The sequence below is a fragment of the Hymenobacter fodinae genome (assembly GCF_004745825.1).
Classification (GTDB): domain Bacteria; phylum Bacteroidota; class Bacteroidia; order Cytophagales; family Hymenobacteraceae; genus Hymenobacter; species Hymenobacter fodinae.
In genome coordinates this window covers 1,206,810-1,264,480 of record NZ_SRLA01000002.1, presented here as the reverse complement: position 1 = coordinate 1,264,480, position 57,671 = coordinate 1,206,810, and the positions used below count along the sequence as shown (strand labels likewise).

50 protein-coding genes and 1 other RNA gene (2 of these 51 cut by a window edge) are annotated in these 57,671 nt (G+C 55.8%); 36 read left to right on the top strand and 15 right to left on the bottom strand.

The features are described 5' to 3' along the window. The 3 genes from EU556_RS12700 to EU556_RS12690 all read left to right on the top strand — a co-directional run. On the top strand, positions 1-662 hold the 3' portion of the coding sequence (locus EU556_RS12700) for a Smr/MutS family protein (protein ID WP_135434467.1). It extends 448 nt beyond the left edge of the window; the window shows 662 of its 1,110 coding nt (coding positions 449-1,110); its start codon lies off the left edge, out of view; the stop codon is at positions 660-662. A gap of 80 nt (positions 663-742) precedes the next feature. Continuing rightward, positions 743-1,657, top strand: coding sequence for a metallophosphoesterase (locus EU556_RS12695; protein WP_135434466.1), 915 nt, complete (start codon positions 743-745; stop codon positions 1,655-1,657). Between the two features lie 167 nt (positions 1,658-1,824). Then, positions 1,825-3,690, top strand: coding sequence for a M1 family metallopeptidase (locus EU556_RS12690; RefSeq protein WP_135434465.1), 1,866 nt, complete (start codon positions 1,825-1,827; stop codon positions 3,688-3,690). 64 nt (positions 3,691-3,754) lie between these two features. Here the strand turns inward: EU556_RS12690 and EU556_RS12685 are convergent, their stop codons facing one another. Continuing rightward, positions 3,755-4,981 carry a S8 family serine peptidase gene (locus tag EU556_RS12685; protein ID WP_135434464.1) on the bottom strand — a complete coding sequence of 409 codons (1,227 nt, stop codon included), beginning with the start codon at positions 4,979-4,981 and terminating at the stop codon, positions 3,755-3,757. 575 nt (positions 4,982-5,556) lie between these two features. Here EU556_RS12685 and rnpB point away from each other — a divergent pair. From rnpB to EU556_RS12670, 3 genes are all read left to right on the top strand, one after another. Next, positions 5,557-6,020: RNase P RNA component class A (gene rnpB, locus EU556_RS12680), an RNA gene on the top strand. Between the two features lie 182 nt (positions 6,021-6,202). After that, positions 6,203-8,758, top strand: a complete 2,556-nt coding sequence (locus tag EU556_RS12675; protein ID WP_167855559.1) for a cellulase family glycosylhydrolase — start codon at positions 6,203-6,205, stop codon at positions 8,756-8,758. A 128-nt stretch (positions 8,759-8,886) separates the two neighbouring features. Next, the gene (locus tag EU556_RS12670) at positions 8,887-10,044 is read left to right on the top strand and encodes a sigma-54-dependent transcriptional regulator (protein ID WP_135434462.1); all 1,158 of its coding nucleotides are present in this window, start codon (positions 8,887-8,889) and stop codon (positions 10,042-10,044) included. Between the two features lie 198 nt (positions 10,045-10,242). Here the strand turns inward: EU556_RS12670 and EU556_RS12665 are convergent, their stop codons facing one another. Next, positions 10,243-11,244, bottom strand: a complete 1,002-nt coding sequence (locus tag EU556_RS12665) for a long-chain-fatty-acid--protein ligase (RefSeq protein WP_135434461.1) — start codon at positions 11,242-11,244, stop codon at positions 10,243-10,245. Positions 11,245-11,361: 117 nt separating this feature from the next. On the opposite strand from EU556_RS12665, the gene EU556_RS12660 reads away from it, so the two are divergent. Continuing rightward, a complete protein-coding gene (locus EU556_RS12660) occupies positions 11,362-11,910 on the top strand; it encodes a hypothetical protein (RefSeq protein WP_135434460.1) in 549 nt (182 codons plus the stop codon). A gap of 69 nt (positions 11,911-11,979) precedes the next feature. Here EU556_RS12660 and EU556_RS12655 read toward each other — a convergent pair whose 3' ends face one another. Further along, positions 11,980-14,400 carry an alpha-ketoacid dehydrogenase subunit alpha/beta gene (locus tag EU556_RS12655; protein WP_135434459.1) on the bottom strand — a complete coding sequence of 807 codons (2,421 nt, stop codon included), beginning with the start codon at positions 14,398-14,400 and terminating at the stop codon, positions 11,980-11,982. Positions 14,401-14,706: 306 nt separating this feature from the next. Here EU556_RS12655 and EU556_RS12650 point away from each other — a divergent pair, with 306 nt between their 5' ends. The 4 genes from EU556_RS12650 to EU556_RS12635 all read left to right on the top strand — a co-directional run bounded on the left by EU556_RS12650 (position 14,707) and on the right by EU556_RS12635 (position 19,586). Further along, positions 14,707-15,480 (top strand): DUF1573 domain-containing protein, encoded by a 774-nt coding sequence (locus EU556_RS12650; RefSeq protein ID WP_135434458.1) that lies wholly within the window; start codon positions 14,707-14,709, stop codon positions 15,478-15,480. Positions 15,481-15,774: 294 nt separating this feature from the next. Beyond that, on the top strand, positions 15,775-16,902 hold the full coding sequence (ald, locus tag EU556_RS12645; protein WP_135434457.1) for an alanine dehydrogenase: 1,128 nt from the start codon (positions 15,775-15,777) through the stop codon (positions 16,900-16,902). 167 nt (positions 16,903-17,069) lie between these two features. After that, the gene (locus tag EU556_RS12640; RefSeq protein WP_135434456.1) at positions 17,070-17,672 is read left to right on the top strand and encodes an SMI1/KNR4 family protein; all 603 of its coding nucleotides are present in this window, start codon (positions 17,070-17,072) and stop codon (positions 17,670-17,672) included. Between the two features lie 15 nt (positions 17,673-17,687). Further along, positions 17,688-19,586, top strand: coding sequence for an LTA synthase family protein (locus EU556_RS12635; protein ID WP_135434455.1), 1,899 nt, complete (start codon positions 17,688-17,690; stop codon positions 19,584-19,586). A 54-nt stretch (positions 19,587-19,640) separates the two neighbouring features. Here the strand turns inward: EU556_RS12635 and EU556_RS12630 are convergent, their stop codons facing one another. Continuing rightward, positions 19,641-20,099, bottom strand: a complete 459-nt coding sequence (locus EU556_RS12630) for a type I restriction enzyme HsdR N-terminal domain-containing protein (protein WP_135434454.1) — start codon at positions 20,097-20,099, stop codon at positions 19,641-19,643. A gap of 178 nt (positions 20,100-20,277) precedes the next feature. Here EU556_RS12630 and EU556_RS12625 point away from each other — a divergent pair, with 178 nt between their 5' ends. From EU556_RS12625 to EU556_RS12615, 3 genes are all read left to right on the top strand, one after another. Continuing rightward, a complete protein-coding gene (locus EU556_RS12625) occupies positions 20,278-21,051 on the top strand; it encodes an AMP nucleosidase (protein WP_135434453.1) in 774 nt (257 codons plus the stop codon). Positions 21,052-21,334: 283 nt separating this feature from the next. Next, positions 21,335-21,766 carry a hypothetical protein gene (locus tag EU556_RS12620; RefSeq protein WP_135434452.1) on the top strand — a complete coding sequence of 144 codons (432 nt, stop codon included), beginning with the start codon at positions 21,335-21,337 and terminating at the stop codon, positions 21,764-21,766. A gap of 44 nt (positions 21,767-21,810) precedes the next feature. Then, the gene (locus EU556_RS12615) at positions 21,811-23,466 is read left to right on the top strand and encodes an amidohydrolase (protein WP_135434451.1); all 1,656 of its coding nucleotides are present in this window, start codon (positions 21,811-21,813) and stop codon (positions 23,464-23,466) included. 71 nt (positions 23,467-23,537) lie between these two features. Here EU556_RS12615 and EU556_RS12610 read toward each other — a convergent pair whose 3' ends face one another. From EU556_RS12610 to EU556_RS12575, 8 genes are all read right to left on the bottom strand, one after another. Continuing rightward, positions 23,538-24,053 carry a DinB family protein gene (locus tag EU556_RS12610; RefSeq protein WP_135434450.1) on the bottom strand — a complete coding sequence of 172 codons (516 nt, stop codon included), beginning with the start codon at positions 24,051-24,053 and terminating at the stop codon, positions 23,538-23,540. Between the two features lie 140 nt (positions 24,054-24,193). Then, positions 24,194-25,639 carry an MFS transporter gene (locus EU556_RS12605; protein WP_135434449.1) on the bottom strand — a complete coding sequence of 482 codons (1,446 nt, stop codon included), beginning with the start codon at positions 25,637-25,639 and terminating at the stop codon, positions 24,194-24,196. Between the two features lie 149 nt (positions 25,640-25,788). Further along, positions 25,789-26,373, bottom strand: a complete 585-nt coding sequence (locus EU556_RS12600; RefSeq protein ID WP_135434448.1) for a nucleotidyltransferase family protein — start codon at positions 26,371-26,373, stop codon at positions 25,789-25,791. 34 nt (positions 26,374-26,407) lie between these two features. Continuing rightward, positions 26,408-27,595 (bottom strand): XdhC family protein, encoded by a 1,188-nt coding sequence (locus EU556_RS12595; protein WP_135434447.1) that lies wholly within the window; start codon positions 27,593-27,595, stop codon positions 26,408-26,410. A 144-nt stretch (positions 27,596-27,739) separates the two neighbouring features. Beyond that, complete coding sequence (locus EU556_RS12590; RefSeq protein ID WP_135434446.1) at positions 27,740-30,073, bottom strand: xanthine dehydrogenase family protein molybdopterin-binding subunit; 2,334 nt, start codon at positions 30,071-30,073, stop codon at positions 27,740-27,742. A gap of 76 nt (positions 30,074-30,149) precedes the next feature. Then, positions 30,150-31,133 (bottom strand): FAD binding domain-containing protein, encoded by a 984-nt coding sequence (locus tag EU556_RS12585; RefSeq protein WP_135434445.1) that lies wholly within the window; start codon positions 31,131-31,133, stop codon positions 30,150-30,152. Continuing rightward, complete coding sequence (locus tag EU556_RS12580; protein ID WP_135434444.1) at positions 31,130-31,777, bottom strand: (2Fe-2S)-binding protein; 648 nt, start codon at positions 31,775-31,777, stop codon at positions 31,130-31,132. The genes EU556_RS12585 and EU556_RS12580 overlap by 4 nt, the downstream gene beginning before the upstream one ends. Positions 31,778-32,149: 372 nt before the next feature. Beyond that, entirely contained in the window at positions 32,150-32,683 is a 534-nt protein-coding gene (locus tag EU556_RS12575) for a TetR/AcrR family transcriptional regulator (protein ID WP_135434443.1), read from the bottom strand. 687 nt (positions 32,684-33,370) lie between these two features. Between EU556_RS12575 and EU556_RS12570 the strand changes: the two genes are divergently transcribed. From EU556_RS12570 to EU556_RS12505, 14 genes are all read left to right on the top strand, one after another. Further along, positions 33,371-34,714 carry a phenylacetate--CoA ligase family protein gene (locus EU556_RS12570; RefSeq protein WP_135434442.1) on the top strand — a complete coding sequence of 448 codons (1,344 nt, stop codon included), beginning with the start codon at positions 33,371-33,373 and terminating at the stop codon, positions 34,712-34,714. Positions 34,715-34,810: 96 nt separating this feature from the next. Beyond that, a complete protein-coding gene (locus EU556_RS12565; protein ID WP_135434441.1) occupies positions 34,811-35,392 on the top strand; it encodes a TetR/AcrR family transcriptional regulator in 582 nt (193 codons plus the stop codon). Between the two features lie 90 nt (positions 35,393-35,482). Next, positions 35,483-36,562, top strand: coding sequence for a 1,2-phenylacetyl-CoA epoxidase subunit PaaE (paaE, locus tag EU556_RS12560; RefSeq protein ID WP_135434440.1), 1,080 nt, complete (start codon positions 35,483-35,485; stop codon positions 36,560-36,562). A 152-nt stretch (positions 36,563-36,714) separates the two neighbouring features. Beyond that, positions 36,715-37,680, top strand: a complete 966-nt coding sequence (paaA, locus tag EU556_RS12555; protein ID WP_135434439.1) for a 1,2-phenylacetyl-CoA epoxidase subunit PaaA — start codon at positions 36,715-36,717, stop codon at positions 37,678-37,680. Between the two features lie 194 nt (positions 37,681-37,874). Continuing rightward, complete coding sequence (paaB, locus tag EU556_RS12550) at positions 37,875-38,162, top strand: 1,2-phenylacetyl-CoA epoxidase subunit PaaB (protein WP_088842701.1); 288 nt, start codon at positions 37,875-37,877, stop codon at positions 38,160-38,162. A gap of 11 nt (positions 38,163-38,173) precedes the next feature. Next, entirely contained in the window at positions 38,174-38,977 is an 804-nt protein-coding gene (paaC, locus tag EU556_RS12545) for a 1,2-phenylacetyl-CoA epoxidase subunit PaaC (RefSeq protein WP_135434438.1), read from the top strand. Beyond that, entirely contained in the window at positions 38,971-39,480 is a 510-nt protein-coding gene (gene paaD / locus EU556_RS12540; RefSeq protein ID WP_135434437.1) for a 1,2-phenylacetyl-CoA epoxidase subunit PaaD, read from the top strand. Before paaC ends, paaD begins: the two co-directional genes overlap by 7 nt. A 40-nt stretch (positions 39,481-39,520) precedes the next feature. After that, positions 39,521-40,306, top strand: coding sequence for an enoyl-CoA hydratase-related protein (locus EU556_RS12535; RefSeq protein WP_135434436.1), 786 nt, complete (start codon positions 39,521-39,523; stop codon positions 40,304-40,306). Beyond that, positions 40,303-41,484: a 3-hydroxyacyl-CoA dehydrogenase NAD-binding domain-containing protein gene (locus EU556_RS12530; RefSeq protein ID WP_135434435.1), complete on the top strand. Its 1,182-nt coding sequence runs from the start codon at positions 40,303-40,305 to the stop codon at positions 41,482-41,484. The genes EU556_RS12535 and EU556_RS12530 overlap by 4 nt, the downstream gene beginning before the upstream one ends. Continuing rightward, positions 41,459-41,893, top strand: a complete 435-nt coding sequence (paaI, locus tag EU556_RS12525; protein WP_135434434.1) for a hydroxyphenylacetyl-CoA thioesterase PaaI — start codon at positions 41,459-41,461, stop codon at positions 41,891-41,893. Before EU556_RS12530 ends, paaI begins: the two co-directional genes overlap by 26 nt. A gap of 180 nt (positions 41,894-42,073) precedes the next feature. Continuing rightward, positions 42,074-43,279 carry a 3-oxoadipyl-CoA thiolase gene (gene pcaF, locus EU556_RS12520; RefSeq protein ID WP_135434433.1) on the top strand — a complete coding sequence of 402 codons (1,206 nt, stop codon included), beginning with the start codon at positions 42,074-42,076 and terminating at the stop codon, positions 43,277-43,279. Continuing rightward, the gene (locus tag EU556_RS12515) at positions 43,276-43,875 is read left to right on the top strand and encodes an acyltransferase (RefSeq protein WP_135434432.1); all 600 of its coding nucleotides are present in this window, start codon (positions 43,276-43,278) and stop codon (positions 43,873-43,875) included. Before pcaF ends, EU556_RS12515 begins: the two co-directional genes overlap by 4 nt. A 191-nt stretch (positions 43,876-44,066) precedes the next feature. Continuing rightward, positions 44,067-46,118 carry a phenylacetic acid degradation bifunctional protein PaaZ gene (gene paaZ / locus EU556_RS12510; protein WP_135434431.1) on the top strand — a complete coding sequence of 684 codons (2,052 nt, stop codon included), beginning with the start codon at positions 44,067-44,069 and terminating at the stop codon, positions 46,116-46,118. 77 nt (positions 46,119-46,195) lie between these two features. After that, positions 46,196-46,972: an enoyl-CoA hydratase/isomerase family protein gene (locus EU556_RS12505; protein ID WP_135434430.1), complete on the top strand. Its 777-nt coding sequence runs from the start codon at positions 46,196-46,198 to the stop codon at positions 46,970-46,972. 63 nt (positions 46,973-47,035) lie between these two features. Here the strand turns inward: EU556_RS12505 and EU556_RS26345 are convergent, their stop codons facing one another. From EU556_RS26345 to EU556_RS12490, 3 genes are all read right to left on the bottom strand, one after another. Further along, positions 47,036-47,341 (bottom strand): hypothetical protein, encoded by a 306-nt coding sequence (locus EU556_RS26345; protein ID WP_210116273.1) that lies wholly within the window; start codon positions 47,339-47,341, stop codon positions 47,036-47,038. 317 nt (positions 47,342-47,658) lie between these two features. Further along, complete coding sequence (locus tag EU556_RS12495) at positions 47,659-47,952, bottom strand: hypothetical protein (protein WP_135434429.1); 294 nt, start codon at positions 47,950-47,952, stop codon at positions 47,659-47,661. 113 nt (positions 47,953-48,065) lie between these two features. Next, complete coding sequence (locus EU556_RS12490; protein WP_245327606.1) at positions 48,066-48,731, bottom strand: SGNH/GDSL hydrolase family protein; 666 nt, start codon at positions 48,729-48,731, stop codon at positions 48,066-48,068. A 680-nt stretch (positions 48,732-49,411) separates the two neighbouring features. On the opposite strand from EU556_RS12490, the gene EU556_RS12485 reads away from it, so the two are divergent. From EU556_RS12485 to EU556_RS12450, 8 genes are all read left to right on the top strand, one after another. Beyond that, positions 49,412-50,296 (top strand): sugar phosphate isomerase/epimerase family protein, encoded by an 885-nt coding sequence (locus EU556_RS12485; RefSeq protein WP_135434427.1) that lies wholly within the window; start codon positions 49,412-49,414, stop codon positions 50,294-50,296. A 94-nt stretch (positions 50,297-50,390) separates the two neighbouring features. Continuing rightward, on the top strand, positions 50,391-52,067 hold the full coding sequence (locus tag EU556_RS12480) for a GMC oxidoreductase (protein WP_135434426.1): 1,677 nt from the start codon (positions 50,391-50,393) through the stop codon (positions 52,065-52,067). Between the two features lie 17 nt (positions 52,068-52,084). After that, entirely contained in the window at positions 52,085-52,690 is a 606-nt protein-coding gene (locus EU556_RS12475) for a gluconate 2-dehydrogenase subunit 3 family protein (protein ID WP_135434425.1), read from the top strand. Between the two features lie 86 nt (positions 52,691-52,776). Beyond that, positions 52,777-53,925 (top strand): Gfo/Idh/MocA family protein, encoded by a 1,149-nt coding sequence (locus EU556_RS12470; protein ID WP_210116272.1) that lies wholly within the window; start codon positions 52,777-52,779, stop codon positions 53,923-53,925. 6 nt (positions 53,926-53,931) lie between these two features. Beyond that, positions 53,932-54,984, top strand: coding sequence for a sugar phosphate isomerase/epimerase family protein (locus tag EU556_RS12465; RefSeq protein ID WP_135434424.1), 1,053 nt, complete (start codon positions 53,932-53,934; stop codon positions 54,982-54,984). 20 nt (positions 54,985-55,004) lie between these two features. Continuing rightward, on the top strand, positions 55,005-55,481 hold the full coding sequence (locus EU556_RS12460; RefSeq protein ID WP_135434423.1) for a c-type cytochrome: 477 nt from the start codon (positions 55,005-55,007) through the stop codon (positions 55,479-55,481). A gap of 212 nt (positions 55,482-55,693) precedes the next feature. Continuing rightward, the gene (locus EU556_RS12455) at positions 55,694-56,947 is read left to right on the top strand and encodes a nucleoside permease (RefSeq protein ID WP_135434422.1); all 1,254 of its coding nucleotides are present in this window, start codon (positions 55,694-55,696) and stop codon (positions 56,945-56,947) included. 3 nt (positions 56,948-56,950) lie between these two features. Next, positions 56,951-57,671, top strand: the 5' portion of a protein-coding gene (locus EU556_RS12450; protein WP_135434421.1) for a hydroxypyruvate isomerase family protein. The gene runs 173 nt beyond the window's last position; the window shows 721 of its 894 coding nt (coding positions 1-721); its start codon is at positions 56,951-56,953; its stop codon lies off the right edge, out of view.

Below are 57,671 nucleotides of genomic sequence, written 5' to 3'. Positions count from 1 at the left end.
GCCTTACCTCCGACAAGCTCGCGGCCAAGTCGGTGAGCAAGCCGCTAGGCCACTGGCACCTGAAAGATTTTGACAGCTGGTCCGCGCCCGTAGTGCAGTTGTTACCCTTCCAGACTAATGGAACTTCGGCCTTTGAGCTCCTGACTAAGCGCCTGCAGTTTAAGGCCGCCAGCTTCTACACCAGCCGCCAGCCCAACGTGCCGGTGCTGCAACGAGAGGCATACCTATTTCAGCTCGATGAAAAGCCCGCTGCGCCGGTAGCCATTGCGCCCGAGAAACTAGCAGAAACGCTGAAAGCTCAACTCACTGGCAACGCGCCCGCCAAACCAGCGGCCGTAGCCCCCGCTCCCGAGCCCGCTAAAGCCATTGTGGCCCCACCCCACGAAGTAGATTTACATTTGGAAGCCCTGCGCCCCGAAGGTGGCACGGAGGGCCTGAGCAACACGGCCATTTTGAAGCTTCAGCTCGACGCTTTTGAGGATGCCCTGAGCCGGGCTTTGGCCACCAATATGCACGAAATCGTGTTTATCCACGGTTCTGGCAATGGCACTTTGCGCAAGGAGCTCCACAAGCTACTCAGCCGCAACCGCGACATCAAGTTCTTTGAGGACTCAAAGAAGGAGAAGTTCGGCTACGGCGCTACGCTGGTGCGCCTGAAGTAATTTAGTTTGAGTATCCTGACAAGGGCCGCACAACTTGTTTCGCGCAAGTCGTGCGGCCTTTTTCTGTATCATTACGCCCTATGTACGACCTCATTGGTGACATTCATGGCCACGTGCAGGAGCTTCGGCAGTTGCTCCAGAAATTAAGCTACACGGAGCAAGATGGCTGTTTCCGCCATCCCAATCGGCAGGTCATTTATCTGGGCGACTTCATAGACCGCGGCCCGCACATTCGGGAGACGCTGCAACTGGTACGAGCCATGGTGGAGGGCGGCGCGGCTCTGGCCGTGATGGGCAATCATGAGTATAACGCCATCTGCTTTCACGAGCTGCACCCGCGCGGCGGCCATTTACGCCCCCATATTCCGCGCAACATTTTCCAGCATCTGCGCACCCTAGAGGAGTTTTCAAGTCGGGAAGGCTGGCAGGAGTGGCAGGAGTACATTGCCTGGTTTAAAACGTTACCCCTATTTCTAGAGCTACCCGGTCTGCGGGTTGTGCACGCCTGCTGGGACCCGCGCCACATTGCGTTTCTGCGCCAGGCCCTGCCCGATGGCCGTCTGACTCCGGAGTTTCTGCTACGTAGTGCTGAGCGAGGCACTCCTGAATACGAGGCCGTGGAAGAAACCCTAAAAGGCAAGGAAGTAACCCTACCAGTTGGGGTACAATTCCACGATAAGGATGGCAACCCACGCACCAAAATGCGGACCCGCTGGTGGACCGATCCGCGCGCCTGCACTTACCGAGACTATTACCTCGAACCCATTGAATCTCTGAACGCCCTGCCCGTGGAGATAGATGCTCTGGCTGATGTATGGCATTACCAAGAGTCGGTGCCTGTTTTCTTCGGTCACTACTGGCTGCGCGGCACCCCCCAACTGCTCGGTCTACACGCGGTCTGCCTAGACTATAGCGTAGCCAAAGGCGGCGAACTGGTTGCCTACCGTTGGCACGGCGAGCAGGAGCTAAAGACTGAAGGCCTCATAAGCGCCTAACGCGGTATATTGCTTAAACCAGGGACTAAGGTTTGATATCAGACCGTTATGCCTTGACAAGCCTTACATGCCGGTTGGTTAAATGCGCTTACTGGCCTAGGCCAATGCACTGAACAGGCAACCCTTGGGCACATCTGGTTACTTTGCGGCTGAAAATCCATCTCCGCATGAAACTACCCGCGCTGCTTGCCGCCTCCCTTCTTTCACTGCCCGCTGTAGCCCAGCCGTCGTTGCCGGTGCCACGCAACCTCCAGGCTACTTATACCAAGGGTACCCGCGCCGAGAGTGGCCTACCGGGCCCCAACTATTGGCAGAACTCCGCCGATTATACGCTCAACGTCTCCTTCGACCCCAGCACGCGGCGGGTGGCAGGAACCGCTACCATCGCCTACCACAACCAAAGCCCCGACTCCCTGCGGCAGATCTGGTTCAAGCTCTACCCCAATCTCTACCAAAAGGGTGCTGCGCGAGCTTCCTCCATCAGGCCAGAAGATGTGAGCGACGGAATGCAGATCGAAAAAATGACCATCAATGGGCAGACCATTGATGTTGCCAAGCTGCGCGGCGACGCCACCAACCTGCCGGTACCCGTGCAACGCGCTATCGGGCCCAAACAAACGGCGCAGGTGTCCGTCACCTATTCCTATATTCTGAACAAAGGCTCGCATACGCGTACCGGTGAGGTAGAGCCCAACGCTGACTTTGTCGCCTACTTCTTCCCACGCATTGCAGTGTATGATGATATCGATGGGTGGAACCGCAACCCTTACCTCGGCTCGCAGGAGTTCTACAACGACTTCGCCAACTTTTCTGCCGACATCACCGTGCCCAAGGACTTTGTAGTATGGGCTACCGGTGACCTGACCAATGCCGACAAGGTGCTCACGAAAAAGTATGTGAAGCGCCTACAGGATGCGGAGAAGAAAGATGCCATTACCAGCATCATCACCGAAGCAGATCTGAAGGCCGGAGGCATTACGGCGGCCAACGCGCAAAATACCTGGCACTTTGAGGCGAAGAATGTTACCGACTTCGTCTTCGCCACCACCGACCACTACGTGTGGCAGTCGAGCAGCCTGGTAGTTGACCCGGCCACCAAACGCCGTACCCGCGTGGATGCCGTGTATAATACCAAGCACAAGGATTACGAGGAGGTGATTCAGTTCGCGCGCAAAACCGTGGAGGCCATGTCGTACACCTTCCCGAAGTGGCCCTTCCCCTACTCCCACGAAACCATCTTTGATGGCTTAGACCAGATGGAGTACCCCATGATGGTGAACGACAACCCCACGGAAAGCCGTCAAGACGCCATTACCCTCACCGACCACGAGATATTCCACACGATGTTCCCATTCTACATGGGCATCAACGAGACGAAGTACGGGTGGATGGATGAAGGCTGGGCTACCATCGGCGAGTGGATTATTTCGGGCATCATCGACCCCAAGTTGGATGACGACTACGGCATTGCCCCTTATGCCCGGGGAGCTGCTACGGAGGACGACGTGCCAATTGTGACACTTAGCACCCAGCAAACCGGCACGGCGTTTTACCTGAATTCCTACCCCAAACCTGGCCTAGGGTATCTGTATGTGAAGGATATGCTGGGTGATGAGCTGTTTACGAAAGCCTTACACACCTACATCCGCAATTGGAACGGCAAGCACCCCATGCCGTACGACTTTTTCAACTCGATGAACGCCGGAGCCGGCCGCAACCTCAATTGGTTCTGGCAGCGGTGGTTCTTCGACAGCGGCTACCCCGACCTTGCCATCCAGCAGGTCACAAAAACTGGTGCTGGATATGATGTGGTCGTAGAATCTAAAGGAACTAAACCCGTACCCGTAGACCTCACCATCACCTACTCCGACAACACAACCGAGAAACTACACCGGACTGTGGCCGTTTGGGAATCGGGCGCCAAAACGGTAACGGTAGCTGTTTCTACCACTAAAGCAGTGAAGCAAGTGAGGCTTGGAGCTACTCTCGTACCCGACAGCTACCCAAAGGATAATACATGGGTGACTAAGTAATAAGTAAATAGAAAAAGGCCAGCCCGTATTAGGCTGGCCTTTTTCTATTTACTTATTACTTAGCTTATAAGTGAGCAATCGGATCGGCTTTGCCGTCTGGGTCATTTTTCACGGTGCCGCTCGTAGTGAAGCTCTTGCCTTTCATGAGGAGCACGCCAGCCATGTGCGGTGTAGCCATGGAAGTACCGCTGATGGTGTTGTAGCCCCCGTTCAGCCAAGTAGACTGGATATTTACACCGGGCATGCAGTAATCAACGGGCGGGTTGCCGAAGTTGGAGAACGAAGCCCAGCTATCGGTGCTGTTCATGGCCGAGATGGTGAAGATGTTGGCACCATTCACGCGAGCTGGCGAGTGGTTGTTGGCATTATCGGTTTCATTGCCCGCAGCTAGCGCAAACAGTACGCCACCAGCCGAAGCGCGTGAAACAGCATCATCAAGGGCCTGAGATACGCCGCCGCCGAGGCTCATATTAGCTACATCACCGGCTTTACCATTGGAACCTACATAGTCGACGCCAGCAATAACGCCGGAGTTAGAGCCACTACCGCGCGCGTCGAGCACCCGTACGGCTACCACGGTGGCGTTAGCGGCCACGCCAACTACACCAATGGTATTGTTCTTGGCGGCAATGGTGCCCGCCACGTGGGTGCCGTGGCCGTTGCCATCATCAGGAGAAGCGTAGTTGGCGCCGCTGGTCAGGAACGACTTGCTGCGGGCCGCGTCTACGTTTAGGTCGGGGTGGTCGAGGTCGATACCAGTGTCGATGACCCAGGCGGTTTTGCCGGTGCCGTCGCCCGTACCCACACGAGTAATACCATACGGCGTAACCTGAGCGGGCTGGGTAGAGCCACCACCCGAAGAAGGCTTGCCGAGAGAAATAACTCTATCTGCTTCTACGTAGGCCACCCGAGCGTCTTCGCGGAGGGCCTTCGCTTCTTGGGCGCTCAAACGAGCCGAGAAACCTTTGAGGGCATGGCCGTAGGCCAGTCCAAGTGCATCGGCGCTGGCGCCACGGGCTTTCAGAATGCCCTGTCCTACTTCCTTTACTTTCTTTACTTTTTCGGTATACGGCTCGCTTCCGCTCAGTTCAACGGCACCATCTTTCAGCACCACAATGTACTGACCAGGAATAATGTCAGCATCGCTTTTGGCGTCGCTGCTGCTTTGCGCCACGCCGGCGGACGAAGGCTGAACCGCATCTTCTGAACAAGCGGTGAAGGTTGCGCTAGCAGCAATTGCAGAGGCACTAAAGAGCCAAGCGAGGCGGGCATTGCGTTGTTTCTTCTGCATTCTACTGAGGGTAAGGGTGTAAAGAAAGGAGCTGTTTGTGTCAGCCAAGCAAGCCCGTGTGAAAAGGAAAATACCACTTCTCTTTAGCACGACCAGCTCGTTAGCAGTAGCTAGGTTGACTGACGCAAAGTATAAATTGTCGCTAATAACTGGCACCTAATACCACCCATTATAGCAATCAACTGAACATTTATTTGTAAAAATTTCATCAAAAACACACTTTAATTACAGATATTCATTGTTTTGCAGATTGTTAATAAAATTTTGTTAATAGAATAAATTAGATGTTTTTATAATTAAAACTAGATTAACACAGTCATATTATAAATATAAATTATCCTAATTGAATCATGATAAAGTAATCGTCCTAACCAGTTGAAAACGGTCCTCAAATTTGCTTGCGATAGGCACAGCTTATTTCATGAGGGCCTCAGCTTCACTTAGCTACTGAGCATGGAATAGGGTTTGTTCTGCCGTACTGCTAGTGGAGAGTGTAGCACAGTGCTACGGATATTTACATGCTCGGCTGCATGTGAGCACATGAACTCTGCTGCCTCATGTGTACCTTTGCCCAAGTGATGAGTCGCCCCACCGCGGCGCTGAAAGGCGACGAGGAAAGTCCGGGCAACACAGAGCACCCTGCTTCCTAACGGGAAGGACTGGTGCGCGTAAAGCAATCCAGGACAGCCAGTGCCACAGAAAATTACCGCCAGACGGTGACTGAGTGCTTGAGCGAATGCGTGATTTATCATATGATACTTCACTCATTCACAATTTCACCATCTCACTTTTGGTAAGGGTGAAAAGGTGCGGTAAGAGCGCACCAGCGGCTGGGCGACCATGCCGGCTGGGTAAACCTCAGGGGTTGAAAGACCAAATAAGCTGGCACGCAGGCTCTTCGGGGTCGGCACCGGGCGGCTCGTCCGGCGTCAGCGGGTAGGTTGATAGAGCCTTTCCGTGAGGACTGGCCTAGATAAATGGTGGGGCCATTGCTGCTCGCAGGAATGGACAAAACCCGGCTTACAGACTCATCACCCAGCATTACTGGCTGCTCTGGTTTCGGCTGGGGCAGCCAGTTTTGTTCTGACACCTGTTTACTTCGCGGCTTAATTTTCCGTGTGCATGCATCATTCTGCTCCCTCATCATTCCTCTTTTCTCGCTATTTATCCAGTGTAAGTGGCCTAGCGAGTAAGAGGGTTTACTTCTTGTTAAGCGCTTTTTTGCTGTTACTTGCTCCTCATTTACGGGCGCAGGAAGTACCACCCACTGGCAAAAACGTGTACGTAGACCCCGCTGGCGTGCTACGCTGGGAAGGCAGCCGCCAGGAGGTAGCTCTGTTTGGGGTAAACTACACCACCCCCTTTGCTTATTCTTACCGAGCCCACAAGAAGGTAGGTGTCAAGCCTGAACTAGCCATTGACCAAGATGTATATCATCTAGCGCGTTTGGGGGTAAATGCCTTCCGGGTGCATGTGTGGGACGTAGAAATTACCGACACGCTGGGCAACCTGCTAGCAAACGAACACCTGCGCCTGCTCGACTATTTAATTCAGCGGCTTAAGGAACGGCGCATCAAGATTATTCTGACACCTATTGCTTACTGGGGCAACGGGTATCCGGAGCCCGACACCGCCATGACGGGCTTCTCCTCTATCTACCCCAAAGGCAAGGCCTACAATACTCCGCGAGCAATAAAGGCTCAGGAAAACTACCTAGGCCAGTTTCTTAACCACCGCAACCAGTACACCGGGCAGCTTAACCGCGAAGACCCCGATATCATTGCCTACGAGGTATGCAATGAGCCGCACTACCGCCAACCCGAAGCAGAAGTAACCGCATTTGTGCAGCGCATGGTGCAGGCCATGCGGGCTACCGGCTACCGCAAGCCTATTTTCTACAATATTGCCGAAAGCCCGGCCGTATCGAATGCCATTCTCAGCAGCCCCGTCGATGGCTTCACGTTTCAGTGGTATCCGTCGGGTTTGGTAAATGGGCACACGTTGCGCGGTAATCCGCTGCCCTTTGTTGATCAGTACCCCATCCCGTACCAGCAGGATGCGCGCTTTCGCAAAAAGCCACATCTAGTCTACGAGTTTGAGTCGGGCGACATTCTGAATCCGGTAATGTACCCGGCCATGGCCCGCAGCTTTCGGGCGGCAGGCTTCCAGTGGGCTACTCAGTTTGCTTACGACCCCATGGCTCTGGCCTACGCCAATACGGAATATCAAACCCACTACCTCAACCTGGCCTACACACCTGCCAAGGCCATTAGCCTGTTGATAGCGGGTAAAGTGTTCCGGCAGGTACAACGGTCACAGCCGCTGCCCTCCTACCCTGCCGATACAGCATTTACTGGGTTTAGGCTAAGCTACCGCAACGGGCTCAGCGAATTAAACTCGCCAGAGGAGTTCTACTACACGAGCACCACCACTACTGCGCCGCGCAAGCCAGCAGCCCTGCGCCACGTGGTGGGTACCGGCTCCTCGCCCGTGGCTACGTATGGCGGAACCGGCGCCTACTTTCTGGACCGGGTGGCAGCGGGGGTATGGCGCTTGGAGCTGATGCCCGATGCCAACCTAGTGCGCGACCCATTTGCCACTACTTCCTTGCGCCAGCCGGTCACGCGCATCGACTGGAATACTCAGCCTCTGCGCCTTACACTACCGGGTTTGGGCAGCAACTATACTGTTCGGGGCATCAACGAAGGCAACAGCTTTCAGGGAGTAGCTAGCAATGGTGCTATTGGGCTTACTCCGGGTGTATACCTGCTAACAGCCCCAGGCAAAACTACCACCGTCTATTCAGCTCAGACGAAACTAGGAAATATTGCGCTGGGCGAGTACGTTGCTCCCGCGCCTTCTGCGCAGCCAGCACAGGTGGTACATGCGCCTCAAGTGCAGATAATGGCCGGCCGCCCCGTCACCATAAGTGCCACGGTACTGGGTGCCAGTGCCACCGACTCGGTGCACTTGATTGCGCAGCACTTCTACGGCCAGACCCGCCGATTGCCCATGCGGCGCGCCACCCTCACCACGGCCGAGGCTGTAGTACCCGCTGACTTACTGTATCCTGGGCTGCTACGGTACTGGGTTGTAGTGCAGCACAACGGCCACAACACCACTTTTCCCGGTAGCTTTGCTGGTAGCCCGCGCGACTGGGATTACGCTCCCAAGGAGCACTGGGAAGCACCCATTGTTACAGCCAGCGCCCCACTACCCCTGTTCCGGGCTAGCCAAGACCAACAGCTTGTAGAGGCTGGGGGTATCAGCGGTGGCGGGTGGGCTGATTACGTAACCACGGCCTCGGGGCAGTTGGCTTTGCGGTTGGTGCAAGCTCCTGCGGCCGCCACCGCAAGCCCTACTACGGCCAATACGCCTATTGCTTACCTGCGTGCATACTTCGGCGACCGGCTTGCTGCGCGTTCCGTCGATGCTGCTTCCTTCAAGGAAATAGTAATTCGGGGCCGCCGTAGTGCAGGGGCGGGTTCTGTGCAGCTAGTTTTAACGACCAAAGATGCCGTAGCGTACGTGGCTCCGCTAGAGCTAGGCCCGGAAATTCAGGAAATACGGGTACCTATCTCGGCCTTTAAGCTAGGCGCTCAGGTATTGTTACCACGGGCGTATCCGGGCTTTTTGCCGCTTATGTTCCAGGCAGCTGGTCCTGCCGCGCTGCCCATTACCCAGGCCGAGGTTCTGCAGGTACTTCTGTCGCCCGGCGCAAGCCAGAGCAGCCAGGAACATCCTTCCCTCGATATCGAGTCGATTTCTTTTCAGTAGATACTAAGCTTACTGGCCTAGCTACTGCACCAGCACTTGGTTGCTGAAGCTCGCGGGTAATCTGCCCCGAAACACACCAACCGGATATACGTTTTCGTTACATTCGCTGCCCAACCCTTTCCACTTTTATGCCGCGCATCTTAATTATTGACGACGAAAAAGCCATTCGGCACACGCTGAAGGAAATTCTCGAATACGAAAGTTACCAGGTAGATCAGGCCGAGGATGGTCCGACTGGCCTAGACATGCTCATCCGCGACAAATACGATGTGGTGCTCTGCGACATCAAAATGCCCAAAATGGATGGCATTGAGGTGCTAGAGCGAGCCCGAATTGTAGCTCCCGATGCGGCATTTATCATGGTTTCAGCCCACGGCAACGTAGAAATGGCCGTGGATGCCACGAAGAAAGGGGCTTACGACTTTCTGCAGAAACCACCAGATCTGAACCGCTTGCTCGTAACCGTGCGCAACGCCCTCGACCGCACCAAGCTGGTTACAGAAACTAAAACGCTGAAGAAGAAAATTGCCAAGAGCTCCGAAATGGTGGGCGATTCGGCCGCACTTGGGGCTGTGCGCAAAGCCATTGAGAAAGTAGCGCCCACCGATGCTCGAGTGCTGATAACCGGCCCTAATGGGGCAGGCAAAGAAATGGTGGCCCGGCAGCTGCACGAACAAAGCAACCGTGCCGGTGGCCCCATGATTGAAGTAAACTGCGCCGCTATTCCATCGGAGTTAATTGAATCGGAGCTGTTTGGCCACGAAAAAGGCTCGTTTACCTCGGCTGTAAAACAGCGCATTGGCAAGTTTGAGCAAGCCGATGGCGGCACGCTGTTCCTGGACGAAATCGGTGACATGAGCCTCTCAGCCCAGGCTAAAGTGTTGCGCGCCCTGCAGGAGAACAAGATTACCCGCGTGGGCGGCGAGAAGGAAATATCGGTGAACGTGCGCGTGCTTGCCGCTACCAACAAAGACCTGCTCCAGGAAATTGCCGACAAGAATTTCCGCGAGGACCTCTACCACCGTCTCTCAGTCATCCTGATTCAAGTGCCAGCCCTCAACGACCGGCGCGAAGACATTCCGGCCCTGATTGAAAAGTTCTTGCAGGACATTGCCAACGACTACGGCAACAAGCCCAAGAAAATCGATGCCGCCGCCCTCAAGTACCTGCAGGGCCTCGACTGGCGCGGTAACATTCGAGAATTACGTAACGTGGTGGAGCGCCTCGTTATCATGAGTGACGCCACCATCTCCGAAGCCGATGCCCGCGCCTTTGCTGGCAAGTAACCTTGTGTTGTAACGAGCAGCAGGAACCAACCCTATCTTTTCAACTCGTTAAGGCTCCTCAACCACAAAGCCCTTACTCCACTATGGTTGTAAGGGCTTTTTATTTCCTTAAGCGTCTAATAGCGTACCAAATAAGAGTTATGTACTAGTGCTTATTTGTGATGACATGCTAGGCCTATCAAGCTGCAAGTATTACAGTTACACCATCTGGTTGCACCCCCTAATATCAGAGTTATCGAGGCGCCCTAGTACTTCAAACGATCCATCAGGATGCATGCGGGCGAGGTCTTTGGTTTCGATGAAAGCGCAGCTGTCTACGTTGGCCAAATCAATGATATTAATGGCTCCTGCTTCCAAGGTTTCCGACACCGAAAAGGGGTCGGATGGGTCGCGCAGGAGGATGTGCAACTGCGGCGGGGCGTGAAAACGACCGTCGCCGAAGCTATATGCCTGGCCTAGAAGCTCCGTCATACCGTACTCTGAGTGGATGCCGACGGGCCCAAATCCGCGCTGCAACTCTTGGTGCAATTCTTCTCGAATCATCTCGCGGCGTCGGCCTTTCATGCCGCCCGTTTCCAGCACCGTCAGGTTGTGCAGAGCTGGGTCACCGGCATAGGCCTCTACCAAATCCAGCAGGGCATAGCTCACTCCTATCAGCAGCACCTTACGGGATGTGTCTTGCTGTGCTTCGCGCAGGGCCTGTAGCAAGGCTGCGTGATTGTGCAAGAAAAATGCCTCCTGCGCCTGCCCCGATTCCTTGGCAAAATAGTCGACCATGGCTACCAACGACGACTGCCCCTGCTCCAGGTAAGAGGGCAGCAAAGCCAAAATCGTCCAGCCGGTAAGTGGGCCGTAATACTGCTCGAAAATGCGCGCGGCGTGTCGGCGGTACAATAACGGCTCGCGCACAAAATGGTGGCTGCGCTGTTGCTGGGTAGTGCCGCTACTCAAGAAGGTTTCCTGCGGGGTCCAGTCGGCCGCATCGGTACGTACGTCGTGGGTTTTGAAAAACTCAATGGGCAGAAAGGGAATATCCTCTAAGCGCGTTACAGCCAGCGGGTCGCGACCCAGCATGCGTAGATATTCTTGGTAGGGCACGCAGTGCTCGGCCTGGTAGCGGAACAGGCCTAGCGCCGCCGCTGGCACGTCAGCGTTAGTCAGGGAAGGCAGAGCAGACAAAAACTCGTCGCGGAAACTCATTCAGATGCGGTAGGGTTAGCGAGACAATAGAACAATGTAGGCGTCGCTTCGTTCGTTAGGAAGTTGTACCTTCCTGCCGCGGCACTACCCGTTTCGTCATCCGTTTCACCTCTTGTTATGGCTATATCTCGTACTCTTTGTTTTGGGGCCTTACTGTTAGCTGGCGCGGGAATTACATCCTGCCTGAGCGCACCAGATTACCCCGACACACCCGAAATTGGGTTTAAAAGGATCCAGCAGCGGCGGGTTGATACGCTGACAGGGGTATTTGATCGGGTAATTGTAACGGTATCATTTAAGGATGGGGATGGAGACTTAGGTCTCAGCATTGATGATATTAATCCGCCTTACAACGAGACGGACCCGATTACCAAGCAGCCCAACCGCTACTACAACAACTACTTCTTCCAGCCCCAAATCCAGCGCAATCCTGGGCAATTCGAGGATTACAACCTCGCTTTCTCCTACAACGGTCGATACCCCCGACTATCCCCCTCGGACCAAGGCGGACGAAAAGAACCACTAAAAGGCGACTTGAACTTCAAAGTTGACTTCTTCCAAGGCACCTTCCCCCCTAACTCGGTCGTCCGTTTCAAGGTAAAAATTGCTGACCGTGCCTTACACGAGAGTAACGAAGTTATTACTGACCCGATTACTCTGAAGTAGAAAACCGATACTTCACGAAAAGCCCTCGTTCAACTGGCTTAGGCCACTGAACGAGGGCTTTTTTCGTGACTAATAGATAGCCGGGAAACGCTTGGGGTCGGCTTCCTGCATCATTTCATACACGGTGTCAAACACGTCCTCAGCGTTGGGCTTGCTGAAATAATCACCGTCGGAGCCGTAGGGTGGGCGGTGAGCCTGGGCTGAGAGGCAGCGCGGCGCCGAGTCGAGAAGCTGGTAAGCCCCTTGTTCGTCGATTACTTGCTGCATCATGTAGGCAGTAGCACCACCAGGCACGTCCTCATCAGCGAACAGCACGCGGTTGGTTTTGCGGAGGCTATCCGAAATGATCTGCTCAATGTCAAAAGGCAGCAGGGTTTGCACGTCGATAATCTCCACGAAAATACCTACCTCTTCTAGTTGCTTGGCGGCATCCTGCACAATGCGGCACATTGAGCCATACGTTACGATGGTCAAGTCCTGGCCTTCGCGGAGTACTTCTGGCACGCCCAGTGGCACCGTGAACTCGCCCACGTTCTGCGGAATGCGCTCCTTGAGGCGGTAGCCGTTGAGACACTCAATCACGATGGCAGGCTCATCACTGCGCAGCAAGGTGTTATAGAAGCCGGCGGCCTGGGTCATGTCGCGGGGCACGCACAGGTGAATGCCCCGGATGCTGCCCAGAATCATCTGAATGGGCGAGCCGCTGTGCCAGATGCCCTCAAGACGGTGGCCGCGAGTGCGCACAATCAACGGAGCCTTCTGCCCACCCTTGGTGCGGTACTGTAGGCTGGCTACGTCGTCGCTGAGAATCTGGATGGCGTAGAGCAGATAGTCGAGATACTGAATTTCAGTGATGGGACGCAGACCGCGCATGGCCGCCCCAATGCCCTGGCCTACAATGGTGCACTCCCGTATGCCAGTATCTGTCACGCGCAGCTCACCAAATTTCTCCTGCAGGCCCGCAAAAGCTTGGTTTACATCACCGATCCGGCCTACGTCTTCGCCAATGGCGAAAATGCGGGGGTCACGGCGGAAGTTGGCTTCAAAGCACGCCTGCAGCACTTCACGCCCATCAACCTGCGGGGTGTTGGGGGCAAACTCCGCCTTAATTTCTTCGATGTTCAGCGCTGCTTCCTCGCTCTGGCTGTAGAGGTAAGAGTTGTAGCGGTCGGCGTTTTCGGCCAGGGCCTGTTCGAGCCAGTTCTGCAGGTCACGGCGGGCGGCGCTACGCACGGTGCGCACCCGGCGGAGCACCCGGCGCACTGTCCGCACCAAGTCAGCACGGATCGGGGCTGGGTTTTGCGCCAACGGCTCTACCAGCTCATTGATCTGGTGTTCCGTGCCGGTCTCGGCTACCAGCTTGTTGAGCAACGTTACTACTTCTGTGCGCTCCTGCTTGATGGGATTGAAGAAGGACTCCCAAGCGGCCACGCGGGCCTGCTTTACGGTTTCCTTGGCTTCGCTTTCAATCTGATCCAGCTCCTCTTCCGAGGCTTGACCTTCTGAGAGCAGCCACTCGCGCATCTTGCGCAGGCAGTCGTGCTCTTCTTCCCAGCTCAAGCGGTCCTTGCTCTTGTAGCGCTCATGTGAGCCCGAAGTGCTGTGCCCCTGGGGCTGAGTCACTTCGGTTACGTGGATGAGCACGGGCACGTGCTGGGTGCGGCACACCTCGGCGGCGCGCTGGTAGGTATCAATCAGGGCAGCGTAGTCCCAGCCTTTCACCACAAAAATCTCGAAGCCTTCCTGACCTTCGCCATCTCGCTGCAGGCCTCTCAGAATCTCTGAAATATTCTGCTTCGTCGTCTGATATTCGGCGGGTACCGAGATGCCGTAGTGGTCGTCCCACACGCTCACCAGCATCGGAATCTGCAGCACGCCGGCGGCATTTAGGGCCTCGAAGAACATACCTTCGGAGGTACTGGCGTTACCAATAGTGCCGAAAGCTACCTCGTTGCCATTCACCGAAAACTGCGTCATGTTATGCAGCTCGGGGTTTTGGCGGTACAGCTTAGAGGCGTAGGCCAGGCCTACGAGGCGCGGCATCTGACCGCCCGTGGGTGAAATATCAGCCGAGGAATTCTTGCTTTCCGCGAGGTTCTTGAACTGGCCGTCTTCGTCGAGCAGCCGGGTACCGAAGTGGCCGTTCATGGCGCGACCGGCCGTGGAAGGCTCGGCTTCTACATCGGGGTGAGCGTAGAGTTGGGCGAAGTATTGCTGCAGGGTTAGCTCACCAATGGCCAGCATAAATGTCTGGTCGCGGTAGTAACCGGCGCGCCAATCGCCAGCCCGGAAGGCACGGGCCATGGCCAGCTGCGGCACCTCTTTGCCGTCGCCGAAGATGCCAAACTTGGCCTTGCCCATGAAGACTTCTTTGCGCCCTGCCAGCGAGGCCTGCCGGCTTTCCCACCCCAGGCGGTAATCACGAAGCAGTTCTTCTTTGCTTAGGGTGGCGGCGGTAACCAGTAAATCGGCAGTTTCAGCGGTGGACATAGAAGCAGAACGGATAAAGGTGGGGGCGGGTGTAGAGTGGGTGGGAACCGGCTTCGGGGGAAACAGGCCCTCAAAAGTACGGATTTGCCACCGATCCGGCCGCGTGCTGAAGTAAGCCTACTTTAGCGGCAGCAAGCGGCTTTGTTGATTACCTTTGGTAAAGGGAGTTGGCTGCCGCCGCGAAAAGTTATTGGAGGAATGTGGAACAGAAGTAGTAGACACTTGTTCTCGCTGTGCCGTCCGACTACCACGTGGTGCTAGGCCTCTTCAGTTGCCTCAGAGTTTTACCTTCAAGCTTCCTATACAATGAAACACGTGTTCTCACTGCTGGTAGCCCTACTGGTGGCCGCCGCCTCGCACGCTCAAGGAGTGCTGCAGTTTGAAAAAGAACTTCACGACTTCGGCAACGTGCCCGAGGGCACTATGGCGACCCACGAGTTCAAGTTTAAGAACACTGGCAACCAACCCGTTATCATTGCCAACGTGCAAGCCTCCTGTGGCTGCACCACCCCCGACTGGACTAAAACACCGGTCATGCCTGGCAAAACTGGTATTGTAAAGGCCGTATACAGTAGCTCCGGCCGCCCCGGCATCTTCAACAAAACCGTGACGGTCACCAGCAACGCGGCCACGCCCAGCACTGTGCTCACCATCAAGGGCAACGTGCTCAACAAAGACCAGATCAAGGCTACGCTCACCCCCGCTCAGCTGGCCCAGGGTCCCAAGCTGGAGATAGACCGTGCCAGCCACGATTTCGGTAAGATGGAAGCCGGCCAGACGCCCTCGGCTCGCTTTACGGTTAAAAATACCGGCAAACAGGATTTGGTGCTGAGCGCTGTACAGTCGCAGTGCTACTGCGTGGGCTATAAGGCGGTTCCGGCTCCCATCAAACCAGGCCAGAGCGCAACTATTGAGTTGGTGTACAACCAGCGTAAACTAGGTACTCAGCAAGAAGCCGTTACTATTACCAGCAACGACATGCACGGCGACACTAAGCTGACGCTGAAAGCTAACGTGGTGCAGGACCTGAATGCTGGCAGCATGGTAAAGGAAAGCGGCTCTACGGTACCGTTTAAGTAATTTTTATGCTGAGGTAATAAGCAGAGACGGTGGCAGTAAGTGGCCTAGGTCAATAACAACCACTACATCAATCTTCTCCGCCTCCATTAAGCCTCAGCGGGGCAGCACCGTCGGTTCGACGACGAGTGCCACCCCGCTGAGGCTTAACTTTTTTCTAGGCCACTTCCTTTTACCTCGTCGCTCCATTCCCCCGTCACCTCATCACTTCCTCACCTCATCTCGCAGTTTTCACCTTATCTTTGCCCCCGCTTTTACGGCATTTAATCCACCCACCTTCACCCTTCGCTTCAAGTCATGCTAATCGGCGTACCGAAAGAGATTAAAAACAACGAAAACCGCGTAGGCCTCACGCCTGCTGGTGTAGCTGAATTCCGTAAGCACGGTCACGATGTGTACGTGCAGGCTACGGCCGGCCTGGGCAGCGGCTTCCAGGATGCCGAATACGAGCAGGCTGGCGCTACCATTCTCCCCACTATTGAGGATGTGTACGCCAAGGCTGAAATGATTGTGAAGGTGAAGGAGCCGATTGCTTCGGAGTACCCCCTCATCAAAGAAAACCAGCTGCTGTTCACCTACTTCCACTTTGCCTCGGGCGAGGAACTGACTCACGCCATGATTGAGCGCAAGGCGGTGTGCCTAGCCTACGAAACCGTAGAGTTACCCTCGCGCGCTCTGCCCCTGCTCATCCCGATGAGCGAAGTGGCTGGCCGCATGGCTCCCCAAGAAGGTGCTAAGTACCTGGAGAAGCCTCTGAAAGGCCGTGGCATTCTGCTAGGTGGCGTACCCGGTGTGAAGCCCGCCGAGGTGCTGGTGCTGGGTGCTGGCATCGTGGGCACGCAGGCGGCAAAAATTGCCGCTGGCCTGGGCGCTCAGGTAACTGTAATGGACATCAGCCTGAACCGTCTGCGCGAGCTGGACGACTTCATGCCGAAGAACGTGGTAACGCAGTACTCCAACGAGTACAACATCCGCGAAGCCATCAAAACCGCTGACCTCATTATCGGGGCGGTGCTGATTCCGGGCGCGAAGGCTCCCCATCTCATCACCCGCGACATGCTCAAGACCATGAAGCCTGGCACTGTGCTGGTTGACGTGGCCGTAGACCAGGGTGGTTGCATCGAGACCTGCAAGCCCACCACCCACGAAAACCCCACCTTCATCATCGACGACATTGTGCACTACTGCGTAGCCAACATGCCTGGTGCCGTGCCATACACTTCCACCCTGGCCTTGACCAACGCTACGCTGCCATACGCCGTGAAGCTGGCTAACCTGGGTTGGCAGGAAGCGTGCCGCCGCGACGAGGCCCTGCGCCTCGGCCTGAACGTGGTGCATGGCAAAGTGGTATACAAAGGTGTAGCTGAAGCGTGGGGCCTGCCCCTCGAAACGGTTGACTCTGTAATGGAAGGTGCGGTTGCCTAAGCAGCACTAGTAGCCTCTATGTAGAAAAGCCTTCCCGGCCTGGTGGTCGGGGAGGCTTTTTCTGTAACGCGAAGCTCCAGCTTGGCGTCTCATTGTATCATCTTGGTTGAACAATCTACGTAGGTTGCTCAACAACTCGCGCGGCTGGAGCTTCGCACTATCTCCTTATGAAAGGCATCTTATTTACTGGTGGCGAACTGACGGACCTCGTAAGCTTTGCCCGCCTTCCCTCCTACCTGCAAACTTTTCTGCGCGAGCAAAATGGCGTGGTGGCCTACTTCGGTGGCCTACACATTCGCGGCTGTGTAGCAGAGCCCTCCTGGCATTCTCTGGCGGAGGTGTGGCAGGGCGAAAATGCGTTCTGGCGCACCTACGACACGGTGCTGGAAACCGACATACCATTTGCGCAAGACTGCGTGGGCAACCAATTCCTGCTCCGCGGCGACGCCGTACTCTTCCTGGATACCGAGACCGGGGAATTGGCCGACTTGGAAGTGGACTTCAAACACTTCCTATTTGGAGCCGAGAAGTTCCCGTTGGATGCGCTGGGCATGGAGCCGCTCCGCGCCTTCCAGCAGCGGGGCGGGGTGCTGCAACCCGGCCAATTGCTAAGCCTTTTCCCGCCCTTGTGCATTGAAACGGCCCAGCAGAAGCCCCGCGTGCAGCCGCAGACCGTAGCCGCGCGCCTAGCCTGGCTCGCCGACTTGTACCGGCAAATCAAGAACCTGCCCGACGGCCAGCACCTCCAACTCAAGCCTCTCCAGGAATAACCGTTACTTGCGCTGATGCTCTCTCCCGTTCTGCGCCTGCTGGTTCGTCGGTTTTTGCTGCTGCTGGGCGTCTACCTGCTGCTCCGGCTGGCTTTTTATTTGGCCAACCAGACCGTGTTTCAGGAGGCCACCGTAGGCCAAGTGCTGCTGGCTTTCTGGCACGGCTTCCGCTTTGATATATCGGCTCTGCTGCTGCTAAATATCCCGTTTCTGGCGCTTTCATTGGTGCCGAACTTTGGGCGAACCTGGCAGCGGACTTTGCGGGGGGTATACCTGACGCTGAACGCGACGGGTATGGCGCTGAACCTGATTGACACGCAGTATTTTAAGTTCATTGGGCGCCGCACCAGCGACGAGCTCTTCACCATCACAGGCGACATTGAGCGGCAGGCTGGGCAACTTGTAGGCCACTACTGGTTTCTGCTGGTTCCGTTTGCGGCGCTGTTTGGGTTGCTTTGGTACCTGTACCCCATGCCCAGCCCCGCGTCTACGGGAGATTATCAGCAACCGCGCACTTCCCGTTCCGTGTTGCGCACTGGCCTAGAGCTTATTGCCGTGGCGGGGTTGGCGGTACTGGGTATCCGGGGTGGCCTACAGCTCAAGCCCTTACGCACCGGGCACGCCTTCATGCAGACGCCCCCAGTGCTAGGCCACTTGGCTTTGAACAGCACGTTTACTTTTCTGAAAAGCCTGGGCTATGAGCCCGTAGAGCGCTTGGCCTACTTCTCTTCTCCACAAGCCTTACACGCAGCACTGGCTGCCCGCGTACCTGCTCCCCGCCCCCAAGCGCCGCGTGATAACGTGGTAATTCTGCTGGTGGAAAGCTTTGCCTCCGAATACAATGGTATCGAGAATGGCGGCAAGGGTTACACCCCTTTTTTCGATTCGCTGGCCACGCAGGGGCTGTTCTTCCGGGAGCATTACGCTAACGGGCGCCGCTCCATTGAGGCCCTACCAGCGGTGCTGGCGGGTCTGCCATCGCTCATGGAGAGCCCATTCATTACCTCCAACTTCCAGACCGACGAACTGCACGGCCTAGGCGAGCTACTAGGTAAGCAGGGCTACGCTACTTCCGTATTCCATGGGGCACAGAATGGCACCATGGGCTTCAACACCTTCTCGGGCATCACGGGCATTCAGAAGTACTATGGCCTGGCAGAATATCCTGGCGCCGCAAAAAGCCCTGACTTCGATGGACACTGGGGCATTTTTGATGAGCCATACCTGCAATACTTCGCGCAGCAGCTCACCAAACAGCCTGAGCCCTTTTTCTCTACGGTCTTCACGCTGACTTCGCACGAGCCATTTCCAGTGCCAGCCAAGTACAAGGGCAAGTTCAGCCCCGGCAAGCTGCCTATCCACGCCTCCATCGGCTACACCGATTTTGCGCTGCGCCAATTTTTCAAAACGGCCTCCCACCAGCCCTGGTACAAGCACACGCTGTTTATCCTGCTCGCCGACCACACTTCCCAATCCCTCCGGCGTGACTATCAGAACCTGCTGGGTAATTATAAAACCCCTCTGCTGCTCTTCCACCCCGGCCGGAAACTACCTACCGCCGATGTACACCGCATCACCCAGCAAGCCGACGTGCCAGCCACTGTACTCGACTACCTGGGCGTGGCTGCTCCGCACCAGCTGCTACCTTTCGGCTACTCCGTATTCGATGGCGGCACCGGGGGCCGGGCTCTCTTTCTGAGCGGAGGCTCTCACTACCTCGTCCACCAAGATTACGTGACCGAGTTAACGGCTGACAGCCAGGTGCGGCTTTACCCGTACCGTACGCACTCTATGCCCGCCAGTCCCCTAGCTCACCCAAACCCTGAAAAGCTGCGCGCTTACGGTAATGAGCTAAAAGCCTGCACGCAGTTCTTCACGAATGGTTTGGTAGAGAATAAGCTCTACAAACAGTAGCAGTTAATTAATGATTGAGTGAGCCGATGCACTGGCCTAGGCCACTTCACTACCTCACTCAATCACCAAGTCACTATAGCTTGGTACTTCTAGCAGGCGCTCATTGGTGCGCTGCTCGAAATCTACGCGCCAGCAGAAATGCTGTAGGCCATTAGTAAGCAATAGTAGAGGCGCACCAATAGTTTGATTATACGTAGCTGCCTGCATGGCTACGGCGGCGGTTATAGCGACGGAGGGGGCTTTGCACTCAACCAGTAGCAGGGGCTGGCCATCGGGGCCAAGGGCGCAGAGGTCAGTGCGCTTCTGGCGTTGGTTGTAGCGGTGGCCGCGCTCCAGGGAGAGCAAACCTTTTGGGTAACCACGGTGGTTGATGAGGTAATGCACCACGTGTTGCCGGACCCATTCTTCAGGGGTAAGTACTACTTGTTTGCGGCGTAGTACATCCCAGATCAGCAAATTTTCGCTGGATTTCGTAACTTTGTATTCGAAAGGCGGCAGGTTCAACTCTTGCATCACCTCCAAAGGTACGGCCCCGGACTTCAGTTCCCGCTTTTCGCCCCGTACCGTCGTACCCTCCCGGGTCCCGACGGTTTTTTTGTATCCAACGGGAAAAGATAGCCGGAAGCGAATACTGTTACGTAAGTACCGCTTTCCTCCTCCTCTCCCTAACATTTACCTTTTTTGATTGCCTATGAAGACTAAATCCGACATTGTCGAGAACTGGCTGCCCCGCTACACCGGCGTACCGCTCAAGGAATTTGGCCAGTATATTCTGCTGACGAACTTCCTCAACTACGTGAACATGTTTGCCGAGCAGTTCGGCGTGGAAGTGCGCGGCCTCGATAAGCCTATGCAAACTGCCACCGCCAATGGCATCACCATCATCAACTTCGGTATGGGCTCGCCCATGGCCGCTACCGTGATGGACCTGCTTTCGGCCGTGAAACCCAAGGCAGCTCTTTTTCTGGGCAAATGCGGTGGTCTGAAAAACAAGACCAAACTCGGTGACCTAATTCTGCCCATCGCGGCCATTCGCGGCGAGGGTACTTCCGATGACTACCTACCCGCCGAGATTCCGGCGCTGCCGTCGTTCCGCTTGCAGCGGGCCGTGTCGTCGATGATCAAGAAGCACGAGAAAGACTACTGGACCGGCACGGTGTACACCACCAACCGCCGCGTGTGGGAGCACGACGAGAACTTCAAGGAGTACCTACGTCAGATCCGGGCTATGGCCGTGGACATGGAAACCGCGACTATCTTCACGGTGGGCTTCGTGAACGAGATTCCACACGGTGCCTTGCTGCTCGTGAGCGACAACCCCATGACGCCCGAAGGCGTGAAAACTTCGGAGAGCGACAAAAAAGTCACTAGCGACTTTGTAAACTCTCACCTGCAGATCGGGATTGAGTCGCTGATGGAGCTGAAAAACTCCGGCGAATCGGTGAAGCACATGCGCTTCGAATAAGCACTGTTTCTTTTGCCCTAGTGAAAAGGCCCAACGCTCGCGCTTGGGCTTTTTTTATGGGTAGCTACTTGATGATGAAGCCTAAACACCATTCTTCGCCTTCGTGAATAGTGGCCTAGGCCAACTGATTATTATTGAATTAACAACCCTACTAAAGTTGGACAACTACCCCGATTACGGCTACCTTGACCTTTGGCCCGGCGGCGCATAACTAGCTGCTTACTCCTGCTAGGCCAGTGTACAGCCTCCTGTCCCCCCACCGCAGCTTTAACCGTCTTACTTGATGACCCACTTCGACTCAAACTATCTTACTATCACTTCAGTAGCTGAGCAGCACGTGCTTACGGGCCGATGGCTACGCTCGGTGATGCCGTTTGAGCTGCATCGGGGTTATCAGACTTTGCTGGATATTGCCGCTGAGCGCCAGTGCCGCTACTGGCTGGTAGACATCCGGCGGCGCACCAGCATTGATGCGCTAGATGTCCACTGGATGCACGAGGAGTTTTATCCGCGCCTGTACCCGCGCTTAGGGCGTACTACGTTCATCGCCTTCCTGATGGCGCCTCACCAACTGGCCGGGGTTATGGCCAGTATGGCTCGCCCGGCCCCCTCCACCGCGGGAGAGGAGCCCTACGTACTCCAACGATTTACGGAAGAAAAACCCGCTTTAGAGTGGCTGCAGCACCAGCAGCAGTTAGAATCCGTGGTGCGGTAAGTTGAGTAGTGGCCTAGGTCTGCGCGTTGCGTACCTTCGCCTCCATGACTCGTTTCCGCCTTCTCGCCCTGCTCCCTTTGCTCGGGAGCGTTGCCGGCTGCCAGACCACCAGCCGCCAAGCCGCTGACCTTATCGTGTACAACGCCACGGTGTATACCGTAGACTCCGCCTTCAGCAAAGCCCAAGCCTTTGCCGTGAAGGATGGCAAGTTTGTGGGCGTGGGCTCCGCCGATGACATTCGGGGAAAATTTCAGGCCGAGAAGGAAGTTGATGCCCAGGGCCAGTTTGTGTACCCGGGCTTTTACGACGCACACTGCCATTTTTATCGCTACGCCCTGGGCTTGCGCGATGCTGATTTGGTAGGTACTGAGTCGTGGGGTGCGGTGGTGCAGAAGCTGCAGGCCCAGCGCCAGCAGTACCCCCAGGCTGCCTGGATTACCGGCCGAGGCTGGGACCAGAACGACTGGCCTAGCAAGCAGTTCCCCACCAAAGACACCCTGGACGCCCTCTTCCCCAACACGCCCGTGTTTATTGTGCGGGTAGATGGGCACGCGGCCCTAGTCAACCAGAAGGCTCTAGACTTGGCGGGCGTGACCAAGAACACGCCCATCAGCGGCGGCACCATTGCGCGCGATGCCCGCGGCAACCTGACTGGACTACTGGTAGATAATGCAGTGCGGTTGGTGTCGGGTAAAATACCAGAGCCCACCGCCGCTGAAGCAGAAGCCGCTTTGCTGCAAGCCCAGAAGAACTGCGTAGCCGTAGGCCTCACTAGTCTCGCCGATGCAGGCCTAGAAAAAGCCAACGTAGACCGGCTGGATGCTCTGCAGCAGCAGGGCAAGCTAAAGGTGCGCCTCTACACCATGCTGGCTCCCACAAAAGAAAACTTAGATTTCTACCTCAAGAATGGACCAGTATTTAAGGACCGCCTGACCGTGTGCTCGTTTAAGGTGTACGCCGATGGGGCCCTGGGCTCCCGCGGGGCCTGCCTGGTGCACCCTTACACAGATAAGCCAAAGGAAACGGGCTTCCTGCTTTCCTCCGTGGCCGACTACCGCAAGCTGGCGCAGCAGTTGGCCGCCAGCAAGTTTCAAATGAACACCCACGCCATTGGGGATTCCAGTAACCGTCTGCTGCTAGATATCTACGGTGAGGCGCTGAAAGGCCAGAAAGACCGGCGCTGGCGCATTGAACACGCCCAAATAGTGAGCAAGGCTGATGTAGCCAAGTTTGGGCAGTACGGCATTGTGCCCTCGGTGCAGCCCACCCACGCCACCTCCGATATGTATTGGGCCGGGGAGCGGCTAGGCCAGGAGCGCCTGAAAACGGCCTATGCCTTTAATGACCTGCGCAAGCAATACGGCCAGGTAGCCTTGGGCTCCGACTTCCCGGTGGAAGACATTAACCCGCTCTATGGGTTCCACTCGGCGGTAGCCCGGCAGGATGCCAAGAACTATCCCGCCCAAGGCTTCCAGATGGAAAACGCCCTGAGCCGTCCCGATGCCCTGCGCGGTATGACCACCTGGGCTGCCCACGCGGCCTTCGAGGATAAGCAGAAAGGGAGCATTAAGCCGGGCATGGCTGCCGACTTTGTGGTGCTGGGCCTTGACTTGCTGGAAGCCCCTAAGGAGCAGTTGCGCAACGCCAAAGTGCAGCAAACGTGGATTGCCGGCGAGCAGGTCTTCCAAGCCACCAAATAGACTAGTCTAAAACAGCACGGCCCGGTATCCAGCATGAGGATACCGGGCCGTGTTGCGTTTAGGATGGTTGCTTAACGCTGAGGAGCTTCATCGGCGGATCCGCCGTAAATAGCGGGTACCGGGATGTCGAGCAAGCGCAAGTACACCGAAAGCTGGCCGCGGTGGTGAATGAGGTGGTTGAGCACCATCGTGCGCACTACGGCAGTACGCGGAATGGTCAGGAAGACTTGCTCACCACGGCGCATGGTCCAGAGGTCGTGGAACGTGGCATCATCTACCTGGCCTAGCGCCTTCTGTATGTTCTCGCCGTTCACATCGAAGCGGCGCAGCACCTCGTCGGTCGTAGTTGGCGACGCGGGCATTTGCACCGTAGCCATGTCCGTCTCGGGGCCCTGCAATGACATTTGCAAAAAGCCCACTAGGTTGGCCATGTGAGAAGCCAATGTACCCAGCTTCATGGACTTTGGGTGGGGCTGCCAGCCGAACTGCTCGGTGGGTACACGCTCCAGCAGGCGGCGCGTGAGCTGCAGTTCGTGTTTCAGCTCTTGACTGAGGGCAGCCTGGAGAGAGGTAGTCTGTGCTTCCATGGGGGGGTGTAAGGAGTGAAATAATGCTATGCGTAACTGCTGGCGGCCTCAGAGGTTTTACCAAGCAAGCAAAAGCCCGCTCCAACCAGGAACGGGCTTTTGCATTAAACTACTTTTTGTGCGGGTCTCGGCTAAGTGGCCTAGGCCTTGGTGGCAGGCATTCCAACATTGGGGGTGGCGGGTGGCGGCCCCATTGCGGCTACTTCCGGTTTCAGTTCATCGCGCAGCTTCTTGCCCCGCAATGTCAGCAAGAAGATCAGGCCTAGTATGAAGAACACAATCAGGGACAAGATGCTGTTGCGCATGGAGCCCGTAATTTGAGCGATGATGCCAAATACGGCCGTACCTATCACGATGCTGAGCTTTTCCGTGACATCGAAGAAGCTGAAGAAGGCGGCGGTGTTAGGTGTGTTCTCGGGAATGATTTTAGAATACGTGCTGCGTGAAAGGCTCTGAATGGCACCCATGGTGAGCCCAATTACCGAGGCCAGCGCGTAAAAGCTCCAACCGGCTTGCACGAAATAACCCGCTACGCAAATGCACATCCAGATAAACACCGACCAGCTCAGGGCCCGAGTGTTGCCAATGCGCTCCGAAAGCTTAGCAAACAAGTAGGCGCCCAGAATGCCCACCACTTGCAGCAGCAGAATGGTGATAATGAGCGCGGTGCTTTCAAGCTTTAACTCTTTGTCGCCGAAGATAGTGGCCACGTACATCACGGTTTGCACGCCCATGTTGTAGGTGAAATAGGCAAGCAAGAAGCGCTTCAGATTGGGAAGCTGCTTGAGTTGGTCCCAGACCTTGCCTAGCTCCCGGAAGCCATTGAGTAGCCACCCCGAGTCATCTGTACCGGCGTTGGCACTGCGGCCAGGGTCGGGGGGCAGCGTGAAGAAGGGAATTTGCGCAAAACCAGCCCACCATATGCCCGTGAGCAGGAAAGAAATTCGAGCGGGCAGGCGGGCACCTTCGGGCGTGGAGGCATCAATGCCTAACAGGCCAGGAAACTGATTGATTACCAGGCATATTACTAGCAGCAAAACTGAGCCAATATAGCCCATAGAAAAGCCTCTGGCTGACAGCGAATCGTACTTTTCTTCCGACGAAATCAGCGGCAAGTAACTATTGTAGAATACAATAGACCCTGAAAACCCGAAGGTAGCCGAGATGAAGATGAACGTGCTTAGCGTAAGCGTATCGGGTGTAAAGAAGAACAGCGCCGCGCACGATATCGCCCCGATGTAGCAAAATATCTGCATGAACAGCTTCTTGCGACCCGAGAAGTCGGCCAGAGAAGTGAGAAAGGGGCTCACCAAAGCCACCAGCAAGAAAGCGGCTGAAATGGCGTATGTCAGCAGCGAAGAACCCGGCACCTCAAAGCCCAGGAAGCGTACGATATCCGTTTCAGGGCTGAGCGTTTTGGTAATGGCGCCCCAGTAAATTGGGAAGATTGAACTGGTAATTACTAGGGGGTAAACCGAGTTGGCCCAGTCGTAGAACGTCCAGCCGCGGGTAATGCGCTTGTCATCTTTCGGAATGGCATCAAAGGAAGCATCCGGCGCGGCGGCCGACGCTGAGGGAGTTGTCATAGAGGCAATGGTTGAGGTGAGTGCACCGGGCAAGATAACGGGATTCTGCGGTTGCGGTTGCTGGGCAGTTTTAGGGTTCTGTTACCACTGCTGCGCACTACCCGGCCGCCTTGCCAAAGCCAGTAGGCCAGTGCTGATCCGTAGAAGCCTCATGCAGGCAGGGCCGCGTACTGCTCCTCGGTGTCAACGTCAATAGCTCCCGCCGGGAATGGCACCGCCGCCACTAGCTCAGGGTGTTGTTTGAAGAGTTGCCCTGCTCCTGCCCCCGAAGGCATGCGTTGCAGCAATGGGCGCACTTCCCGACGGAAATAAGCGGGTGCTCCCCGCACCCCTTCATACTCCGCTGCAACAATGGGTTTACCCGTGGCCGCGCTGGTTTCTTGTAGGCAGAGCAACAACTCAGAATTTACCAAGGGCTGGTCACAAAGCATTACAAGCAAGTCTTCCCAGGTAGCGCATATACTTTCCAGCACTGCTAGTCCATATTTCAAGGATGCTCCCATGCCCTCAGCCCAATCAACACACCGAGTTGCCGTTAGCAGTAACCCATGCAGTTCGGGTAGTAGTTCCGTGTGCAACGCGCCCGTTATGACCAACACAGGGGCCCCGGCAGCTGCGGCCACGGCTGTTTCGGCAGCCCGACGCAACAATGTGCTTCCTTGGTACATGAGCAGTTGCTTGGGTCGACCGAGGCGCGAAGAGGAGCCGGCAGCTAACAGAAGGACGGCAGGCATGCGAGGTACTGATTAGGAAACTGCACTAGGTGTTTCACAATTCACACACGGCATCCACGCGGCCATCGGCTACCAAAGGGGCATCGGCGTGCAGGGGCGGGTGAATAGGATGCGGCGAGTCTCGCAAGAAACTGGCTGGCCGACTCGTCAAAACTGCTTGTATCTCGGAAATGATGGAAAGCGCAATTTCCTCGGGAGTTTCGGCCCCAATATTTAACCCAATGGGGCTGTACAAGCGGCCCTGCAATAGCTGCGCGGCCGTGGGTACCTCTTTCTCCAGATCAGTTAGCAGACGGTCGTATTTTTTGCGAGGGCCCAGTAGGCCTATGTACCGGGTAGGAGCATGAAGCAGGTGCCGCAACACAGCTAAGTCGTAGTAATAATTGTGCGTTATGAGCAAGGCAAAGCTGTTGCTCTGCGGCTCCTCGCTCACTTGCGCCAACGGTACTACCCGCACAGCCTCAGCCTCCGGGAAGCGGGACGGCTGTGCTTGGGCGGGCCGGCCATCCAGCACTTGCACCCGCCAGCCTAGGCCACTGGCTAAGCGCACTACGGGTTGCACATCGTTGCCGGCACCATATATGGTGAGCCGCACGGGAGGCCGCAGTATCTCTAAACACACCCGCACTGTAACCGGGCCTGCCGGGTAATGGCGCGTAGCTGGCTGACCGGCAGCTAATGCCGCACGTGCATCAGTCAGAATGGCGTCGTATAACTCAGAGCCGGCCGCTAGGCCACCCTGCACGGCTCCATCGGCGGTTAGCAACAGTCTTTCGCCCATTTGCACCGGGGCCGTGCTGCCGGCCAAACTGAACACGGTGGCCACTACGGCGGGAGCTTCAACTCCTTCGGCCCAGCGCCGCAGCAACTCCAAGGGATTATCAGGGTTTTGAAAGTCGAGGGGCTCGAGCAGAATCTGCACAATGCCCTGACAACCCAGCGCTGCCCCAAACTGCAAATCGTCGTCGGGGTCAGTCGAGTCGTAGGTAACGATGGTGGGCTTACCCCGCTGAATGGTTTGGCGGGCGCGGCGGCGGGCATCACCTTCTAGGCAGCCCCCACTGATGGCTCCCGTCAGCTGCCCATCTTCCGTGACCAGCATACGAGCCCCTGGCCTACGGTAAGCCGAGCCCGCTACATCTACTACCGAAGCCAGCGCACAGGCTCGGTTAGCAGCGCGATGTTCGTCGTAGGCCAGTAAGAGTCGTTGTAATTCAGTCATGAGTAGCGGTAATTGGCATCGACTATAGTTTACGCAAAAGCGTAGGGTTAAGCTGCCGGTTTACTTTGGATGAGATTCAGAAGGTTGTGGGGCCAGGTGGTTAACAAAGCAGTCCTTCCCACCATCTACCTGAACAAGAGTGGCCTAGACGGGAGTAGCGCCTAGTATTTTATCGGGGGTGATGGGAAGGCTACGCACGCGTTTACCGGTGGCATGATATACTGCGTTGGCTACGGCCGCCGCCACGCCCACCATCGATATTTCTCCGATGCCCTTTACTCCCATGGCATTAATATAGGGGTCGTGCTCCTCGATAAACTCAACTTGCATATCCGGAATATCGGCACTGACGGGAATATGGTAGTCGGCGAGGCTGGCGTTGGTATAACGGGCAAAATTCTCGTCGCGGACGGTCCTTTCCATTAGCGCGCATCCTATCCCGAAAATACTGCCGCCAATGATCTGACTGCGGGCAGTTTTAGCGTTCAGAATCCGGCCGGCCGCGTGCACGCTTACCCAACGGGTTACACGTACCGTGCCCAACGCGGGGTCTACTTTCACTTCGCAGAAATGCGCCCCGAAGGAGTGCATGGAGTGACCCGCCATATCGTCTTGGTGACCCGAATCGGCAGAACCGGCCGCTAGTCCCGACTCATAGCCGGCGCCATACTTACCGTTGCCAGTGCCCTCAATGTCAGTCGTTTCGTTGCGCTTCATCAGGGCCGCGTAGTCTTCACCCTTTGTCTTGTTGGCCTTGAGCATCATCCGGCCGTTTTCCACCATTACGTCGGCAGCTTTGGCCCGGTACAGCGGCGACTTTTTGTCCTGAATTGCCATCTTAATCAGTCTCTGCCACACATCTTGGGCCGCCATGTAAATGGAAGATGATACAGTACCCGCGGCTACTGAGCCGCCGGAGTTAGGGGCAGTAGGCAATTTGGTGTCACCAAGCTCAAAACGCACTTTATCGGGCGTGAGCCACAGCGCATCGGCGGCTACCTGCGTCATCACGGTGTAGGTGCCGGTGCCTAAGTCGGTGGCGCCGGTTTGCACCACGGCGTGGCCATCGGCGTAGAGGCGTACCCGGGCCGTACCCTGGTTGTTGTGCACGGGGTAGCTGGCCGTGGCCATGCCCATGCCCACCAATAAATTACCGTCGCGCGTCTGCCCCGCCTTGGGATTACGCTTGCTCCAGCCAAAAAGCTCGGCCCCTCGGGCATAGCACTGCTTTAGGCTTTTGCTGCTCCAAGGCTTGTTGGTGCTGTAGTCCTTGTCGGCATAATTCAGCAGCCGGATTTGTAAGGGGTCTAGGCCTACCTGATAGGCCAGATCGTCCATGGAGCACTCAATGGCAAACGAACCAGGTGCTTCCCCAGGCGCCCGCATAAACGTGGAGGTCATCACGTTAGCCCGGGCCAACTGGTAGGTTGATTCAAACGCCGGGCAGTTGTAGAGCAGGTTGATGATGCGGCTGTTCGGCTCGGCGTAATTGTCCCAGGGTGAGGTGGTAGAGGTCTTCTCGTGAATCAGAGCCAGCAGCTTCCCTTCTTTGGTTGCTCCAATTTTCAGGGTTTGAGTCTGATCTTCGCGGTGCCCCATGCTAGTAAACATCTGCGGGCGCGTCAGCGAAAGTTTTACTGGCCTACCCACTGCGCGGGCAGCTTGTACCGTGAGCACCGTGTGAGGCCACGTAGAGCCCTTACAACCAAAGCCGCCTCCCAGATATTTCGTTACTACGCGCACCTGTTCGGCCGCTAGGCCTAGCATGTTGCTCAAGGCCTTCTGGGTCCGTGTTACGCCCTGCGTCGACTCATACACCGTCAGGCGGTCGGGGGCCTCCCAGTGGGCGGTAGTAGCCCCAGGCTCCATGGGGTTATGGTGATTAATAGCGTGCGTGTAGGTATGGGTAAGTTGCACAGGCGCGGCGGCAAAAGCTGCTTTTGGGTTGCCGCGCACGGTGTGCCCGTCGGTTTTGCCGTCCTGCACTTTCTGCGGGTCAAATAGCTCTGCCTTTGGGTCTTCGTACGAGGCCAGGGGCTTCTCAGCCGCTATCTGTACCCGCACAAGAGCCGCCGCGTGCTGGGCGCGCTCCAGGGTATCGGCTACCACAATGGCCACGGGCTGCCCGGCGTAATGCACCTGGTCGGAGGTAAGCGGCAGGAAGCCCATGGGCGCCCCAATGGCTTTCTTGCCCTCTGGGTCGTTGGGCGTTTTGGCGAGCTTAGGCAGGTTTTGATGCGTCAGAATGGCTAATACGCCGGGTTCCTTCTGCGCTAAACTTATATCGATACTCTGAATGCGCCCTTTTGCCACGTCACTCGTTTTCAGCACCGCGTGCACTAGGCCGGGCAGGTTATTGTACTCGGCGGAGTACTTCGCCTGGCCCGTTACCTTCGCCCGACCATCTACACGGTCGAGGGGCTGCCCTACCGAGCCGGCCTTGGGGTTAGTTTCAAAGAATGCGGGTTCGATATCCATGAGGAAGTTTCTTCTTGGTAGATATGACCAGGTAGGGCTGAGCAAATCCTCCCCACTGGCCTAGCTGTTTTGGCGGCTAGCCAACTACTTTTTGCAGGGCCTGTACCAGTGTGTTTTGCGCCAGCTCCACTTTAAACCGATTATGCTCCCGCGGCTGAGCACCCCGCAAGGCGGCCGCAGCCGCAGCCCGGAACGTAGCTTCCGTGGCCGGGGCCCCGGTTAGTACCTGCTCGGCCTCGCGGGAACGCCAGGGCTGAGTTCCTACCCCACCCAGTGCCACACGGGCTGCCCGGATGGTGCCGTTCTGCACCTCTAGGCCTACTGCCGCTGAGGCCAGCGCATAGGCATAACTAGACCGCTCGCGTACTTTGAGGTAAGTAGAGCGCTGAGTATACGCCGCTGCAGGAACCGTAATAGCTACAATCAGCTCACCGGGTTCCAGCACAGTTTCTTTCTGCGGAGTAGTGCCAGGCAGCAAGTAAAACTCCGTGATGGGCACCCTACGCTGCTTGCCTTTGGCATTTTCGAGCGTCAATACGGCGTCAAAAGCCACAAGCGCTACGGATAAGTCGCCGGGATACGAGGTGGCAATGCATGCTTCGCTGGTTCCCAAGATGGCCAGGTTATGATTGTCTCCCTGGAGAGCGGGGCAGCCGGAGCCGGGCACGCGCTTATTGCATGGAAAGGCTGGATCGCGGAAATAGCCACAGCGCGTACGTTGCAGAATATTGCCCCCCATGCTAGCCATGTTGCGCAACTGAGGCGAAGCCGCCAGGAGCAGCGATTCGGAAATTGCGGGGAATTGCTGCAGCACAAGAGGATGCTCGCCCACGTCGCTCATTCGCTCCATTGCCCCAATGCGCAAGCCGTCGTTAGTTTTCTCAATGCCTTTGAATGGCAGCAAGTTGATGTCAACCAACTGGGAGTGTTGCTCCAGGTTAGCTTTCATCAGATCAAGCAGCGTAGTACCCCCGGCTATGTACGCTGCTTGCTTATCGTCGCGCACAATGGCGGTGGCGTCTTTGGCTTTTGAGGCCTGCTGGTAAGCGAAATTGTTCATGCTTTGCCTCCTTTTTGTTGCACTTCGCGCACAGCCGCCACAATATTGGGGTAAGCCCCACACCGGCATAAGTTGCCACTCATCCACTCCCGGGTTTGGGCATCAGTAGTAGCGTGTCCTTCATTCACGCATGCCACCCCCGACATAATTTGCCCCGAGGTGCAATACCCACATTGGAAGCCATCGTGCTTGATGAAGGCAGCCTGCATGGGATGCAGCTCCTCCCCTTTCGCAAGCCCCTCAATGGTGGTAATTTCTTTGCCTTGGCTCATCACCGCCAGGGTGAGGCAGGAGTTTACGCGGCGGCCATCTACTAGCACTGTGCAGGCTCCGCATTGTCCATGGTCGCACCCTTTTTTGGTGCCGGTGAGGTCGAGGTACTCCCGCAGAGCATCTAGTAGGGTCACGCGGGGCTCCAGTTGCAGGGTGCGCACGGCGCCATTCACCTTCAAACGCATCGGCCAAACTCCTTCCACTTTCCCCGATAGCGCCGTGAGCCGCTCGGCCTGACTTATGAGAGGTGGAGCCAGCGCAAGACCCAGAATACCACCGGCCTGCTTCATAAAGCTTCGCCGCGACGCATCATTCGGGAGCGGTTCCGGTGGCCTAGTATCGGCTGGGTCCGGAGTAAATAAGTCAGACATAAAAGTAACTGGAAGAAGAGTTTAAGAACCCAGGAGTGCCACACACCAACAACACAGCGTTACCACTTGGTGACAACAGCCCGGTGCGTTACCTGTTCAGTTGGCACATCCTGACGCACAATGGGCTGCTATTAGCTCACGGAGCGTAACTCAACTGTGTACGCAAGCGCTACGCCCGAGTTAGGTGCATACGCGACACTCTGCGTTTCTTTTTAGCCAGTTGCCTGCTCATATAACTCCGCCGCTTTTTATACTGACCCAACATAAAAGGCGTATTAGCATTTGCTCGGTTGGAAAATAAAAAAGTCCCCCGCCGAAACAGGGGACTTACAGTAATGGCTTTGCAGAAGGTGTGTGCTAGTGGCCTAGAGGTTATTTCTGCGCCTGATATTTAGACTTGATGAAGTCCAGCATTTCCCGGACCTGCTCATCATCTTTGTTGACTTCAATTTTCCAGAGAGCTTCAACTAGTAGCATGAGCAAGCTGGTTTCCTTGGCCGGATCTGCGTATCCCAGCTTTTCGAAGGCGTTATGCAACAAAGCAGGCACCGGCTGTAAAAAGCGCTCATGCTGCTTCTGGGCCGTAGCGCTATCAGTGAGCCTCGACTGTAATTTCCAGAAGTGAGGTTCCTCGCGCACCAGCTTGTACGGCAATTCTATTACGCTGTGCACAAACTCTAAGGGTGCCCGGCCTTCATACCAGCCACGGTTTTGCTCGATAATACGCTTGTAGCCCTTCTTAATAATGAAATCAAGCAACTGCTCCTTTGAGCCGAAATGCTTGAAAATAAGAGCTTCAGACACTCCCGCTTCCTTGGCAATTAATTGCGTGGGGGTATGTTCAAAGCCCTTTTCCCCAAAAAGCTGTAGGGCAGTTTGAGCAATGTGCTGCTTGCGGTTGGTCATGGACGGAGTTCAGTTTCTACTATTGGGGCTCAATATAGCACCCTAAAATACCTCTATTGCGTAAATACGGCATTTTACTGCTCAGTAGTTAGCAAAATTTCAGGCTAAATAGTCGGGCTCGTAGCAGTTGACTCCAACATTCCTCTCCTAAGCACTGTCAGGTGAAATCAGCTAATTGGTTTGTTGCTGTGCTCCACAACGCTAATAACCACTAGGCCTTATATACCATAAGCCGGCCGAACTGGAGGGGGTCCAATTCGGCCGGCTGCGAGGAGGTAGAAATTTGGCGTCGGGGCCGGGGAGCCACACGACTTTCTACAAATTTCGCCAGATGGGTGGGATCAGCATCTGGGTAAACGGGGCGTGGGAATTTTGGGGCCAGGTGGGGTGGGAGACACCTGGGTAAGCGGGCGTGGGAATTATCAATCAGTTGCCTTGGTGGGATAAGCCAGCTGATTGATGGGACAATATTAAGCAAAGATTTTTAAATGCAAGTAAGTATTCACTTTTTTTAGTGAGTATACACTTACTTTTATTCATTTACGAACGTTTGTTATTGGCTTTGCAACCTCCTACGGGCATTTTAGGGGTATTGTTGCATTTAATAAAAAACTAACGAATGTTTGTTTCAGCGAGAGTGTTCACTTACTTTTAGCGACGTTCTCGCGTCATCCCACTGCATAGCCAATGCTTTTCAACCCAGAGATAGAACAGCTGCCACTGCCTCAGCTGCGGGAATTGCAGAACGCTCGGCTGAAGCAGCAAGTGGCCTACGCATACGCCAGGGTGCCCTTTTATAAACAGAAGCTTGACGCAGCCGGCGTACACCCCTCCACGTTCAAGGGCCTGGTTGATTTACCTAAGTTGGGCTTCACGAGGAAAACTGACTTTCGCGACAACTATCCCTTTGGCCTCTTTGCTGTGCCGGAAACTGAGGTTGCCCGGCTGCACTGTTCCAGCGGTACCACTGGCAAAGCCACAGTAGTGGGCTACACTGCCGCAGACCTCGAAATATTTGCGGAGGTAGTGGCCCGCTCCTTAGCCGCTGCTGGCTGCCGCCCCGGCATGAAACTGCAAAACGCCTATGGCTACGGACTGTTTACGGGTGGCCTAGGCATCCATTACGGCGCTGAAAAATTGGGCCTCACGGTTATACCCGTATCCGGTGGGGGCACCGAACGCCAACTGCAATTACTGCAGGACTTCCGACCGGAAATATTATGCGCCACCCCCTCCTACGCCCAATTGTTGGCCGAGGAACTGCAGCGCCGCGGCATTGCGCGCGAGGCTATACACCTACAATATGCTGCGTTGGGTGCTGAGCCTTGGACAGAAACGATCCGGCAACAAGTAGAAACTGGCCTAGGTGTGCAGGCTACAAATATTTATGGCCTCAGCGAGATTATGGGCCCGGGCATATCGCAGGAAGATGTGAATGAGCGCGGCACCGGCAGCTACATCTGGGAAGACCATTTTTACCCCGAGGTAGTAGATAAGGACACGGGTGAGCCAGTGGCAGAAGGTGAACTAGGCGTTTTGGTGTTTACCACGCTTACCAAGCAAGCCATGCCCATTCTGCGGTACTGGACCAATGATATAACCAACATCTACTACGATAAGTCGGGAAGTCGCACCCATGTAAAGATGGGCCCAATCAGGGGCCGCTCCGACGATATGCTCATCATCCGGGGCGTTAACTTCTTTCATACTCAGGTAGAAGATGTGTTAAGTGGCCTAGAGCATATTAGCCCTTATTACCAAGTAGTGGCTTCGCGCCGGGGCAGCCTAGATGAGGTAGAAGTGAATGTAGAAGTTAGCCAAGCCCTTATGCGCGAGTTAGGCCTGCACACCGTAACCGAGGCAGCAATAGCAGATCACGAATGCCTCAAGATACTACAACACTCTTTCGCCCAGAAGCTTAAAGACTCAATTGGGTTAAGCATGCGGGTTACGCTCCTCGGGTTTGGCGAATTACCGCGTAGCGAGGGCGGCAAGCTTACACGCGTAAAGGACCTGCGCAACCTGGCCTAAACTAGCTGAGTAATCCCTCCCAAGCACATCATAATTACTTTCCTCAGCTCATTCTTCACCTTACCGTTTACCGTCCTGCTGCTCCTCCACCCATCAATGGCTAAGAAAACTAAAACCAACAAACGGCAAACCATCATCGAGGAAGCAGCTAAGCTGTTCAAAGACCGGGGCTTCGGGGGTACCTCCATGCGCGATTTAGGCGCTCAGGTAGGCATGGAGGCTGCCAGTATGTACAACCACATCAACTCTAAGGACGAGATTCTGGAACACATTTGCTTTCATGTTTCCAACACGTACATCTCGCAGCTAGCCCAGATTGAACAAACCCAAATTTCCTACGTGGAGAAGATAAAGGCGCTGATTCGGCTGCACGTGCACTTAATGATTGAGGACGGCGCGGCCGTGTCGGTGGCCAACAACGACTGGAAATACCTGACTGGCGACAAGCTGACACAGTTTAAAGATGCCCGTAAGCGCTACGAACGGGGTTTTGCAGCCCTTATTGAGCAGGGCATTGCGGCCGGCGAGTTGCAGCCTGTAAATGTATCGGTAGCCTTGTTTACCATTCTTTCGGCGGTGCGCTGGGTGGAGCTGTGGTACCGGCCCGGCCGAGGCATTTCGGGCGAAGAGCTGGAGCAAAACATCATGACCATTCTGCTAAACGGGCTGGCGAAATAGATTCAGCGGCCGGTCACTAGTTGTGAGTTTCCCTGTGAGCACCCAGCAACGCGCCGCTGGCACCCGGCAATGTATAACTGACAACTCATCATGAGTCGATTTCATAAAGTCAAAATCAAGCGCATCAACAAGGAAACACCCGACTGCGTGACGCTGTCGTTGGATGTACCGGCGGAACTGCGCGACACTTTTAAGTTCACCCAGGGCCAATACCTCACCTTTCGGCGGGAGCATGATGGTGAGGAGTTGCGCCGCTCCTACTCCATATGCAGCAGCCCCCTCGATGGGGAATGGCAAGTGGCTATTAAGAAGGTACCTGAGGGCCGCTTTTCTTCCCTGGCCGTAGACAGCTTGCGCGTGGGCGAAGAGCTGGACGTAATGCCGCCCGCGGGTCGCTTTTACACTGAGCTGCACCCCGAGCAAGCAAAGCATTACGTGGCCTTCGCGGCGGGCAGCGGCATTACGCCGGTTTTTTCCATTGTGAAAACTATCCTCCTGACCGAGCCTAAGAGTCAGGTTACCCTGATTTATGGCAACCGTGGGCGCAACTCTATTATTTTCAAGGAGGCCATTGAGGGTCTGAAAAACAAGTTTCTGCAGCGCCTCAGTGTCTACCACATTCTCAGCCGCGAACAGGGCGATACTGACTTGTTGTTCGGCCGCATCGACGAAGCCAAAACGCAACAGTTCTTGCAGAAGATTCTGCCCGCCGAGCAGATCGACGAAGCCTTTATCTGCGGTCCGGAAGAGATGATCAACGGCGTGCGCTCGGCCCTGAGTGGCGCGGGCGTAGCCTCGGAGAAGGTTCATTTTGAAATGTTTACCTCAGCAGGCGGCGCCAAGAAAGCTACTGGCCCAACCAAACCGCACCCCGTTGGCGAGGACGACAAGAAAAGTCAAGTAACGGTACAGCTTGATGGCAGCACCCGCATCCTGGAGATGTCGTACTATGGCAATACGATTCTGGATGAACTGCTGGACATGGGTGTGGATGCACCATACTCCTGCAAGAACGGCATGTGCAGCACCTGCCGCTGCCGCGTAACCGAGGGTCAGGTTGAAATGGACGTAAACTACTCGCTCTCCGACACTGAGGTTGCCAAAGGCTACGTCCTGTCTTGTCAGGCTAGGCCTACATCTGAGATGGTAAAGGTCGATTTTGATCAGTAAGTGGCCTACAGAAATGTCAGGCTGGGTAAAGCGCAAAATCAATTTAGATGACTGTAATATTTGCTCAGTTTCTGCACGCACACCGAAAGGGCAAGCGCAATATTTTCCTTACTTTTAACTAACGAATGTTAGTTAATCTTTGTTAGAGAGGCATGGAAACGCTAGAACTCACCCAGGAAGAACAGTTTCAGGCTCGTATCGACGCGGACATGCGCATTGAGCCCAAAGATTGGATGCCCGACGCGTATCGCAAGACGCTGATCCGGCAGATATCTCAGCACGCTCACTCTGAGCTGGTTGGCATGCTGCCCGAAGGCAACTGGATTACGCGTGCTCCTTCGCTGAAGCGGAAATCCATTCTGCTGAGCAAAGTGCAGGACGAAGCCGGCCACGGCCTCTACCTCTACAGCGCTGCCGAAACGCTGGGTGCCTCCCGTGACCAAATGCTCGCCGACTTACATTCCGGCAAGGCTAAGTACTCCAGCATTTTCAACTACCCCACCCTTAGCTGGGCCGATATGGGCACAGTAGGCTGGCTGGTAGATGGAGCCGCCATTCTCAATCAAGTGCCGCTCTGCCGGACTTCCTACGGCCCTTACGCCCGCGCTATGGTGCGGGTGTGCAAGGAAGAAAGCTTCCACCAGCGCCAGGGCTTTGAGATCATGCAGACTCTCTGCGAAGGGGCCCCCGAGCAGAAAGCTATGGCCCAGGAAGCGTTGAACCGCTGGTGGTGGCCTACACTAATGATGTTCGGCCCCAAAGATGCCGACTCCCCTAATACTGAGCAGTCGATGAAGTGGCGCATTAAGCGTTTCACCAACGACGAGCTGCGTCAGAAGTTCGTGGACATGATGGTTCCTCAAGCCGAGTTCCTGGGCCTGACTGTGCCCGACCCAAACCTGAAGTGGAACGAGGCCAAAAATGGCTACGACTTCGGCGAGGTAGACTGGGAGGAGTTCTGGAACGTGGTAAAAGGCAACGGCATGTGCAATAAAGACCGCCTCGGCGCCCGCGTGAAGGCGCACGAAGAAGGAGCCTGGGTCCGCGAGGCCGCTCTGGCCCACGCCGCCAAGCGCAAGCAACGCGCTGAGCAAGAAGCCGTTCAGCAAGTGGCCTAGGCCAATTTGCATTAGATAAAGAACGTCATGTCGAGCTTGTCGAGACATCTCGCGTGCTGACGTTGAGTTAGTAGCTAGATGATGCAGGCGAGATGTCTCGACAAGCTCGACATGACGGCCTGGGGTAATCACCCTATACACTCCTAGGCCTCTCCCCTACTCCAATTACCGCGAAACTCACCATTTCACCACACATGACTCAGCACGAATGGCCTCTGTGGGAGGTTTTTATCCGCAGCAAGCAGGGCCTCGATCATAAGCACGTGGGCAGCCTGCACGCCGCCGACGCGGCCATGGCCATCCAGAACGCCCGCGACGTGTACACGCGCCGCATGGAGGGCATCAGCATTTGGGTGGTGGAGTCGAAGCATGTGCACGCCTCTAACCCCGACGATGCGGCCGCCTTCTTTGACCCCGCCAACGATAAAGTATACCGGCACCCCACGTTCTACGAGGTTCCGGATTCTATTAAGCACATGTAATGTCAGAGGTTATGCAAGTCACTCCATCCGAAACGGTTTCGTTGGCCAAATACACGCCGGAGGTGCGGCAGCAGCTGTTCCGCTACGTGCTGCAGCTTGCCGATACCAGCCTGATTCTAGGCCACCGGCTCTCGGAGTGGTGCGGCCACGGCCCCATTCTGGAGCAGGATCTGGCCATGGCTAACATTGCCTTGGACTTGCTCGGTGAAACCCGCAGCCTCTACCAGTACGCCGCCGAGTTAGAAGGACAAGGCCGCACCGAGGACGACTTAGCGTTTCTGCGCCTGGCTACTGAGTATCAGAACCCTTTGCTGGTGGAGCAGCCCAACGGCGACTTCGCGGATACTGTGGTGCGGCAGTTCCTGTTCGATAACTTTCACTACCACTTTCTGCAGCAGCTCCAAACTAGCCCCGATGAGCGTTTGGCGGCCATTGCTGAGAAGGCCTGGAAGGAAGCTGCATACCACCTCAAATGGAGCTCGGAGTGGATGATCCGGCTGGGGGATGGCACCGAGGAAAGCCGACAGCGCGTTGAAAAAGCCCTTGCTAACCTGTGGCGTTACTCCGGCGAGCTAACCACGCCTACTGCCACCGAGCAAGCCCTGCAGTCTCTTAACCTGATACCAGATTACGCTGCGCTGCTGCCCGCCATGCAGGCTCACGTGGCGAAGGTGTTTGAGGAAGCCACCTTACCCGTACCCGCCGAAACGTACATGCAGAAAGGCGGCAAGGCTGGGCGCCACACGGAGCACCTCGGCTACATTCTGGCTGAGCTGCAGTACATGCAACGTACTTACCCCGGCCTGAAATGGTAGCCGAAACGCCCATGCCCACCGAGGAGCGCATCTGGCAATTGCTGGACGATGTCTTCGACCCGGAAGTGCCCGTGCTGAGCATTCTGGACTTGGGCATTGTGCGTGGTGTGCAGGTGCAGGGCCAACAGGTAACCGTAACCATTACGCCCACCTACTCGGGATGCCCGGCTATGAACACTATTGCCACGGACATCCGGCTGCGTTTGCTGGCGGAGGGCATTACACAGGTAACCATCAATAACCAGCTCCGCCCCGCCTGGACCACCGATTGGATGACGGCTGCCGGCCGCGAGAAATTGGAGGCCTATGGTATTGCGGCTCCCATCAACGGCACCGCTACCGGCCATGTCCTCAATCTCTTCGGTCAGGATACCGCCGTGCGCTGCCCCCTCTGCAAGTCGGAGCACACGCATTTAGTCAGCCAGTTCGGCTCCACCGCCTGCAAAGCCTCTTACCAGTGTGATGACTGCCTGGAGCCGTTTGACTATTTCAAATGTCACTAGTCGCTAGCTCTCTTACCTTTTCTAACCCACCTCTTCCCTAATGCCTGAAACCAGCTTTCTGAACTTCTCCATCGAGGCGGGCGTCGCCACGCTTACGCTCAACCGGCCCGACGTTTTCAACAGCGTAAATAAGCCGCTGGCCTTGGCTCTCCAGCAGCGCCTGCGCGAGTGTCAGCAGAACCCAGAGGTACGGGCGGTGCTGCTTACCGGCACGGGCAAAGCGTTCTGCGCCGGTCAAGACCTGGCGGAAATCACGGGTCCCGACAGCCCCGAGGTTGCTGAGATTGTGGAGAAGCACTACAACCCTATTGTGCAGCTGATTCGGGAATTGGAGAAGCCAGTGGTAGCGGCGGTAAACGGCGTAGCGGCAGGCGCGGGTGCCAACTTGGCCTTGGCCTGCGACATTGTAGTGGCTAAGGAATCGGCTTCGTTTATTCAGGCATTCAGCAAGATTGGGCTGATTCCGGATAGTGGCGGAACGTACTTCCTGCCCCGCCTGATTGGCCTGCAACGCGCCGCGGCCCTCATGTTCACCGGCGACAAAGTAAGCGCCTCTGAGGCTGTGCAGATGGGCATGATCTACAAGGCTTTTGCTGATGATAGCTTTGAGACGGAAGTAGCGGCCTTGGTCAGCAAATTGGCCGCCATGCCCACCAAGGGCCTGGCCTACACCAAGCAGCTACTCAACACTACCTTCGGCAACGACCTTACCCAGCAGCTCCGCGCCGAAGCCGATTATCAGCTCCGCGCTGGCCACACCACCGACTACAAAGAAGGAGTTTCGGCCTTCCTTGAAAAACGCAAACCCACTTTCACCGGCGCATGATCATCGGAATCATTGGGAGCGGGGCCATGGGTGCGGGCATTGCCCAGGTAGTACTTACCGCTGGTCACACCGTTCGTTTGCTCGATCAGAACGCAGCGGCCTTGCAACGAGCTGGTCAGTCCATCCGCACAAACCTTGATAAGCTGGCGGAGAAAGGAAAGCTCACCTCGGAAGCGGCCAATAGCGCTTTTGCTAAGTTGCAGCTAACGGCAGAGTTGCAGGATTTCACTGATTGTGAGCTAGTTCTCGAAGCCATTGTGGAAGAGTTATCGGTGAAGCAGCAACTCTTTCGGGAAGTGGAGGTGGTTGTGTCGCCAGCCTGCATACTTGCTACCAATACGTCCTCACTTTCTATTGCTTCCATCGCAGCCGCGTGCCAGCAGCCCGAGCGCTTCATCGGGATTCACTTTTTCAACCCGGCTCCGCTGATGCAGTTAGTGGAAGTGATTCCGGCGGTGCAAACCCGTAGTGGCCTAGCCGAAGAAATCCGGGACTTGGTGCAGAGTTGGGGCAAGCTGCCCGTGCTGACCAAAGACACGCCAGGCTTTATTGTGAACCGCGTGGCGCGCCCCTTCTACGGCGAGGCCATCCGGATTCTGGAGGAAGGCATTGCCAATATGGCTACCATTGATTGGGCCATGACCGAGCTGGGTGGTTTTCGGATGGGGCCATTTGCCTTGATGGATTTCATCGGCCACGATGTGAACTACCGCGTGACGGAATCGGTATTTACGGCTTTTTTCTATGACCCACGCTTTAAGCCTTCTTTCACGCAAAAGCGCCTATTTGAGGCTGGTTACTACGGCCGTAAATCGGGCCGTGGCTTCTACGACTACCGAGCGGGTGCCGTGTTGCCCGAGCCTACCCGCGACGAGGCCCTAGGCCACTTGGTGCTCCAGCGCATTTTGGCCATGCTCATCAACGAAGCCATAGATGCCCTGGCCTTGAACGTGGCTTCCAAAGAAGATCTGGAGCTAGCCATGACCAAGGGCGTGAACTACCCTAAAGGCCTATTGGCTTGGGCCGATGCGCTAGGCCTCTCCACCGTGCTCACCACTCTCGACGAGCTTTACGCCGAGTACCACGAGGACCGTTACCGCGCCAGTCCCTTGCTGCGCCGGATGGTGCGGGCCAATCAGACGTTTTTCCAACATGAGCCAGCAATCAGCCACGGGTAACAGTCGGGCTGAAGCCGTGAAGGAGCTGATGCTTGAGAATGACGCCTTCAGCAAATTGCTAGGTCTGCAGGTGGAGGAAGTGGGCCCCGGCTACTGCCGGCTACACTTTGCAGTCCGGCCCGATATGGTCAATGGGTTTGGGGCCCTGCACGGTGGTGTCACGTTTGCAGCTGCCGACTCAGCGTTTGCCTTCGCCTGCAATAGCCACGGCCGCCAGAGCGTGGGTCTTACCGTCACAATCGACTACCTAGAAGCTGGCAAAACCGGCGACGTGGTGACCATAGAGGCGCGCGAGGAAAGTCTTAAGCACAAAATTGGGGTGTACCAGGTGCGCGCTACCAATCAAGATGGCGTAGTGCTGGCTCTGTTTAAAGGCACCGCCTACCGCACCAGTAACGAGATTCTATAATGCCGTTAGGGGCCTAGACGATAAACGAAATACATTGACCGTCATGCTAAGCCTGTGGCGCATCAAGCCAAGTCCTGCAGCAGCTCTACCTCTGGCTTATCGACTGGCCTAGCCTTCGGCAAGCTCAGCATGACGCGCTAGTTACTCTTCTTAATCAGCCCCCGACAATCAGCAACTAGCATGAACCAAGCGTATATAATTGACGGTATCCGGACGCCTATTGGCAATTTCGGCGGCTCTCTTTCCACCGTCCGGCCCGATGACATGGCTGCGCACATCATTCAGGAGCTGCTACGGCGTAACCCGTCTGCCGACCCGGCCGCCATTGCCGATGTGATTCTGGGCTGCGCCAACCAAGCTGGCGAAGACAACCGCAACGTGGCGCGTATGGCGTTGCTGCTGGCGGGCCTGCCCACCTCGGTACCTGGCGAAACGGTAAACCGTTTGTGCGCCTCGGGCCTCTCGGCTAGTATTGGAGCCGCCCGCGCCATCCAAAGTGGCGACGGAGACCTGTTCATTTCCGGCGGTGTGGAGAGCATGACTCGCGCGCCCTACGTGATGTCGAAGCCCAGCAAAGCGTTTGGTACCGACTCTCAAATGTATGATTCCAGCTTTGGCTGGCGCTTCATCAACCCGCGCCTCGAAGAGGCCTACGGCACCGATGCAATGGGCGAAACCGCGGAAAACCTGGTAGACCGCTACGGCATCAGCCGCGAAGACCAAGATCAGTTCGCCTACGATTCGCACCTGCGCGCCGGCCGTGCCCGCGACTCTGGCCGCTTCGCTGAAGAAATTGTGCCTTTAGCTATTCCTCAACGTAAGGGCGAGCCCGTCCTGTTTTCGGAGGATGAGTTTATTAAGTCTAACACCACGCTTGATGGCCTAGCCAAGCTGCGGCCCGCGTTTCGCAAAAACGGCTCCGTAACGGCCGGTAACTCCTCGGGGCTGAATGATGGCGCAGCGGCACTGTTGTTGGCTTCCGAGGATGGTATCAAGCAGCACGGCCTCACACCCCGCGCCCGCATTGTGGCCATGGGCGTGGCAGGTGTAGAGCCGCGCTACATGGGCATCGGGCCGGTGCCGGCGTCGCAGCAAGCACTGAAAAAAGCCGGGCTCACGTTGGACCAAATGGATATCATTGAATTCAATGAGGCTTTTGCAGCTCAAACCATGGCTTGCGTGCGGGGGCTGGGGTTGGAAGGCAACGACCCACGCATCAACCCTAATGGCGGCGCTATTGCCCTAGGCCACCCCTTGGGCATGAGCGGGGCTCGCATTCTAAACACCGCCGCCCTGGAGCTGCACAAGCAGAACAAGCGTTACGCCCTCATTACTATGTGCGTGGGCGTAGGCCAGGGATACGCGGCCATTATCGAGAAAGTATGATTTACGCATTCAACGGGATGGTGCCGGTCGTGCATGAGTCGGCGTTTGTGCACCCCCAGGCCACAGTTACTGGCAACGTCATCATCGGCCGCAACGTGTACATCGGGCCCGGTGCAGCCATTCGCGGCGACTGGGGCCAGATTATCATCGAGGACAACTGCAACGTGCAGGAAAACTGCACCGTGCACATGTTCCCCGGCACTACCGTCCGGCTCAAGGAAATGGCTCATATCGGCCATGGCGCCATCATCCATGGGGCCACCATCGGCCGCAACGTGCTGGTAGGTATGAACGCCGTAATCATGGACCGCGTGGAAATCGGCGACGAATGCGTGATTGGAGCCTTGAGCTTTATCAAAGCCGATGAAGTCATTTCGCCCCGCAGTCTGGTGGTGGGCAACCCGCACAAGATTATTCGGCAAGTAAGCGACGAAATGGTGGCCTGGAAAACCGAAGGCACCCAGATTTACATGCAGCTGCCCGCCGACCTCCACGCCACCCTCACGCCCTGCGAGCCCCTGCGCGAAGTACCCGCTGACAGGCAGATGCAGGCAGTGGCCTACCAAACCTGGAACGAACGGAAAGAAGGTCAGTAATACCTCAATACCACATAACGAAGAACGTCATGCTTCATCTGGCGTCCGCTTGTTGAAGCACTCTACTGCTTCTCTAGGCCAGTAGGTAGTCAGATGTAGAGATGCTGCGGCTCCGCTCAGCAAGGCGGACTAGTTTTAGATGCACCTCTCTCCCACCCCATCAACTCTATACTCCTTCCCACCTCATTTATATGACTCCCACCCTCCAAAACTATGCGCTAGGCCACTGGATTGCCGGTAAGGGCCACGAGCAGGAACTCCTTGACGCCAGCACCGGCGAAGTCATTGCTTTGGCCAGCAGCGAAGGGCTCGATTACGCCGCCATGATGGACTACGCGCGCCGGACCGGCAACAAAGCCCTGCGCAAAATGACCTTCCATGAGCGCGGCCGCATGCTCAAAGCCCTGGCACTGCACCTGGATAGCAAAAAAGAAGATTTCTATACCCTCAGCTACCGCAGCGGCGCTACCCGCGCCGACTCTTGGATTGACATTGAGGGTGGCATCGGTAACCTGTTCGCCAACGCCTCGCTGCGCCGCAAATTCCCGGACAAGCCGTTCTACGTAGAGTCAGACCCCATTGCGCTTTCAAAGGCAGGCAACTTCATGGGTCACCATATCTTGGTGCCGAAGGAGGGCGTGGCTGTGCACATCAACGCCTACAACTTCCCCATTTGGGGCATGTTGGAGAAGATTGCGGTAAACCTGCTGGCCGGGATGCCTGCCATCGTGAAGCCGGCCGTACCATCAGCCTACCTCACGGAAGCAGTGGTGCGCGAGATTATTGCCTCCAAAATTCTACCGGAAGGCTCGCTGCAACTGGTGTGCGGCACCGGCGAAGGCATTCTCGACCACGTGACCTACCAGGATGTGGTGACCTTCACCGGCTCGGCCGAAACCGGTCGCAAACTGAAAGCCCACCCGCGCATCATCGCGGAGGCGGTGCCGTTCACTATGGAAGCTGATTCCTTAAATGCCGCCGTGCTAGGCCAGGATGCCGTGCCGGGTACCGTGGAGTTCGACTTGTTCATAAAGGAAATCCGGAAGGAAATGACGGCCAAGGCTGGGCAGAAATGCACCGCTATCCGCCGCGCCATCGTTCCCGAAAACCTGCTGGAAGATGTGCAGATTGCCCTGGGCAAAGCCTTGGCTCAAACTACTATCGGTCACCCGCAGGCGGAAGGGGTACGAATGGGTGCCTTGGTGAGTCTGGCCCAGGTAAACCGGGTGCGCGAGCAAGTGCGCCAACTGGCCAAAAACACACCCATCGTGTATGGCGACTTAGACAATGTGCAGGTGATTGGCGGTGACTGCAAAACCGGCGCTTTCATGTCGCCAATTGTGATGCTGAACCCCGAGCCGTTCAAGTTTACCGACAGCCATGAGGTAGAAGCCTTTGGGCCGGTAAGCACGCTCATGCCTTACAAAACACTGGATGAGGCCATTGAACTCTCCAATATGGGCAAAGGATCACTGGTATGCTCGGTGGCTACTAACGACCCGCGCACGGCCCAGGAGTTTGTACTAGGTGCTGCCACCCACCATGGCCGCATTCTGGTTATCAACGAGGAAGTAGCTAAAGAAAGCACCGGCCACGGTTCGCCCCTGCCCCTGCTGATTCACGGTGGGCCCGGCCGCGCCGGCGGCGGGCAGGAAATGGGTGGCATCCGTGGGGTAGAGCACTTTATGCAGCGCGTGGCTATTCAGGGCTCGCCCAGCATGATTACGGCCATTACGGAGGTGTACCAGCCCAAGGCCAAGCAGATTGAGAAGGACAAGCACCCTTTCCAGCACTACTTTGAGGAATTGGAAATCGGGCAGACCTACACCACCCATCGCCACACCGTCACGGAGTCAGACATCACCAACTTCGCGCAAGTGTCCGGCGACAACTTTTACGCCCACGTCGATGCTACTTCTCTGGAAGGTACGCTCTTCACGGGCCGCGTGGCTCATGGTTACTATATCCTAAGCAAAGCCGCCGGTATGTTCGTGGACCCACGCAAGGGGCCTGTACTGTTGAACTATGGCCTAGACGAATGTCGCTTCACCAAGCCGGTATACCCGGGCATGACCATTGGGGTGAAGCTAACCGTGAAGGAAAAAATAGGCCAGGAAAAGCGCGATGTGGAAGACGTAGCTAAAGGCATCGTGCGCTGGCTGGTGGATGTGTCCGACGAAACCGGTGAAACCGTGGCCGTAGCCACCATTCTCACTATGGTGAAGATGAAAAGCCAGGAATAAATTTCTCGCAAAACGGCGCAGCTTTGCGCCGTTTTGCTTACCGCCTCAACGCACCTCCGCGCATCGTTACTTTGCATATGATTCATACCACCCTTACCGCCGGCACGGTCGAAACCTCTACCGATGCCAATGGTGTAGCTACCATTTCTTTCTTCCACCCCAGCCACAATTCCCTGCCCAGCGCCTTGCTGACGCAACTCGCCAATACTATTACCGCCGTAGGCCAGTCGGCCGACACGAAGGTTATCATTCTCAAAAGCGGCGGCGAGAAAACGTTTTGCGCGGGCGCCAGCTTCGACGAGTTGATGGCTATTGAAAACGAAGCTCAGGGGTTAGAATTCTTCTCAGGCTTTGCGAAGGTGATTAATGCCTGCCGCACCTGCCCGAAAATTGTTGTAGGCCAGGTACAGGGCAAGGCCATTGGCGGAGGTGTGGGCGTAGCGGCCTCCACCGACTATTGTTTTGCTACTACGCAGGCTTCTGTAAAACTGAGTGAGCTAGTGGTGGGCATTGGGCCTTTCGTGGTAGGTCCGGCCGTGGAGCGAAAAATTGGCTTATCTGCCTACTCCCAGTTGGCGCTAGATGCCGCAGAATTTCGCTCCGCTGAATGGGCAAAAGAGCATGGGCTCTACGCCGAAGTTTTAGATACTACTGCAGCACTTGATGCGGCTGTGAAAGCTTTTGCCATTAAGCTGTCAGCTTATAACCCTGAGGCGTTAACTGAGCTAAAGCGGGTTTGCTGGCAAGGCACCGAGAATTGGGATACTCTCTTAGTTGAGCGTGCTGCTATCAGTGGCCGGTTGGTTCTCTCAGATTTCACTCGTAATTCTATCCGGCAGTTTAAGAGTAAGTAAGAAGCTTAAACACAGAACAGCCTGCCATTCTAAGAATGGCAGGCTGTTCTGTGTTTAAGTGGCCTAGCGAGTGGTTGTACCGCTGGTCGTGCCGCTGGTAGTACCCGATGTAGTGCCAGAGGTAGTAGTTCCCGAGGTTGTTCCTGAAGTAGTACCCGTGGTGGTAGTTCCGGTAGTAGAACCGTAGGTAGTGGAGCCACTAGTTGTACCTGTAGTGGTAGTTGAACCCGAAGTGCTACCTGAGGTAGTGCCGGAAGTGCTACCTGAAGCACCGGTGCCAGTAGTAGAGCACGATGACAAGGCTGCGCCAGTAGCAAACAATACTGTCAGAATGCGAGCTGACCAGAGGGCTTTTTGTGAGCTTTTCATAGGAGTTTGGTTAAGGGAGTAGATGGTACAAATGAAGTCAGGATACTGATCCTGCCCTGAGGGCCTAGCAGAGGTATTGTTAGCTGCTGGCGACCTCGTGTCTCTTGGCAAGATTACTTGGTGTTGTAGGGATGTCCCTTGCCAGAAATGGGCAGAAAAGCCAGAAGTATGGTGGCGCTTTAGAAGCTACCACTCTTATGTTTTTGGCTTCCTGAGTTCTTCTACGACTCCTTACTATCTTTTGTTCAACATCTTACGCATCTTAGCCTCTTTCCTTAACAACTGTAGCGCTTATACTGTGGTGCTCAGACTGGGCCTTATACCGTTACAGGCTCTTCAATTGCAATGGCAATTTCAATCTCTTCCAAGGGTGGTACCGGTGCAAAGCGCGACTCATGAAAGTTGGCTTCAGGAAACCCTGGTGCTACTTCAGCATTATTGATTTCGTGTAGCGTAATGCCGTAGCCACGGTGCGTATTATAGAGGCCACGCACCGTGTAGATTGGTCCACGCTTCGGCGTTTGAATGTTTGGGTTTTGCACGAGCAGGATGGTGAAGTCGTCGTTGGTGCAAACAACTTCCTGTCCGATGTGAAAGAGAGGTGGATTCATGCGTGGTTACGTAACAGACCGAAATTGCTGCATTTGCTAATGCTAGGCCACAGGTATGCGCCTAACCCGGCCGGGATGAGCAAAGTTCGGAGACAATGGGCAAGTACCGCTCCCTATTTTTGTTTGAGCGCTTCGGTTACGGCCTGCTGCAATAAGGGCTCCATCACACGGTAACCAGCTAAATTAGGGTGCACGCCGTCTTCCCCATAAGCGGCCTTCAGCCCCATTCGCTCATCAGCCATGGGAGTATGGTAGTCAAGATACACCAACTTATTCTGCCGGGCATACTCCTTGATCATGGCGTTCAAGGCCACAATTTTAGGCGCCGGATTCAGCCCTTTGCGCCATCCGAACTCAGCCGCTGGCAGCACTGAGCATAGCACTACTCGAACCTTGTTTGCCCGCGCCAACTCTACCATCGACTTGATGTTGTTGAGCGTGGCGTGTGGATCATAGGGGCCTGTATTCTCAGCCACGTCGTTCGTACCGGCCAGAATGGCAACTACTTTCGGCTGAAGCTCCAATACATCTTGCCGAAACCGTAGCAGCATTTGAGGTGAAGTCTGCCCACTAATTCCTCGCCCAATTAGCTCGTAAGGCTTTCCAGCAAAGAATGGTGGGTCTGCGTTAGGCCAGGCGTCGGTAATGGAGTTGCCCAGCAGCACTACGCGAGGCGCATTAGCACTTGGTGGAGGCAATGCCTTATTAGCGGCGGCATAACGTGCCAGTTTAGCCCAGTCAGTACGTAGCGGGTCAGGAGCCTGAGTTGTCTGCGCCATGACAGGCCTAGTACACAAGCTTAGGAGCAGAACAACAGCAATTAGTAATTTCATAGACCGAGCCAGAGAATAAGGAGGGGGATAAGCAAAGAAAGCAAAGTTTACAGTCCTACTTCATGTTATACCATGAAATGTAAAACAGCAGATGTAATGGCCATCCGTTTCGGCTTGTATAGTTCTCTTGCACTATATAGCCATTGCATCTATATACAGTTGATAACATAGGGTGAGTGCTTACTCTATTGCGTAAAAAAGCAACAAAGCTCAAAAAAAGTTGCTGCACAGCGGCTTGTTAATGCGTGTTTTTTAAGCGCCTTAAAACCTTGAAATATCCCCTCTTATAGCGTTTTTAAACGATTTATGCTTACTTTAAGGTGTGAGCTAAGCGTATAAGATTGCGAGCAAGCGTGCTTCTGGCGCCCCGGAAGCAAATTCAAGCTCTTGCATTCTCCAAATAAGGAACAATAAATTAGGGCGAATTAACCTCAGCAGCAACCCTCTTGCAGGGTCGTTGTCTTATCCCTTGTAGGCTGCGCCAGCGCAGTATCCGCTCTGTCTATCCCGTGGCTTTGCTTCATTAAGAAGCAACTGTCCATCTCGTTCCGCACATATGTTCTGCCCATCTACTGTGCAGAATTATCCAAGCCTTAGTAGGCCTACTTCCCACCCTTCCTTTCTATATGAACTCCAGACGTTCGTTCGTAAAGTCCGCGGCCTTGCTATCGGCCGGTGCACTATTTAGCCCCAGCTTGTTGGCGGCTCCTAAGTCCTACATTGGGCTGCAGCTGTATACGGTGCGCGAAGCCATGCAGCAAGATCCGGCCGGCACTTTAGCTCGCATTGCCAAGCTGGGGTACAACTCCGTAGAAGGTGCTACTTATACGGGCAGCCAGAAGTTCTATGGCATGGACCCAACCGCGTTTGCTAAGCTGCTCAAGCAGAATGGGCTGATTATGCCTAGTAGCCACTACCGGTTAGGGGAAGAGCAAGACAAGGGCCAACCCGTGCTAGGCACCATGCTACATGGGTGGGATAAAGCGGTAGACGATGCTGCGCAAGCCGGAGTGAAATATATGGTGTGCGCTTACTTATCAGAAGCGGAGCGTGGCAACCTCGACCACTACAAGTACGTGGCCGATCAGCTCAATAAAGCGGGGGAACGGAGCAAGAAAGCAGGTATTCAGCTTTGCTACCATAACCACGACTTCGAGTTCATGGCCCAAGACGGGCAGATGCCCTTCGACCTGCTGCTAAATAACACTAGCAAAGACCTGGTCAAGATGGAGCTTGACCTATTTTGGGCCACCAAAGCCGGCCAAGACCCAGTAGCGCTGTTTAAGAAGCATCCTGGTCGTTTCCCGCTCTGGCACGTGAAGGATATGGACAACACGCCCAAGAAAAACTTCACGGAAGTAGGCAGCGGTGTAATCGACTTCAAGCGAATTTTTGCCCAGGCCAACACGGCCGGCATGAAGTACTTCTTCGTGGAGCAGGACCAGACCCCTGGCTCGCCTTTCGATAGCATTCAGAAGAGTATCGCGCACATCAAGCGCACCCTAGTATAAGTTTTTGCCTGTGGCAGGTGAAAGAACCTCTGGCCTATTATACTAGGGCACTGCCCCTGGCTCTCATTTAGCTCGCCTATCTCATCCCACCAGTATGGAAAAGTATACTTACGATGCCATCGTCATCGGATCCGGCATTTCGGGCGGCATGGCTGCCAAAGAATTGACGGAGAAAGGCTTGAAAACTATTATGCTCGAGCGTGGCCGCAACGTCGAGCATGTAAAAGACTACGTCAACGCCAACAAGGCGCCATGGGAGCTACCGCACCGCGGGGGCAAAACCCAGCAAATGATTGAGGACCATCCCGTGCTGAAGCGCGATTATACCCTCAACGAAAGTAACCTTGACTTCTGGGTTGATGAACGAGCTAGCCCCTACGTGGAAGTGAAGCCCTTCGACTGGTTCCGGGGCTACCAGGTGGGGGGACGCTCCCTGATGTGGGGGCGCCAATCGTACCGCTGGAGCGACTACGACTTCGAAGCTAATGCCAAAGACGGCATTGCCGTAGACTGGCCTATTCGCTACAAGGACCTAGCTCCGTGGTATAGCCGCGTAGAGAAGTTTGCGGGCATCAGCGGCAACCGCGACGGATTACCCCAGCTGCCCGACGGCGAGTTCATGCCCCCCATGGAAATGAACTGCGTGGAGAAGGATGTGGCGGCTCGCATTAAGAAGCACTACAAAGACCGGCATATGGTAATTGGCCGCACGGCCAACATCACAAAGCCGCATAATAACCGCGTTAACTGTCAGTACCGCAACAAGTGCTGGCTGGGCTGCCCATTTGGGGCCTACTTCAGCACGCAGTCGGCGAGCTTACCAGCCGCTATGGCAACTGGTAACCTCACATTGCGTCCGTTTTCTATTGTCACGCGCATTCTCTACGATAAGGATACGAAGCGGGCGAAGGGCGTGGAGGTGCTGGATGCAGAAACCAACAAAACCTACGAGTACTACGCTAAGATTATCTTCCTGAATGCTTCCACGCTAAACTCGGCGTGGGTGCTCATGAACTCCGCTACTGATGTGTGGCCTGATGGCTTGGGCAGCAGCAGCGGGGAGCTAGGCCACAACCTCATGGACCACCACTTCCGGGCGGGGGCCCACGGTGAAATGCCGGGCTATGAGGATAAGTACGTGTATGGGCGCCGGGCCAACGGTATTTACGTGCCTCGCTTCCGTAACCTGTTCGGCGATAAGCGCGACTACATCCGGGGCTTTGGCTACCAGGGTAGCGCGGGCCGCGAAGGTTGGAGCCGCGAAATTGCTGAAATGAGCATCGGTGGCGACCTGAAAGATGCCCTCACCGAACCCGGCCAGTGGACCATGGGCCTGGGGGCATTTGGTGAAACCTTACCCTACCACGACAACCGTACTTACCTCGACAAAACCAAAAAGGACAAGTGGGGCCTGCCCGTGCTGGCCATTGACGCGTCTATCCGCGAAAACGAGCAGAAAATGCGCATCGACATGATGCAGGATGCGCAAGAGATGCTGGAGAAAGCCGGACTCAAAAACGTGAAGACTTACAACAACGGCTATGCCATGGGAGGTGGCATTCACGAGATGGGTACCGCCCGCATGGGCCGCGACCCAAAAACCTCGGTGCTGAACCAGCATAACCAGGTGTGGGACGCTCCAAACGTGTACGTAACGGATGGCGCCTGCATGACGTCGGCAGCCTGCCAGAACCCTTCTCTGACGTACATGGCCCTCACGGCCCGCGCCGTAGACCACGCCGTGGGTGAGTTGAAAAAGCAGAACGTCTAACCTCTATCGGCACAGTCATGAACAGAAGAGACGCATTAGCCCGGGTAGCCATCCTGATGGGGGGCGCCGTAATTGGAGGCGACTATTTCCTTACCAGTTGCTCCTCTCCTTCGGAAGAGAAAGAAAAGAAGGGCGCTGCTAAGACAACCAAGGAGGAAAAACCTTTCCTCAAGCAAGACCAAGTGGCCTACCTCAATGAGGTAGGTGAAACCATTCTGCCCACCACGGCTACGCCCGGGGCCAAAGCTGCCGACGTAGGAAGCTTTATGGCCGTGATGGTGCGCGACTGCTACAAGCCCGAAGATCAGAAGATATTTCTGAAGGGATTGGACGACTTGGAGCAGGCCAGCAAGAAGAAGAATGGCAAAGGCTTCCTGGAGTCAGATACGGCGCAGCGTACTGCCCTGCTCCGGGCCCTCGATGAGGAACAGAAGAACTACGCCAAAACCAAAACGCTGGAAGCGCCTAACCACTACTTCCGCATGATTAAGGAGCTCACCATGCTGGGCTACTTTACCTCGGAGGTTGGCAGCACCAAAGCCTTGCGCTATCTGCCCGTACCCGGCAAATACGAAGGCTGTGTGCCGTACAAGAAAGGCGACCGGGCCTGGGCTACTACTTGATTTAGCTGTCAGTTATGAGTTGCCAGTTGTTGGATTTAAATCGGTAACTGGCAACTCACAACCGACAACTGGCAACTGAAAACTGAATGATACGATTAGGAATGATTGGTGGCGGACAGGGCGCCTTTATTGGTGCCGTTCACCGCCATGCGGCGGCCTTAGATGGTCTGTATAAACTGGTAGCCGGGGCCTTCAGTAGCAACCCCGAAACCTCGCGGGCCAGTGGGCAGCAGCTAGGCCTGTCGGCCGACCGGGTGTATGGGTCCTTCCAGGAACTGATTGAGCGGGAGAAGCAGCTCCCGGAAAACGAGCGGGTACAGGCACTGTCTATCGTGACGCCCAACCACTTGCACTTTGCCCCTACCAAGCTGGCGCTAGAAAATGGCTTCCACGTCATTCTAGACAAGCCCATGACATTTTCTTTGGCTGAAGCCAAGGAGCTGCAAGCTGTGCTGGCGGCCAGTAACGCCCGTTTCTGCCTGACTCATACCTATACTGGTTACCCCATGGTGAAGGAGGCCCGACAACTGGTAGCGTCCGGCGCGCTTGGGGCCGTACGCAAAGTGTATGTAGAGTACCCCCAGGGCTGGCTGAGCAATTTCGAGGAAGGTTCTGACAATAAGCAGGCCGCTTGGCGCACCGACCCTAGCCGCAGTGGCATTGCCGGCGCCATGGGCGACATTGGCACTCATGCGTTTAACCTTCTGGAGTACGTGAGTGGCCTAGCCGTCACCCAACTCTGCGCCGACATCAACACGGTAGTTGCCGGGCGGCAGCTCGACGACGATGGCGCCGTGCTGCTGCGCTTATCGGGCGGGGCTAGCGGCGTGCTGATAGCTACCCAGGTGGCCGCTGGCGAGGAAAATAATGTGCGCGTGCGCGTGTATGGCGAGAAAGGTGGCCTAGAGTGGCAACAAGCCGACGCCAACACCTTGCAAGTAAAATGGCTGGACAGGCCTACGGAAATCCGGCGGACGGGTGCTGGCTACGTGAGCTCCTACGCCCAGCACAACACCCGCACGCCCGCCGGCCACCCCGAAGGGTACCTGGAAGCGTTTGCTAACCTCTACCGCAACTTCGCCCTGACGCTGCAGGCCGAGCAAGCAGGCCAAACACCCACCCCCGAAGCCCTGGATTTCCCGGGTATGGAGGAAGGTGTGCGCGGAATGGCGTTTATTGAGAACGTAATTGCCTCGGGCCGCTCTACGCAGAAGTGGACTGAGTTCACCGTGTAACAACCTATGAAAACAATAAAAGGTCCGGCCATTTTTCTAGCGCAGTTTATCAGCGACGAGGCTCCATTCAACTCGCTGGAGTCGATCTGCGCGTGGGCCAGTGGCCTAGGCTTCAAAGGAGTGCAGTTGCCCACCACTGATAGCCGCTTCATCGATCTGCAGCTGGCCGCCGAAAGCCAGACGTATGCCGATGAGTTGAAGGGCAAGGTGCAAGCCGCCGGCCTCGAAATCACGGAACTTTCTACCCACCTGCAGGGCCAACTGGTGGCCGTTAACCCCGTCTACGATCAGCTATTTGATGGCTTTGCGCCCGCTGCGGTGCAAGGCAACCCCAAGGCCCGCCAGGAATGGGCGGTGCAACAGCTTAAGTACGCCGCGAAAGCCTCTCAAAACCTGGGGCTCACTGCTCACGCTACATTCAGCGGTGCTCTACTGTGGCCCATGGTGTACCCCTGGCCCCAACGCCCGGCTGGCTTAGTGGAAACTGGCTTCACGGAATTGGCTCGTCGCTGGCTGCCCATCCTGCAAACGTTTGACGAGTGCGGAGTGGATCTGTGCTACGAAGTGCACGCGGGCGAAGACCTGCACGACGGCATCAGCTACGAGATGTTCCTGGATAAGGTACAGCATCACCCCCGCGCCTGCCTCCTCTACGACCCCTCCCACTTCGTGCTACAATGCCTCGATTATTTGGAGTACATTGATATCTACCACGAGCGCATTCGCATGTTCCACGTGAAGGATGCCGAGTTTAACCCTACTGGCAGGCAGGGCGTGTACGGCGGCTACCAGAGCTGGCTCGACCGCGCCGGCCGCTTCCGCTCCCTCGGCGACGGGCAGGTAAACTTCAAGGCTATCTTCAGCAAAATGGCGCAGTACGACTTCCCCGGCTGGGCCGTGCTGGAGTGGGAATGCGCCCTTAAACACCCTCAAGACGGTGCCCGCGAAGGAGCCGCTTTCATCAAGGACCACATCATCCGGGTAACCGACAAAGCCTTCGACGATTTTGCCGCGACGGGTACCGACGAAAACTTCAACAAAACCGTGCTAGGCCTCTAACCTCCCCTAGCCTTTCTACTATGAAAAAAGCTTTGCTGCTCCTGGGCTTTTGCGCCTCGCTGGCCTCCTGCGGATCTGGTTCCGATGAACAAGCCTCCGCCAAGAAAGAAGAATACACACTGGCCGAATCTGATCCGTTAGAAAAAGACAGCACTACGGCGGCCAACGCGACGGCCGTGGCACATCAGCCCCAGATTGACACTAGCACCAATAAAATCGGCACTTCTCCCACGGGAGGCGCCGTGGCCACAGGCGCTAAGCTGATGGAAGGCGCCGACTGCGCCAGCTGCCACCGTGTTGATGAAAAACTCTTGGGCCCTGCATACAAAGCCGTGGCCGCGAAATATCCTGCTACCGACGCCAACATCACAATGTTGGCTAACAAGGTTATAACAGGTGGCAAAGGCAACTGGGGCGACATTGCTATGACGCCCCACCCCGGCCTATCCGTAGCCGACGCCAAAGAAATGACTCGCTACATCCTCAGCCTTAAGTAGCCGGCGGCCTAGCGCCTAGAGTCGTTACGCTGAGCACAAGCAAAGCATCTTTACTACTCTAGGTATTGGCCTAGCGTCACAACATGGCGGTAGAGAGGCTTGCTCAGGCCTTAGTTCGACTTCTTTCGGCCTGACGGCTAGTTAACAACATACCTTCCGCGCACTCCCCCAGCTTTCCTTCTCAGCTCCACATATCCTAATCCTTCCCGCCCATGACCCCTGCTATCCGGATTAAGCTGTCCATCATGATGTTTCTGGAGTTTTTCATCTGGGGCGCGTGGTTTGTGACGTTAGGCACCTATTTACTGCGTAACCTGAACGCCACCGGCACGCAAGTGGGTGTGGCGTTCCTGACGCAATCCATCGGGGCTATTGTGGCGCCGTTCATCATTGGGCTAATTGCTGACCGGTTCTTCTCGGCCCAGAAGATTTTGGGCGTGCTGCATTTAGCCGGGGCGTTTCTGTTATGGCGTGCCTCTACTTCTCCAGATTTCGGAAGCTTTTACCCCAATATCCTGACCTACATGATTCTGTACATGCCTACGCTGGCGCTGGTGAATTCCATCGCCTTCCGGCAGATGCAGAACCCGCAGAAAGAGTTTGCTCCTATTCGGGTGCTAGGTACACTTGGTTGGATTATAGCCGGCCTCACTATTGGCTGGCTGAACTGGGAGCAGAGCGGCAGTCTGCAGGCCACTTTCCTGATGGCGGCCGGTGCCTCGGCCCTGCTAGGCCTGTTCAGCTTCACGCTACCAGCCACGCCGCCCGTGAAAAGTGGTCAGCAGACTTCGCTGGGTGATATGCTGGGCCTTGATGCCATTGGCCTGCTCAAGAACCCCTCTTACCTAATTTTCTTTCTGGCTTCCATTGCCATCTGCATTCCCCTGGCCTTCTACTATGGCTTTACTAACCCTTTCCTTAACGAGGTGGGCATGAAGAAAGCGGCCGGTGTGCAGAGCCTAGGCCAGGTGTCGGAGCTGCTATTTATGCTGCTGATTCCGGTGTTTTTCAGCCGGTTAGGAGTAAAGAAGATGTTGGCTATTGGTATGCTAGCCTGGGTGCTACGCTACGTGTGCTTCGCGTACGGCAACGCCGAAAGCAACTACTGGATGCTTATTGCGGGCATTGTGCTCCACGGTATTTGCTACGACTTCTTCTTTGTAACGGGTCAGATTTACACCGATAACCTCGCCGGTGAGCGGTTTAAAAGCTCGGCGCAGGGCTTCATCACACTGGCTACCTATGGCGTGGGTATGCTGATTGGCACGCTACTATCGGGCCGCATCTTTGATGCCTACCAAACCTCCGCTACCACCCACGACTGGCGCATGATCTGGCTGATTCCGGCGGGCATTGCGGTGGTAGTGTTGTTGCTGTTCCTGCTCCTGTTCAAGGACCGCGCCCAGCCCCAGGCCGAAGCTGCGGCTTCCTATGATCAGGCCCCTTCCCTGGCCCAAGCCAACTAGCCTATGGCCTCCCTCTGGAACCGCCGCACCGCTCTCCGGGGTCTACTTACGGGCACCGCGGCCGTGAGCACCCTGAGCATAGCTAGCGCCTGCACTACCGACTCGCAACCGGCCATAAGTAGCCTAGCAGCCCTCAAGAACAACATCCGTCAGTCGGTGTGCCGCTGGTGTTTCCAGGACATGCCCCTGGACAAGCTGTGCGTTTCCGCTAAGGAAATGGGCATTCAGGGTATTGACTTGGTGGGACCGAAAGACTGGCCTACGCTGAAGAAGTACGGCCTTGACTCGCCCATGTGCAACGGCGCGGAAATCAACCTGACCGATGGGTTCAACGACCCTCGCTTCCACGCCCAGCTGCAGAAACAGTATTCGGAGATGATTCCGCTGGTAGCTAAGGCCGGCTACACCAACCTGATTTGCTTCAGCGGGAGCCGTCGGGGTATGTCGGATGAGCAGGGCTGGGCTAACTGCGTGCGAGGGCTGCAGCCCCTGATGGCGCTGGCCGAGAAGCACAAGGTGGTGCTGGTGATGGAGTTGCTCAACAGCAAAATCGACCACAAAGACTACCAGTGCGACCGAACCCAGTGGGGCGTGGAACTGGCCAAAAAGCTCGGCTCGGAACACTTCAAGCTGCTCTACGACATTTACCACATGCAGATTAATGAGGGCGACGTCATCCGGACCCTTACGGAGTATCACCCCTACATTGCCCACTACCACACCG

Excerpts from the sequence above, each read along its gene's own strand:
- EU556_RS12695 (WP_135434466.1), top strand. The coding sequence starts at position 743 with ATGTACGACCTCATTGGTGACATTCATGGCCACGTGCAGGAGCTTCGG.
- EU556_RS12690 (WP_135434465.1), top strand. The coding sequence starts at position 1,825 with ATGAAACTACCCGCGCTGCTTGCCGCCTCCCTTCTTTCACTGCCCGCT.
- EU556_RS12685 (WP_135434464.1), bottom strand. The coding sequence starts at position 4,981 with ATGCAGAAGAAACAACGCAATGCCCGCCTCGCTTGGCTCTTTAGTGCC.
- EU556_RS12670 (WP_135434462.1), top strand. The coding sequence starts at position 8,887 with ATGCCGCGCATCTTAATTATTGACGACGAAAAAGCCATTCGGCACACG.
- EU556_RS12665 (WP_135434461.1), bottom strand. The coding sequence starts at position 11,244 with ATGAGTTTCCGCGACGAGTTTTTGTCTGCTCTGCCTTCCCTGACTAAC.
- EU556_RS12660 (WP_135434460.1), top strand. The coding sequence starts at position 11,362 with ATGGCTATATCTCGTACTCTTTGTTTTGGGGCCTTACTGTTAGCTGGC.
- EU556_RS12655 (WP_135434459.1), bottom strand. The coding sequence starts at position 14,400 with ATGTCCACCGCTGAAACTGCCGATTTACTGGTTACCGCCGCCACCCTA.
- EU556_RS12650 (WP_135434458.1), top strand. The coding sequence starts at position 14,707 with ATGAAACACGTGTTCTCACTGCTGGTAGCCCTACTGGTGGCCGCCGCC.
- ald (WP_135434457.1), top strand. The coding sequence starts at position 15,775 with ATGCTAATCGGCGTACCGAAAGAGATTAAAAACAACGAAAACCGCGTA.
- EU556_RS12640 (WP_135434456.1), top strand. The coding sequence starts at position 17,070 with ATGAAAGGCATCTTATTTACTGGTGGCGAACTGACGGACCTCGTAAGC.
- EU556_RS12635 (WP_135434455.1), top strand. The coding sequence starts at position 17,688 with ATGCTCTCTCCCGTTCTGCGCCTGCTGGTTCGTCGGTTTTTGCTGCTG.
- EU556_RS12630 (WP_135434454.1), bottom strand. The coding sequence starts at position 20,099 with ATGCAAGAGTTGAACCTGCCGCCTTTCGAATACAAAGTTACGAAATCC.
- EU556_RS12625 (WP_135434453.1), top strand. The coding sequence starts at position 20,278 with ATGAAGACTAAATCCGACATTGTCGAGAACTGGCTGCCCCGCTACACC.
- EU556_RS12620 (WP_135434452.1), top strand. The coding sequence starts at position 21,335 with ATGACCCACTTCGACTCAAACTATCTTACTATCACTTCAGTAGCTGAG.
- EU556_RS12615 (WP_135434451.1), top strand. The coding sequence starts at position 21,811 with ATGACTCGTTTCCGCCTTCTCGCCCTGCTCCCTTTGCTCGGGAGCGTT.
- EU556_RS12610 (WP_135434450.1), bottom strand. The coding sequence starts at position 24,053 with ATGGAAGCACAGACTACCTCTCTCCAGGCTGCCCTCAGTCAAGAGCTG.
- EU556_RS12605 (WP_135434449.1), bottom strand. The coding sequence starts at position 25,639 with ATGACAACTCCCTCAGCGTCGGCCGCCGCGCCGGATGCTTCCTTTGAT.
- EU556_RS12600 (WP_135434448.1), bottom strand. The coding sequence starts at position 26,373 with ATGCCTGCCGTCCTTCTGTTAGCTGCCGGCTCCTCTTCGCGCCTCGGT.
- EU556_RS12595 (WP_135434447.1), bottom strand. The coding sequence starts at position 27,595 with ATGACTGAATTACAACGACTCTTACTGGCCTACGACGAACATCGCGCT.
- EU556_RS12590 (WP_135434446.1), bottom strand. The coding sequence starts at position 30,073 with ATGGATATCGAACCCGCATTCTTTGAAACTAACCCCAAGGCCGGCTCG.
- EU556_RS12585 (WP_135434445.1), bottom strand. The coding sequence starts at position 31,133 with ATGAACAATTTCGCTTACCAGCAGGCCTCAAAAGCCAAAGACGCCACC.
- EU556_RS12580 (WP_135434444.1), bottom strand. The coding sequence starts at position 31,777 with ATGTCTGACTTATTTACTCCGGACCCAGCCGATACTAGGCCACCGGAA.
- EU556_RS12575 (WP_135434443.1), bottom strand. The coding sequence starts at position 32,683 with ATGACCAACCGCAAGCAGCACATTGCTCAAACTGCCCTACAGCTTTTT.
- EU556_RS12570 (WP_135434442.1), top strand. The coding sequence starts at position 33,371 with ATGCTTTTCAACCCAGAGATAGAACAGCTGCCACTGCCTCAGCTGCGG.
- EU556_RS12565 (WP_135434441.1), top strand. The coding sequence starts at position 34,811 with ATGGCTAAGAAAACTAAAACCAACAAACGGCAAACCATCATCGAGGAA.
- paaE (WP_135434440.1), top strand. The coding sequence starts at position 35,483 with ATGAGTCGATTTCATAAAGTCAAAATCAAGCGCATCAACAAGGAAACA.
- paaA (WP_135434439.1), top strand. The coding sequence starts at position 36,715 with ATGGAAACGCTAGAACTCACCCAGGAAGAACAGTTTCAGGCTCGTATC.
- paaB (WP_088842701.1), top strand. The coding sequence starts at position 37,875 with ATGACTCAGCACGAATGGCCTCTGTGGGAGGTTTTTATCCGCAGCAAG.
- paaC (WP_135434438.1), top strand. The coding sequence starts at position 38,174 with ATGCAAGTCACTCCATCCGAAACGGTTTCGTTGGCCAAATACACGCCG.
- paaD (WP_135434437.1), top strand. The coding sequence starts at position 38,971 with ATGGTAGCCGAAACGCCCATGCCCACCGAGGAGCGCATCTGGCAATTG.
- EU556_RS12535 (WP_135434436.1), top strand. The coding sequence starts at position 39,521 with ATGCCTGAAACCAGCTTTCTGAACTTCTCCATCGAGGCGGGCGTCGCC.
- EU556_RS12530 (WP_135434435.1), top strand. The coding sequence starts at position 40,303 with ATGATCATCGGAATCATTGGGAGCGGGGCCATGGGTGCGGGCATTGCC.
- paaI (WP_135434434.1), top strand. The coding sequence starts at position 41,459 with ATGAGCCAGCAATCAGCCACGGGTAACAGTCGGGCTGAAGCCGTGAAG.
- pcaF (WP_135434433.1), top strand. The coding sequence starts at position 42,074 with ATGAACCAAGCGTATATAATTGACGGTATCCGGACGCCTATTGGCAAT.
- EU556_RS12515 (WP_135434432.1), top strand. The coding sequence starts at position 43,276 with ATGATTTACGCATTCAACGGGATGGTGCCGGTCGTGCATGAGTCGGCG.
- paaZ (WP_135434431.1), top strand. The coding sequence starts at position 44,067 with ATGACTCCCACCCTCCAAAACTATGCGCTAGGCCACTGGATTGCCGGT.
- EU556_RS12505 (WP_135434430.1), top strand. The coding sequence starts at position 46,196 with ATGATTCATACCACCCTTACCGCCGGCACGGTCGAAACCTCTACCGAT.
- EU556_RS26345 (WP_210116273.1), bottom strand. The coding sequence starts at position 47,341 with ATGAAAAGCTCACAAAAAGCCCTCTGGTCAGCTCGCATTCTGACAGTA.
- EU556_RS12495 (WP_135434429.1), bottom strand. The coding sequence starts at position 47,952 with ATGAATCCACCTCTCTTTCACATCGGACAGGAAGTTGTTTGCACCAAC.
- EU556_RS12490 (WP_245327606.1), bottom strand. The coding sequence starts at position 48,731 with ATGGCGCAGACAACTCAGGCTCCTGACCCGCTACGTACTGACTGGGCT.
- EU556_RS12485 (WP_135434427.1), top strand. The coding sequence starts at position 49,412 with ATGAACTCCAGACGTTCGTTCGTAAAGTCCGCGGCCTTGCTATCGGCC.
- EU556_RS12480 (WP_135434426.1), top strand. The coding sequence starts at position 50,391 with ATGGAAAAGTATACTTACGATGCCATCGTCATCGGATCCGGCATTTCG.
- EU556_RS12475 (WP_135434425.1), top strand. The coding sequence starts at position 52,085 with ATGAACAGAAGAGACGCATTAGCCCGGGTAGCCATCCTGATGGGGGGC.
- EU556_RS12470 (WP_210116272.1), top strand. The coding sequence starts at position 52,777 with ATGATACGATTAGGAATGATTGGTGGCGGACAGGGCGCCTTTATTGGT.
- EU556_RS12465 (WP_135434424.1), top strand. The coding sequence starts at position 53,932 with ATGAAAACAATAAAAGGTCCGGCCATTTTTCTAGCGCAGTTTATCAGC.
- EU556_RS12460 (WP_135434423.1), top strand. The coding sequence starts at position 55,005 with ATGAAAAAAGCTTTGCTGCTCCTGGGCTTTTGCGCCTCGCTGGCCTCC.
- EU556_RS12455 (WP_135434422.1), top strand. The coding sequence starts at position 55,694 with ATGACCCCTGCTATCCGGATTAAGCTGTCCATCATGATGTTTCTGGAG.